Below are 57,671 nucleotides of genomic sequence, written 5' to 3'. Positions count from 1 at the left end.
GTTATGCATCTTGCACAAGGCTGGAGTGACTATACTTTGACCGATAACGGTATCAAAGGGGCAGAGTATCTTGGAAAAGGTCTTAAAGGAACAAAGTTTAAAGCAGCATATTCTGGTGACTTGAGCAGACAAGAAAAAACTGCTCGTGGAGCTTTGGATTACTCTGGTAATAAGAAGATAAAAGTTAAGACTGACGAGCGTCTTCGCGAATGTAACTATGGTAGTTATGAAGGAAGACCAGATGTAGCGAAAAATGTTCCTGAAATTGCAGCATATTTTGGTTATGACAGCATTGACGACTTTGTGAAAAAAGAAGGCAAACTGTTCCAAAATAAAATGCAAGATGGTTACTACGCTTTAGATCAGCAGAATAAGTTAAACACCAATCTTCCTGAACAGTATCGTGCAGAAAGTTCACAAGTTGTTGAAAAGCGGATGACCGATGTACTGACTGAAATTGCAAAGAAACACCAGCGTAAAGGCGGTAATGTTCTAGTAGTAAGTTCAGGTATGTCGATTAACTTATTTTTATCAACACAAAATTTCCCTTCTTTTGAAGGTAAAGGATTAGCTAATGATTCTGTAACTAAACTAGTTTATCAAAATGGCAAATTTAAGTTGTCTGGAGAAATTGGTAGTTTGGAATACTATAACAATGGTATGAAAGCTAAATAAAAAGAAGCATGACTTCGTTAAAAGCCCCGAAATTAAGTAATCTTAACTTCGGGGTTTTTATTATGTAGTCAGAAGATAAGACTAAAAACCTAAATAAAACACTTGTCCAATTGGATAACTAGCTTAATTAATGAAAAAGATAATTTGCGTAATGGGTAAAACAAAAGGCGGCTTTTGCCACCTTTTTTATTTGTAATTGTTGTGAGTACTTAAGTTAAAACTTGGCTGAATACTCCATGTCTTTGAATTGATGATGAGCATATTTTTTGGTTAACTTCTTGGTTCTAAAGTACTGACTGGTTACCTTGAAGTTTTTCGGATTAGCTTCGAACATGACACGGTACTTCTTACCTTTGATTGTTTCGGTGCGGCAAGTAATAGCAATGTCATCTTTTTGGATAGGTTCAGATAATGGATAGCCTAAGATCGCCCATGTGATGCCAGCATTGCTTACCCATGTTCTACGAAAAGCGTGAAGATACAATCTATTTGCTACACATTTTTTCTTCCATTCTTCAGGCATTTGCCACGGATAGTTATGTGTACCTTTTACGTAACCATACTCCGTAATACCGCAGTTGCCACAAATGTCGCCAAAGCCTTCACGGATAATGTAACGGTAATCACTTTTACCGCCCCAGTAACCTTTCCAGCTATTAGGAAAAACATCTTTTTTTAAGACACCATATTCATTACCAGTTTCTACTGCAACTTCTGGAGGTGTAATCACGGTTTCATCTTCACTGCTTGCATTAACATCTCCAGCACTGGCTGCTAAACCAATGCTTCCAATTCCTAGAAAAATTGCCGCAAGGGAAATAAGTTTTATTAGTTTTGCTTTTTTCATAATTTACCTCAAATGTTCTGTAAATAAATGCTTATTAACAGGAATGATTATACAGCAAATTATTTGTAAAAATAAAAGCACATACACTAATTTGTCATCTTGGTGTTTTCATCAATCATTCTTTGACAGCTTTTGCTAAGCTCGGTCATACCAATTAGAGAAAGTTGTTCAACTTCTTTTTGGCAATTATCGATGTAGACTTGCTTTGGTTCATCGTGATACTTAAGCAGATTTTCTAAAATCAATAAGAGCATTTTGCTGAAACAAGTAATTGGTTTAGTTGGAACCTGCTTGGACATCTCAATTAGTTCCCAAGCATCAGTATACTTGTTCTCGCTTATGCACATTTCAATCATATTAATTAAAATGCCTAAAACAATGAATTGAGTGTCCTCGGCATTACTATTTTTAAATTGGCGAAAAATTTTCTTAGTAATCACCAAATCGCTATCAAAATCATAAAAGTACATAAAGTTCAAAAAAATGGTTATTGTATCTCTATCGAAATTTTCGGCATTAAAGAATTTGCTTTTTAATTCGTTCTTTTCTTTTGCACTTAGCTTTTCAGTTGTTTGTTCTATTATTGCTAACACTGAATCAACACGCAGCAAAAGCTCATCTTTATCTGCAAAAGTACTATTAATAATTGTTCGTTTAATTTCTTTTAGGTGTTTAAGGTCGCAATCATAATAAGCATCAGTGATTTGATTAATTATTTCTTTTTCTAGTGCATCATTTGATTTGGTTTGGTAATCAATTTCATCAAAAAAAGACGCAAGATTAACATGATTTCGTCTTAATAATTCAATTAAATCTTCCGCTGAAATACGGCTTAAGCCCTTTTCAACTTTTGAATAAAAGGACGGACTGATAATCTCGCCAATCCATGAACGCTGTGTTTTACCAGCCTTAATTCGATACTCTTTAAGTAAATTGCCGATAGTCATTTTTAGTATATCCTTAAAAATATTGTTTCATATATGACACTTTTTAATTTAAAATTCTAACTCAAATATAATAATTGTAAAGAAGTATATTTAGGAGTGAAAAGATGATTGTTTTTTTAAGAAATAAAGAATACCGCAAGTTTTCGATTGCCAGCATCTTATCAAGTGCGGGAGACATTCTATTTTATTTAGCTTTAATGACCTATGCCAGTCGGTTAAAAAATTACTCACTTGCATTGTCGTTAATTGCAATTTCTGAGTCTATTCCACGCCTTTTATCCAGCTTTGGCGGTTATTTTGCAGACCGCACAAACAATAAATTTTCTAAGATTGTTTGGCTGGCAATGATTAGAGGAGCGCTCTATTTATTGGTTGGTTTCCTGTTTAGTCAAAATATTGCTGGCTGGAACTTGGTAATGACTGTAATTGTGATTAACTTTATTTCAGATACCCTTGGAACATATTCAAGTGGACTAAGCACTCCTTTAATTGTTGATTTAGTTAAAGAAGATGAAGTTGGTGAAGCCGAGGGTTTTACTACCGGAGTGTCGCAAGTAATTACACTGATTAGTCAATTTATTGGTTCAGGGTTGCTACTATTTATGTCCTATTCTGTGCTAGCTGTTATTAATGGACTAACATTTATCGTAGCAGGTTTGATTTATCTTAGCATTTCGCGGAAGCAGCACAAGGATACAGCACAAGATAAAGTCCAAGAAGTAGACGACAGAAGCTACTGGGCAACAATGGCTTTAGCTTTAAAACAAGTAAAAAAGGCCGGTGGACTTTTGACCACAGTTTTAGTTATTGCCTTACTGAATGGCGTTTTAAGTACGATTGAGCCTCTATTGTCAATCGTGATAGCTGGTAATCGTCAAACAATGCTAATCGGTACATATAGTTTTACAATTGCTCTAGTTGGCGCAATGGCAGGCGTTGGAGCAGCTTTAGGCAGTATTGCTGGAACTAGATTATTTAAAAATACTTCCCTTTATTTGGTTGTCTTACTTGCAAACGTTGCAGCTACCTTTGTCTGTATTTCAATTATGGGCAAACAATTAATTTGTTGCCTGATTACTTATTGTTTAATGGGTTTCTTTGCCGGAATTGCTGGTCCCAAATTAACGCAATGGCTAGTTACTACAGTTGACCGTAAAATTCTGGCATCATCGGTTGGCCTAATAAACACGGTTTTACTAGTTGTTAGCCCATTAATGACAACTGCCTTTACAACTTTGTCGGCTGCTACCCATGTTAACTATGCTGTGCTAGGTTTATTAATACTGAGTCTTTTAACTTTTGTAGTTACTATCGTTGTAATGAATAAAACAAAAGCAAAACCAGCTGCAAAATAAAATGAATAATAAAAACGCTAACCAGGAATTTCTGGTTAGCGTTTTACTTGCTAGTGTTTTTCTTTAAACTGAAAAAGATAATGAGCATAAAATTGATTAATAGGGTAAAGCCAGTCGTCCAAAAGACGGTTGCATAATTAAACAAACCTGAAATAGTTGATCCCATTAATGAACCAAAAACGGAACCGACAGCTTGGAACGATTGGTTGTAACTGAAGATTCGACCAAAACTTTCTGCTGGCGTATTAAGTGTCAATACAGTTTGAGCTGCAGGAAGCATTGCGGCACTGGCAATACCGAGTAGAAAACGTAACCCTGCAAGTGCCCAAGGAGAATTAGTTAAAGCCATTGGTACAAATAGAATTGCACCAAGGATTAAGCCAAGACGTAAAATTTTTAGCGGGCCAATTTCATCCATTTTATGACCGATTTTTGAGGCCGCAAGTAAAGTTCCAAGGCCCGGAGTAGCAGCTACTATTCCGGCAACGAAGGCAATATTCTTACTGTTTGGCATCATCGATTTAACGTATAGCGAAACAATCGGGTCAATCGACATGTTGGCAGCTTGCACTAATAGGGTAGTGATGAACATTGCAAAAATCAATTTAACGTTAGGCAGGGTATGAATAATTTCCTTCATTGGCTTCATTTCTTCACGCGAAATTGGGGTAAATTTCTCTTGTACTAGGAAGGTTGAACCAAGAAAAACTAGTACCATTAAAAAACCAGTAATGAAGAAAGGAATACGATAACCCCAAGCACCGCCAAGCCAGTTACCAAAAAAGTTTGATAACACACCACCAAGTAGTGGGCCGACAAGGTTGCCAGCAGTCCCTGCTGTCATCATCTGGCTCATTACCCAACCACTTTTTCTATGCGGTGTTTCGCCAGCAATAAGTGCTGTTGCGTTGTTAATATAACCGGAAAAAGCGCCTTGAATGAATCTCATCACAATGATATAAATCGCGTTTGGTGCAAATCCGGTTGCCGTAATAGTTAAGGCCATGACGCCAGAAGCTCTCATACACATGAGTTTACGCCCCTTACGGTCAGCAAGGTTTCCCCAATAAGGTGACACTATTGCCTGGGCAATAAAGGTCATTGCAAATGCAAGACCGGAGTACATACTGATTTGAAACTTACTGTAATGCCCTAAATCAGCGATGAAAAGCGAAATGAAGGGCATTGTCATGGAATACCCCATACCGGTAATAAAACAACCTAACCATAGGGTATAAAAGGCTTTATGCCATCCGTCGGGTAATTGATCTGAACTTTTCAAAATATCCTCATCTTTCTTTTTAAAATTTTCAAAAAAACAACATCTTTTTTTATTCTAGCACAATAAAATTGCTAAAAATTTATAAAAAAGCGCAACCTCGAATTAAAAACGTGCTAGGATATTGTTTCTGAAAGGAAGAGGTGTTGTATGAGTCAGGATTCACACATGACAAGACGTGAGTACCGTAAAAAATATGCGGGTGAACAGCAAGAAGTGCCTAATCGGTCCGCTGAAAACAAGTTGTCTGAACAGGATACTGCTTCGACAACACGTACTGAATATCGTCATTTAAAACTAAATTTCTGGGAAATTTTTTCAGACCGGCCTTATGTTGCTGTAGCAATAGTTGTTTTGGCTATTTTCTTTGTAATGGCTAAGTTATGGTGGCTACTGGCAATTCTAGCAATCATTGTTGGTGTGGGAATTTTTATTATCGGTCACAGTCATCATCCCGACCGTGTCCTCAGCCTTGAGTTTAAAATGAAGGCTTCACGTAAATTGAACATGTTACGAGCACTTCAATTTGGTGGCTCGGTCTTGATGTTTCTAGCTACTTATATGAAAAAAGTGGTGACGGTTAACTTTCCGGCCGCTGGTTCAACCGATGGCTTACAAGTGATTCAGGGCATTTTGTCTAACCGTGGTGGAGTTTATGGTCAACAAGGTTCGTACTTGTTAAGTTTGCTCAATACTTTCACCGGGGGTCAGCTTTGGGGTAAATACCGCTATGCAACCAATAGCGCACAAATGATGAATAGTGGTGCTGGTCGGTTGATTATTATGTGGGTTTTATTATTGATGATTGCACCTGCTTTTTGTGTTTTAGCACAGTTTTTTAGAGAGCCATATTCCCGTAACACTGCGCTAGTTGCTTCAATCGTTGCAACGGTCAGCTTTGTTTTAACACCACATTTACTCAGTAAGTGGATTGTAGAATATGCAATGGAAAACCGGATGGCTAATGAGCAAGCAAAAGCAGCGATTAGCATTGGGCCGATGGCATATGTCGCAATGCTTTGTGCGGTTTTAGTCTTAGTGATTTCAATCTATCGGGCAATTAAAAGGGATCATTTTGAATAACGTAAAAAGCAACAAACTAACAGATTTGCTAGTTTGTTGCTTTTTTAGAACTATATTTTATTAATTATCTTTTAGCACGATAGAAAATTATTTCGCGTGCTGCAACCATCGGACCGGAAGAGCGATAAACAGTTAAGCGAACTGATTTGGCGCGCACATCACGCAAACCAATTACCTTATTTTTACTGTCTGCTTTCCAGGCTACATGGTCTGCATACACATGGTAGTTTTCGTTATCAGTTGAAACTGCCAGACTAATTTCGGTTGGGTCACCTTCATGATCAATGTTGCGTGGAACAAAGGCCATGCGACTTAATTTTTCAACGTCGCTAAATTTGAAAGTCAATTCTAAGGGATGTTCAGGGCTTACTGGTTCACTTGTTTGCCACTCGCTAGCCAGCTTTAGGTCTGTTAGGTAATCAAGTGGATGATTAGCTTTGCTGGTAAAATTGCTTGCAACAGAAATTTCTTGGATGGCATAGTCTTCTGCAGCGTGTTTAGTAATTACACCAAAAAGATCGGACCATTCAGAAACTTTATTGCCAATTACGTAACGCATCCGAATGATGTAGCGTGTGTTAGGAAGCAATTCGTGGAACGTAAAGCTAGTGCCTTCGATTCCTTCGTAGAGAAGATTGTTAATTTCAACTTGTACTTTGGCAGGATGAGTCCACGCTAATTCGAATGAATGGGCTGAAATTTTGCTTGAAGCAACTGACGGCAGTTTAGGCGAAGGTAAAACGCCACTTGTGATTTCGTGTCCCAAAACTTCACTACTGTATGAGAAATCACGGATGGTAACTTCAATTTTTGTAGTAGCGACCGGATGATTTGCTAACTTGATTTGAAGCGCAGTTTGTTTTGGCAGATGATACTGCGAGAATTCAGACAAACTATAGTTAGTATTGTAAAAAATTCCTTCACTTGCGTGATCAAACGCATCGAGTGTGCCGTATACCTGAAGGGGTACGATTTGATCATTAACCCTAACTTCAACATTTTCAGGATAAGCGTCGCACATCAAAGTTAAAGCAGTTGGCTGGTCACTTTCTAGCCCAGGATATTGGCCTTCAGTAGGCTCAACTGTGACAACCAATTTTTCTTCGTCAAACGAACTAGTGATTCTTGTCTGGCTGTGATTACTTTCAAAATCAACTGTGCCATTATCATCATAGGTCACACCATGACTAGTACCTTGTGGATAAATGACATAATCTCGCTTGCCAAAGTTGAAGATACTGCCACCACGGACAAAAACAGGTAGGTGCCAGGTTGGATATAAAAGATTATTGTAAACCCGACCACCGGCGTACTTTTGGCCAGTGAATAGGTCAATCCACATTGTTTGCTTGCCCGGTAAGTAAAGATTGTCCTTAAGTGAATCACCTTGTTCATTTTCGCGCCCGCTGGTAATTGGTGCAATTAACAGGTTATCGCCGAGCATGAACTCGCTACTAAACATCTCAGTATAATTGGTGCGCTCTTCAGGGAAATCGATAAATAAGGGACGCACAATTGGCTGGCCTAGTCTTGCTTGGGCGTTGAGAGTATAAAGGTAACTTTGCAGGCGTTGGTGCAATTGTAAGTATGAGTGATTAATATCCGTAATTTTACGATTATAAGCAAACGGTGTTTTGCTGTATTGTCCTTGATCATCAAGATTGAATAGTAGAGGCGTGAATGCCTTCCACTCAAAATCACGTACAGTAATTTGGGCGTTACCACCACCAACTGTACCGTCTACTGCTGCACCAGCAAGTGGCTGACCTGATAAATTAGAACCAACAAGGCCGGCAACTTGAGTGGCAATGTTTTCCCAATTGCCACCAACATCGCCATATATGAGTGCGGCATCTTTTTGTGTGCCAACAGAACCATTATCACTAAAAACAATAGCGCGCTTATCTTGCAGCTGATTTTGCAACTTAGCCTTATCCGAATCAATTAAATCAACATCTGATGTAAAGGCAAAAGCGGTTTTTTCAGGTAGTGCAAGATCATCTTGGTGCCAAAAACCAGGAGCAACTTCTTGATTAACTGCATAATCACTGAAAAACGCTAAAGCATCATTTACGGCTGTGACATTATAATTAGGTACAAACCAACTTAACTTAAAGTGGGCTTTTTGATAGCGGTCAATCATTGCACGCGCAGAGAAATGATAGTTCTCTTCTCCGTTGAGAGAAGCCTTATGGGATGCAAGTTCTTCGTTTTTGGTCCGTGTGTAAAAATCACCGTCAATTTTAGTTGCGTTACGAACGGCAGCCTTACTTGGCTGCCACATGGTTGTACAGAAGTTGCCGATATGCCCTAATCCTAGTGCGTATTTTGGCAACATTGCAGGCTTACCGGTTAAGCGATAAAACTTGCTGAGTATTTCTTGTGGTGTAGAACCTAATAAATAGAAGTTGTCGAATAGCTGATCCTTGTGACTAATCGTAGTAATCTTAGAGTCAGTTTTGCCAAAATCATAAGTTCCTGCTTGTCTGGTATTACGTAATTCACCGTAACCTCTGTTTGACCAGAAAAACGGAACTTCACTAATGACGCCACCTTTTCCAGTAATATGGTCGCGTTTGATTTTGATTTTTCTACCTTTATGACTGAAATAGCCGTTCTGTAAGCCGCCACCAAAGTAGAATTCATTTTTATCTTGATCTAAAAATTCCGTCGTCTGTTGTGGGCCAACTTCAATTGGACTGGATTGAGCCATACGGGTGCCATGCAGTGTTTCATCAAAAATACTCATGATAGCCGGTTTTTGCCAAAAAATGATTTGATAATTACCGGAATGAATAATTAAGGAATCATTTGTTGCACGGACACGTGATTTCTCAAAAGCACTGTTATTAAAATGGTCAAAATGAATAAAAGCGGAATTTTCTTCATTAAATTGTTGCTTTGGATCAAGTAAAAGACGGAAAATACCATCAGCCAAGATATAAAAGCGGGCAATTTCCCCTGTTTCAAAGTGCAATTCATAATAATTATCACGCTTGCTTGCACCTGTTAAAGCTCCAATTTGATGTTTATCTGTTTGCGGTTCTTGTATCATATTTTTGCTTCCTGTTAAGTCTTCTTACACCTATTATAACTAAAAATCGAAAACTTTCCGTTATATTTATAATTCATCTGGTAATGACCAGTTTATTAGTCTAAAATTGATTTTGAAAGCGAATTTACAAGTTTTAAAAGAAAGGCAAAAATTATGACCTATTATATTCACGCAGATAAATTTTTCCTTGAAAATGTAACGGAAGATGGCGGCTATCTAGAAATCCAAGATGACGGCAAGTTTGGCTTTTATTACTCGGAAGATGAGAAGCCAGAAGGTAAAATTGTCGAATATACTGGTAAATGGATTGCTCCCGGATTAGTTGATACACATGTTCACGGTTCACTAAAAGAAGATGTAATGGTAAGTGAGTGGGATGGGATCAACCGTCTTTCTGAAGGCTTTTTACGTTCTGGTGTTACCAGTTGGTTACCAACGACATATACTGCTGATGAAGCTACTTTGACTAGAATTTGTCAGATGTTTGGTGCACATAAAGGTGAAGAGACTGGTGCAAAAATCCAAGGTTTACACTTCGAAGGACCATACTTTACTGCTGAACATGCTGGGGCAGAAAATCCTAAGTACTTACTAGACCCTAGTATTAAGCAATTTAATGACTGGCGTGACCAATCTGAAGGTTTGCTAAATAAAATCTCACTTGCTCCAGAACGGGCAGGCGCTAAAGAATTTGTTCGCACAGTGACAAAAGAAGGCGTTGTTGTATCACTAGGTCACTCAAGTGCTACATATGATCAAGCTAAAAGATGTGTTGAAGCGGGTGCAACTATGTTTACCCATACCTTCAACGGAATGCCTGATCCATCACATCATGATTCTTCAATTTCCAATGCAGCAATGGACTTACACAATGTGACTGATGAATTAATCTGTGACGGTCACCACGTTAAGAAGGAAATGGTACGCACGTTAATTAAGGTTAAGGGTGCAGAGCACATTTGTTTGATCACTGACTGTATGGAGGCAGGAATGATGCCTGATGGCGACTACATGCTTGGCGAATTACCTGTATATGTTAAAGATGGTATGGCTCGCTTAAAAGATGGCGATAATCTTGCCGGCAGTATTTTACAATTAAATACAGCAGTGAAAAATGTTGTTGACTGGAATGCAGCAACTCCTGAAGAAGCTATAATGATGGCATCTTATGTTCCAGCTAAAAGCGCTAATGTCCTGGATAAATGTGGTTCGATTGCACCTGATAAGGCTGCGGACTTCATTGTTTTGACCCCAGATATGACTTTAAGCGAAACTTATTTGAACGGTAAATCACGTTACAAGGCTTAAGCTCAAAAATAAAAGCACCATGGTTTTAAAATCATGGTGCTTTATTTGTTAGGAAAATATTTGATTTCCCGAATCTGCTTTTTCTTTTATTCATGATTAGTACTCACTTTTCATTAAAGTTAACGGTACTAAAATTACACAAATAGTTTTAAATAATATTAATAGATTGATATTATTAATAATTAAAAAGTAGAGTTAATGTTAGTAGGAGAAAAAATGATTATCAATGTTTTACAACATACCCCAAATGAAGGACCAGGCTCAATTGAAGCTTGGGCAAAACAACATCATCATGATTTTTATGTCTATCATCCATACCAATTTGGTATCTTACCAACAGCACAGCAAACTGACTTTTTAGTTATTTTGGGCGGACCAATGAGTCCAAATGATGATTTACCATGGATTGCGCAGGAACGGCAACTCATTAATGAACTGCTAGATAAAGATGTTCCTATCCTGGGTGTTTGTTACGGTGCACAGCAAATTGCCAAAACACTAGGTTGCCAGATTGTAAAGGCGCCGGTAAAAGAAGTAGGCTGGGCACCAATTGAATTAAAGTCAGACAAGATTAGTGATTTGCCACAAGAACTAACTGTTTTACATTGGCATGAAGAAATGTTTGAGATACCTGAAGAAGCCGATGTGCTTTTTTCTAACGAAAACTTGACTAATCAAGGATTCGTTTTAGGTCACAAAGCTGTCGGACTGCAGTTTCACTTGGAACCTGAACAAAACAATATCAATGAAATTGTAGTAAATGATGCACAGTACATTGAAGGCTCCGTCTTAAACCAAACAGCAGAGCAGATTATTAGTAAATCAATACCTGATGCTAACCAAGAAGCAATGTTTAGTATTTTAAATTATCTTGCCAAGGCTAATTAATTGTTATTGCAAAAATAAGATTTAAATTTGCCTTATTTTTATAGTTAGCACATAAAAAGCTCTATTCAGCGATAGAGCTTTTTGTGTTGCTAGTATTATTGGATAGTCTATGCCAGTCGATACTAGCTAGCTTCTATAGGAAAACTAAAGCTGATAAGCTTTTTATGACAATAATAAATTAGTTAAATTGTCATCTCAATCATAAATTAGTATTTGCTATAATACAGACGGGGGCAACAGCCTATCTTACATAGATAGGGGGTGAATCCAATGGATATTATCAAATTAATTACTCAATTTTTTCTTGACCTAACTAGGGAACTGCTAGTTTTCATAGTTGAAAAACATTGGCTAAATGGCAAGAAAATCAAGAAGTAAAGTTGCCTTCCCTCTTGGTAATTAGCATGCAAAAACGCTCTATTTGACCGATAGAGCGTTTTTGTGTGAATCCAGATGGATCATCAAATTAATTATTCATAGTTATTTTACCACGATGTGTTCAAAAAGTCCGCTAAAAGCGGATAACAAAAAATGCTCCGTAATAGTCAGAATGTCTATCTGTCCATCATAAAGCACTTTAATAAAACTTTTATATTAATATACAGCACCATCGTAGAAGTTGAAACGTGCTTTGTCGAAGTCAAAGTCCTTAAGTTCGCTGATTTTAATTGCGTTATCGCAAACGCCCCAACTCATTAAGTTAATTGGTTTACCGTAATCTTCGTCAGGGATAACTAAGACAATGTACTTGCCTTGGCTCATTGCATAACCAAGTTCCATCCCAAGACCAACATCTTCTTCTTCAGGTAAGTAAACACCAATCATGATGTCACTTGCCTTAATACCAGTTAAATCACCACGGTAGGTTGCAGTTGCCCATTCACGGTCATGTAAGTATTCTGGGTGCTTGCCAACATCGATTCCCTTGTATTGGTTGTCGAGAGGGATATAGCTATTTTCAAGGTCAATGGTTGGGTTAGCTTCTAAAGCTTTCATTGCATCTTGGTAAGCTTTATTTTGCTTCTCGTTGAACCAGCCAGCACCAAAGTAAACAGTCTTTGCTTTGTTCATTTGTGTCTCCTTTTTAATATTAATTCAGATAAATTTTACGCAACTTACTGATCTCTTCATCAGTTAATTTCATCATATCATGTAAATAGTTTTCAACGCCACCATAATTTTGTTGTAATGTTTCAATAACATGATCAATATATTCGGGATGCACAGTTTGTAAGTCTTTTATGTTGCTTAGGTTTGCATCGCTTGCGCCTTCATCTTTTGCTTTTTGAAGAAAACTGTTAACAAAGTCTGTTGTTGCAGCATTGGTGAACAGATAATCTTGCTTAATTGTGTCTAGCGGAACGCCTAGGGCAGATAGTGCCAAAAGTGCTGCAAAACCAGTTCTATCTTTGCCGGCTGTACAGTGAAAAATTACACTGCGGTTTTCTTCATCGTTTGCAAGTAGGACATCGAAGAATTTTCGATAAGCACGTTGTGCTGATTCACTTTTAATCATATCATCATAGGCGATAAACATATGATTATAGCCAGCTTTAGGGTCTTTGTTATCTTGGCTTAAAACCTCATCAATTCCTTTTGAAGAGTCAGTCAAGTCCTCGCTGAAAACAGGGTCAAAATCATAAGTTGCACCTTCTGGGACACGATCTGGTTCACGTTCAACTTCATCTTTACTTCTGAAGTCAACAACGTATTTCACGCCGTAATCTTGTAAATACTTGAGGTCGTTTTCGTCAAGTGATGCTAAGTTAGCAGTTCTGATTAATTTATGCTTCTTAATCGTTTTGCCGTCTTTAGTTTGATAGCCGCCTAACTCACGAAAGTTACGACCATTTTTGATGTTAAGTAATTGATTTTCTAATTTTATCGTCATTGCATTCTCCACCCTTACTTTCTGACATAAAATTCATTTTAACAATAAAGCTATGTCCAAACAATTATAAAAAAAGTAACTGCTTGCAAAACTATGTTAAAATAAGCTTAGAAAGAATTTCTAAAGGGTGAGGACATAAGTATGAAACAAGACAAAATTTTAGTTCCAGTTGACGGTTCAGAATCAGCTGAAAGATCCTTTGATAAAGCAGTTAAAATTGCGATGACTGAAAATGCCCACGTTGATGTTCTAAATGTCATTGATACTAGGCAATTTTTAGGGGAAATGCAAGATACACTGATTACGGGCGATACCGTTTATCAGATGACACAAGATGCAGAAAAGTACCTTAAGAGTCTGAAAACCTGGGCTCATGACAACCTAGGCTTTGATGATCTTGATTACCACATCCGCTATGGCAGTCCGAAAGCTATTATTTCCTATGACTTTATTAAAGATCATCATAATAATTTGATTATTATGGGAGCTACTGGCCTTAACGCGGTTGAGAGAATGTTAATGGGTTCAGTAACAGAATACGTTAACCAGCATGCATTGGCTGATGTACTTATTGTACGTACGGACGTTGATAATAAGCCACTTAAATAATCTTGAATTTTAAAATTTAAGGCATACACCTTGGTGTATGCCTTTTTGTATCGTAAAAAAGTCGCTACCTCTTTGTTCGTGATTGTTATATTTTTAAAACGATAATTTAAATATTATCGCTAATTTTATATAAAATTGCGAATATTTATGATATTATTTTATTGTAACGAACGTAATGCTGCTTTTTGAGAAAGGTGCCGAAAAATGAGAACAAAGAATGTAACAAATGAATTTTTTGGGCAATTACAACTTTTTTCAATGGCAGACGTATTTGTTCATTTTGCTAATAACAATATCAAACAGAGCTTGGTGTAGTCGGAAACATCGTGCTCTTTTTTGTTGGGGTTTTTACCACTTGTGAAAGAAGATGAAGTAATAATAAGCATTAATCATCTAAAAAATTGTTAACAAACAGATTGTCGAAATATCGTTAGTTTTAAGGAGTAAAAAATGAAATTGTCAAAAGTTAAGAAATTTCTGTTAGCATTTTTCTTATTGTTTTTAACGGCCGGCTTAACTGCCTGCTCAAGTGGTAAATCAACTTCAAAAAGTGATGGTACGCCAAAGTCACTGAATGTCCAATTTGTTCCTAGTGTTGGTGCCAACAAGCTCGAAGCTCGTGCAAAACCAATGGAAAAATTATTATCAAAACGTCTAGGCATTCCAGTTCATGTTTCAATGTCAACCGACTATAACGGTTTAGTAGAAGCAATGAAGTCAAAGAAAGTTGAAGTTGGTTTCTTACCATCTGATGCATACATTTTGGCTCATAAACAAGGTGCGGCTGACTTGCTTTTGCAATCAGTTCGCTATGGCATTAAACAGCCGGGCGGTGTAGCAACTAAGAAACTGGTTAGCTCATACAGAAGTGAAATTTTAGTCAAAAAAGGTTCATCAATTAAGAGTTGGAAGGACTTAAAGGGTAAGTCAATTTCTGTTCAAGATGTTACTTCTGATTCCGGTTATGTTTTCCCAGTAGCAGAATTGAAGAAAAAGGGACTCGATGTAACTAAGAGCTGCAAGATTGTTTCAGTTAAGGGTGCAGACCAAGGTGTACTAAACGTACTTAATGGTGACACTGATGCAGCCTTCGTCTTCGAAGATGCCCGCAACAACGTTAAGGCTGACGAACCTAAGATTATGGAGCAAGTTGTGCCAATTTACTTCTCACAAAGAATTCCAAACGACACAATTTCGGTTATTCCAAGTTTGCCAAAAGCTTTCCAGAAGAAGTTAGCTAAGGCATTCATTTCGATTGCTCATTCTAAAGAGGGTAAGAAAATTATCGAAAGTGTCTACAATCAAGAAGGATATACTTACGCTAAAGACAGTGATTACGATATCATTCGTGAGTATAACAAGATTGTTGCCTCAACTAAAAAATAAACCAGACTAAGTTATTATTTGGAACGCATTTACCTCAAATTTGGTCTCAAACGAAGTTTTCCGATTAAATTACTTTTCTAAAGGAAACATTTCTGCTATTATTTGTAAGAATAATTTACGGACTGTCGAAAGGGGAGTTAGAGGCATGCAAAAGTATGGATTGCGTACAGCATTCATCAAAGACATTGTTGGCAGCTCTTTTCGTTCCCTTAAAAAAGAGGGTAATGTTCGTTTCTTAATTAATAATGTTATTACCAAAAGACTTAGTATAATTCACGTTACGTGTTAATTAGATTAGGTCTTTTTTTATGTCTGGGAGGGCACGATGAAGAAATTTAAAAAAGTTTTAGCTGGTGCAGCCGTTATGTTAGTTGCATTAATGGCTACTGCATGTTCTGGTAAAAGCAAGAGCGATAACAGTAGTAGCAATGGCACACCAAAGTCATTGAACGTTCAGTTTGTTCCTAGTCAAGCTGCTACTGAACTTGAGTCACGCGCAAAGCCTTTGGAAAAGATGTTATCTGATCGCTTAGGCATTCCAGTTCACGTTTCAATGTCAACTGACTACAACACAGTTGTCGAAGCGATGAAATCCAAGAAAGTTGATGTTGGTTTCTTGCCACCAAGTGGTTATGTGTTAGCACACAAGCAAGGCGCTGCTGATGTCTTGCTACAAGCACAAAGATACGGCGTTAAGCAACCTGGCGGTCGTCCAACTAAGGACTTAGTTAATTTCTACCGTGCCGAAATTTTAGTTAAAAAGGGTTCAGGAATCAAGTCATGGAAGGACTTAAAGGGTAAATCAATCTCTATCCAAAGTCCAACTTCTTCAGCTGGTTACGTTTACCCAATCGCTGAATTGAAGGAAAAAGGTCTTGATGTTAAGAAGAGCTGCAAATTAGTTACTGTTACAGGACAGGATCAATCAGTTTTGAATGTTTTAAACGGTGACACTGATGCAGCATTTGTCTTTGAAGATGCACGTACAATCGTGAAGAAAGACAACCCTAAGATTATGGAGCAAGTTGTGCCAATCTACTTTACTAAGCCAATTCCAAATGACACAATTTCCGTTGTTCCAAGCATGTCTAAATCATTCCGTAAGAAGTTAGCAAATGCATTTATTGATATCGGTAAATCAAAGAAGGGTAAGAAAATCATCGAAAGCATTTATACTCACGAAGGATATGTTCCAAGTAAGGACAGCGACTTTGATACTGTTCGTAAGTATGACAAAATTGTCGCATCAACTAAAAAATAAGAGATAAAGGAAGTTTATAATGGCAGATTCTGCAGTTAAGCCAGTAATTGAATTAAAAAACGTTAAAAAGGTCTATGGCAAAGATGTTGTTGGTTTGAAGGACATCAATTTAACGATCAATAAGGGTGAATTTGTCGTTATTGTCGGCTTGTCTGGTGCTGGTAAATCAACACTTTTGCGCTCAATTAACCGGTTAATTGATATTACTGAAGGCGATATTCTAATTAATGGTGAATCAATTACCAAGGCTAAGGGAAAAGAACTACGGATGTTGCGTAGAAATATCGGTATGATTTTCCAAAGCTTCAACTTGGTTAAACGTTCAAGCGTTTTGCGCAATGTTTTGACGGGTCGCGTTGGTTATTACCCAACCTGGAAGAGTACTCTCAACCTCTTTACTAAAGAAGACAAGCAACGCGCCTATGATGCACTGCAACAAGTTGACCTTGCAGACAAGGTTTACACACGCGCTGATGAGTTGTCCGGTGGACAGCAACAACGTGTGGCAATCGCACGGGTGCTGACGCAAGACCCTGATATTATTCTGGCTGATGAGCCAACTGCTTCACTTGACCCACAGACTTCACGTCGTGTGATGCAAGACTTAAAGATGCTTAATGAAAAGCATGGCATGACCGTGGTAATCAATTTACACAGTGTTGAATTAGCACAAGAATTTGGTAAACGGGTTATCGGTGTTCGTGCTGGTGAAATTATTTACGATGGCAAAATGAGTGAAACGCCTAAAGAAACATTTGATCAAATCTATTCCGGTGGTGACCAAGATGAGTAGTACTGAAGAAGAAACTCTAATGACATTGCCAAAGAAAAAGTTCAAAATTTTGAACTTATTCTGGATTATTCTCTTTGTTGTTGGTTTGGTTGTTTCAACTAAAGTAACCAAAACCAGCTTAGGCGCACTTTTTGCTAACTTTGGTCAATTTGCAGATATCTTTTTGCAAATGTTGCATCCAAATTGGTCATACTTAGGTGCGGTTATTCCGTTAATCCTTGAGACCATCAAAATGGCAATCTTGGGTACAGTAATCGGGTCAATTCTTGCCTTTGTTTACTCGTTGTTGATTGCTCGCAACATTGTTAAAAATAAGGCAGTGACCGGCATCTTAAGAGTTATTATGAACATTATTAGAACGGTTCCTGACTTGCTTTTAGGTGCAATATTTGTAGCAATCGTTGGTATTGGACCTGTTGCAGGTATCTTAGCTTTAGCAATTTGTACGTTTGGGATTGTTGTTAAGTTGTTCTATGAAGCAATCGAAACAATTGATCCTGGTCCAATTGAGGCCTTAACTGCGGTTGGCGCCAACAAATTGCAAATTATTGTGTTTGCCGTTTTGCCACAGGTTATGACTTACTTTATTTCATACTGTTTATACGCATTTGAAATCAACGTTCGTGCATCGACTGTCTTGGGGTATATCGGTGCCGGTGGTATTGGACTTTACTTGCAAGAAACATTGCAGGTCTTCGATTACCCTAAGACCGGTACAATTATCATTGCAATTATTTTAGTCGTAGTTCTTATCGACTATGTTTCTTCTAAATCAAGGGAGGCGTTGATGAAATAATGGATACTTCAATGAAAAAACTGCCTCCTAAGCCAGTTGATCAGAAAAAACGCATAGGGCATTGGGCACTGGCAATCGTAACTGTCCTTTTGATTGTTTGGTCATGCACTGGCATTGATTTTGGTGGAATTAAGCAGACTGCGGGTCAAATTGCAGGTGCCATTTTTTCTGGTATTTTCCACCCAGATTGGTCGTATGTTTATAACGGCACGGGTGAGGATTTGGTTTCACAATTATGGGACACCGTCTGCATTGCCTTTTTAGGAACTTTTATTTCGGCAATTATCTCTTTACCGTTTGCCTTCTGGGCAGCACATACAAGACACAAAAAGTGGTATGTCTCACGGGTTGGTAAAATTGTCTTGGCGATTATTCGGTCATTTCCAGAAATTGTTTTGGCCTTGATGTTCATTAAGGCTGTTGGCCCTGGTTCAGCAGCCGGTGTTTTGGCCTTAGGTTTCCACTCGGTTGGGATGCTTGCTAAACTATTTTCCGAAGCAATTGAAAACTTGGAAGATGGTCCTAACGAAGCAGTTACTGCTGCTGGTGGCTCAAAAACCAATGTGGTCATGTTTTCGATTTTACCGAACCTCTTGCCAGCCTTGATTTCGAATACTTTATACCGATTTGATGTTTCGATTCGTTCGGCATCGGTTCTTGGACTAGTTGGTGCCGGTGGTATCGGCTATCCGCTAATTATTGCCTTACAATACCGGCAATGGAATCGGGTAGGAATTATCCTGCTTGGTATTATCATCATGGTAATTGTCATTGACTGGATTTCCGGCTGGATTCGGAAAAAATTAGTTTAAAAACAAAAAGATTTAACCAATTAAAAAAGTTGGACTACTCAAGAAGTAGTCCAACTTTTTGTTTAACCCTGATATTTAAATGAACAAGTTTCAAGGTGATCGTTGATTAAGCCAACGGACTGTAAAAATGAGTACAGTGTAGTCGGGCCAACAAAAGAAAAGCCGTCCTTCTTCATTTGTTTGGCCATTTGTGCGGTGATTTTACTGGTGCTGGGTACTTCTTCGGCAGTTTGCGCATGATGAACAATTGGCGTTTTGACAAACTGCTGCAAGTAATGAGCAAAACTGCCTTCTTTGGCATCAACTGCTAGAATTGCCTTTGCATTTTTTAGTGTAGCCGTGATTTTCATCTTGTTACGGACAATTGAACTGTCTTGCATTAAAAGTGCAATGTCATCATCAGTCATTTTTGCCACTTCTACCGGTACAAAGTTTTTAAAAGCCCTTTGGAAGTTTTCCCGTTTATGCAGAATCATTGACCAATTTAGACCTGATTGAAAAAGCTCTAAAGTTAACATTTCAAATAGGTACTGTTCATCAAGATTGAGTTTGCCCCATTCGTGGTCATGATATTGCTGCATTAATGAGTCGTCTTTTGTGCCCCAAGGGCAGCGGATAAGTTCAGACATCGTTAGTCTCCTTTAATAATATTTTTTGCTATCAATATTAGATACGTAAAAAGTTGTTTTTTCTTTTTTAAATAAATATTATTGGCCCTTATTTAGCGTGAGTAAAATCTGGTTTAAAAAACCCATTAACGAAAGGTAAAATTTTTGCTCACAAAAAGTGCAATAATAGTTTTTTTGGTATAATATAAAATGAACTTTAGGAGGATATCATGGAAAAGTTAGATACAATGACTCTGGCCGATAATTTGGCCGATAATCAAGAAAGTATTTTAAATAAAGAAACAGACTTTGATGCTGAGGCCGTTTATCGTGTGATTGATAATTTGCATGTATTGCACAAGCCAGTTAAAGACTATTTTGGCATGACTCAAGAGCAATACTATGAAACTGAAAGTGACCACAAGCTTACTTTGATTAACTTGTCAGAGCAATTAACTGATTTACATGACCGCATCTTAACTAACCATGTTGACGGTTATGCTGATCAGAATAAAATTAATCTGACTTATAATCATGAAAATCCCTATGAAGACGATTTTTATAATGAGTCAGTTGATTTACACGTGGTTACTTACAGCTTAAAGGTAATCGGTGCTGTTCAAGTAATTGCACCTAAAGTGTTACAAGAAGTATTGTCTAAAGATGCAGTTTTGTCAATCGGCTTAGCAGCCCACGCATTGGCAGATAACGCGTAGTTTCTGAAGCTGTGGCTGACCGCCCGGCTTTTTTCTTTGGGTTGAGGCACAATAATGAATGTTTTTAAGTATTCAATGGGATTATTTGATCGGAAAAATGGGGCTAAAATGCGCCGTCTTTTTAATAAAAGGAAAAATTCACTTGATCCAATGCAGGAATATGTGACGGTCGGTGAATATCATGTTGATACAGCGCAACATACACCCCAAGGTCTGCCATATAATCTGACCGTTTATAAAGATGAAAATGATGTTTTGCATCAGGCACTCAGTTTAGAAAGTGCTGATAACTTAGCGCCAGAATATGTGCGTGAATTTAGTCCTGAATTAGAACGATACCGTGCGTTTGTTAATCGCAAAACGGGGCGTCGTTATATTGTGGAAGAATACCTTGATGAATTCATTAAACGTGTCAAGGAGCGGACGCATGAGGGTAAAAATTCTGTCAATGTTAGTGTGATTACTGATACCCACTATAAGGATAGTAATAGTACGGATTTTTACGGCTGGAATGGTTTAACTCATGTTAACGAATTTTCCTATCTTGATGACTCTGGGTTACTTGATCTCAAGGTGCATTTGGGTGACTGGATTGATGGTTCTGACACGGGCTTCTTAGGCGAAAGCGAACTAATTAAGTTACGTGATTCGTTTAAATCAACCAAAGTGCCGTACTTGATGATTAAAGGCAATCATGACGAAAACGACAAGTATGATGAGCACCACGACTTAAAAGCATCATTCCCCGAGAATGAATTTGAAAAGATCATGTGGCCGGCAATGTATGCACAACCAGGTGTGCACTATATTTCACGCCAACACGGCGTTTGTTACTATGATGTCGATGATATCCGCTTCATTTCAGTCAACACCACTGACTTGCCCTACATTTTAAATGCTCAGGGTCAAAAGCGTTACGATGCCAAAATCACTTTGGCTGTCAGAGAAGATCAGATGGAAGAAATCATTGAAATCTTAGAACAATCATCCAATAAGAGCATTGTCTTTATGAGCCATGGCAATCCGATTAACCGCAAGGGCTCGAATGCGCTTAAGTACAACGGCCGGTCCCTTCACGAACTACTAGTGGCTTTTAACCAGGGCGAAAAAGGGCAAATGCATTCAAGCAGCGGTATCCCACCAGAATTTCGCTTAGCAAATGACTTTGATTTTACTAATGTGAAAAATGCCCGGATTATTGCCTACTTCTGTGGCCACCGTCACGTTGAAGACCAGTTCAGAATAAATGGTATCCAGTATATTTTGTTTAACTGCTCAGCTTTAATGGGACCGAACCATGTTTTGACGACTAAATATAATAAGAACTGGAATCGTCAAATCGATCATCAAACTGAATTTGCTGGGTACGTTGTAAACATTGATTTGCATCGACACGTAATCCAGGCCTTTGGTTATGGGGCTGCCAGCAGGCGAAGAATCTTTTACATTTAGGTAAAATGGGTGGACAATTTGGAATTTGGCCGCCATTATCTTATAATGTGAAAGTTAAACTTAAAAACTAACAGGTTACTAACTAAGATTAATTAAGGAAGATAAATCTATGTGCGGAATTGTCGCATTTTATAATCCAGAAATAAATGATAAGCAAGCAGCTATTGGCAAAATGATGGCAGCGATCATGCACCGTGGTCCTGACTCAGATGGTTTTTACACCAACGATAAAGTTGCTTTAGGTTTTAGAAGATTATCAATCATTGATTTACGTGGCGGTAGCCAACCAATTTACAATGAAGACAAAACAAAGGCAATTATCTTTAATGGTGAAATTTACAACTTCCAGCCATTAAGAGACGAATTGATTAAAGCAGGCCATACATTTACCACTAAATCGGACACAGAAGTTCTGTTGCACGGTTTTGAAGAGTGGGGCATGGATGGCTTACTTAAGCGTATCCGGGGTATGTTTGCGTTTGCCATTTGGGATGATAACACTCAAACGCTGTATGGCGCCCGTGATTTCTTTGGTATCAAGCCACTTTACTACAGCGATGAGAATGGTCACTTGATTATTGGCTCAGAAATCAAGAGTTTCTTGCAGTTCCCTGGTTTTAAGCGTCGTCTTAATACAGAGGCAGTTAAACCATACTTGATGAACCAATATAATGACCTTGATGAAACTTTCTTTAAGGGCATCAAGCGGTTCCCGGCAGGCCACTGGTTTGAATATAAAGACGGTCAAATGAAAACCCATCAATACTGGGACGCTGAATATAAGGCTAACACGCTTAGTTTTGAAGAGACGGTTAATAAAATCGACGAAGATTTGCATGAATCAGTTAAGTTGCACCATATTGCAGATGTTCCTGTTGGCGCCTTCTTATCAGAAGGGGTCGATTCCAGCTACATTACCAGCATCTTAAATCCTGATGATGTCTTCTCAATTTCCTTTGACGATGCAACTTATGATGAAGCGTCTAAGGCTAAGGCTTTAGCTGATATGAATGGCTGGAATTTCTATTCAGACAAGGTTAAAGCTGACGAGGCAATGCATGACTTCCCAGAAATGCAGTACCACATGGATGAACCCGACGCTAATCCGTCAATCATTCCTCTTTGGTACTTGTGCAAGATGGCGCGTAAGCACGTTACGGTTGCCTTATCTGGTGAAGGTGCCGACGAATTATTTGCCGGCTACGTTAACTACGGGATGCACACGCATAACAACGTCATTAAGGTCTTCACTTCTCAATGTAAAAAGTTACCGAAGAAGACAAGGGTTAAATTGGCACATAAAATCAAAAAGATGCCAAACTTCCCTGGCAAGGTTCACATGTACACCAACTTGGCTGAACCAAGCGAATTTTACGTTGGTCAATCAGTCATCTATGACATGGATTACCCAACTATCTTCACTTCAGAAGACGCTAATGGCGTTTTGAAGCCATCATACCGCAACAAATTAACCGTTAATGGTATTTATCAAAAGGACTTTGAAAAGGTTAAAGATCTTGATAACGTTCGTCAAATGCAATACATCGATTTGCACCACTTCATGCTAAACGATATTGAGCAAAAGGCCGACAAAATTTCAATGGCTCATTCGCTCGAATTGCGTGTACCATACCTTGACCGCAAGGTTGCTGAACGTGCTAACTCAATTCCAACCGATTACTTGGTTAACAAGCATGATACTAAATACGCTTTGCGTAAGGCATCAGAAAAAGTGTTGCCAGACGAATGGGCTAAGCGTCCTAAGTTAGGCTTCCCAACCCCAATCAAAGAATGGTTGCAAGAGCCACGCTTTTATCAACAAGTGCGTGACTTGTTCAGCGAAGATTTTGTTAATGACATTTTTGAGCAAGACAAAATTTTGCAATTACTTGATGAAAATTACAAAGGCGATGGCTCACATCGTCGCCAAATCTGGACAATTTACACGTTCCTTGTTTGGTACAAATTATTCTTTGTTGATTACGATGAAACAGTTTCTAAGTATCAACGTGTGCAACCAGAAGTGGCTAGCTTGATTGAACAAGGAAAGCTAGTTTAATAGGAGCAATTTTAAATGAGTCAAGATTTTACACCTATATTACTCGGTAGTGATATTAACGTATATGGGATGGCAAGATCCTTTAATGAAGCCTATGGAATTAGCGTTAAAGCGTTAGCGGATACTCAGCTAGCTCCAACCCGTTATTCTAAAATTGTCAGTGTTGAACTTCATCCAGGATTTAGTGAAGATCCAACTTTTATTGAAGTAATGCGTGAGCAAAAAAAGCTCTACCAGGATCATCAGGAACCTGTTATTCTAATTGCCTGTGGTGACGGCTACGCCGAACTTCTTTCCAAGCACAAAGACGAATTATCTGATGTCTTTGTTGTACCTTACATTGAATATGATCTGTTAGAAAAATTAATTTCTAAAGAGGGCTTTTATCAAATCGCTGAAGAATGCGGTTTGCCTTACCCTAAGACTAAGATTATTACGATGGCTGATTTTAAGGCAGAAAACTACCTTGAATTGCCATTTGACTATCCAATTGAACTAAAACCAGAAGATCCTGTTTCTTGGCTTGACGTTCACTTTGAAGGACGTAAAAAGGCCTTCACAATTCATAACGAAACAGAATTGCGTGACATCGTTGGCAAGATTTATGGCAATGGCTATCAGGCCGATTTAATTGCACAAGACTTTATCCCTGGTGATGATTCCAACATGCGTGTTCTTAACGCGTATGTTGACCGTCATCACCATGTTAAGATGATGTGCTTAGGTCATCCACTTTTAGAAGACCCAACTCCACAAGCCATTGGTAACTACATGGCAATTTTGCCTGAATATAATGAAAAGTTGTATGAACAGGTTGAGGCCTTCTTGGAAAAACTTAACTACACGGGGATGGCCAACTTCGACATCAAGTATGATGCGCGTGATGGCAAGTACAAGTTCTTTGAAATTAACTTGCGTCAGGGCCGCTCAAGCTTTTACGTAACCTTAAACGGCTATAATTTAGCTAAGTGGTATGTTGATGATTATGTTTATGACAGCTTGCAAGACAAGGAAACAGTCTACGGCAATAAGCTTAAGTCCAAACATGTTCTATGGCTTGGTCTACCTGTAAAAGTCTTTAAGCAATATGCACATGACAATGAAGCTAAGCAGCTTGCCGAGGAATTAATTCACGAAGGTCGCTATGGCACAACCGTCTTTTATGATAAGGACCGTAACTTCAAGCGTTGGCTACTAATGAAATATATGTTTCATAATTATAATGGCCGGTATAAGAAATATTACCAAGAAAACAAAGGCCAATTTTTTGAAAACTAAATTAAGGATGATTACAGTTTGAACTGATAATCATTCTTTTTTATGTGTACCTAAATTCTATTCACCACCACATTTTTAGGACTTTGAGCTATTAGTTGAGGGTGTTAATTTAGCGTACTTCTTGCTACACTGTTAAATGGAAATTAAAAACGAGAAAGGACTGAATAAATGAAACTCACACACGGATCAAATACTGGAACCGAAGTTAAATTACGTTGGTTATTGCTAGGGGAACTGGCAACCTGGATCGGTTCAAGTTTTGTTTGGCCACTTACTTCAGTTTACTTAAATAAGCAATTGCACATTAGCCTCTCAGTTATCGGGCTTGTACTTTTCTGCAACTGTGCAAGTAATGTTTTGGGGTCATTCACCGCAGGGCGCTTGTATGACCGCTTCAATCCATATCCGTTAATTGTTGCTGGACTAGGCACTGATGCTGTGGTCCTGTTTTTTATGGCTTTCTTTCATGGCTGGCCAGCCTATTGGATTTGGCTGATTATCACAGGATTTGTTAGTGGTTGGAACGGAACAATGATCAATTCCATTTCCACCAGTATTAAGAAATATCCTGGGCGCTATGTGTTCAACTTGATTTACTTTGCCCAGAACGTCGGTACGGTTACTGGAACCTTGCTCGTTGGTTATCTCTATGACTTCTCAATTGAGTTCCTGTTCTTACTTGCTTCTTCATTATTTGCAATTGCCTGCGTTAATGCGGCAATTCACTACCGGCCAATTATTAACTTTCATAAAGAACGCAAAGCTAAAAGTAAGGGAGCAAGCGGTAAAGTTAAAACTGAACCAATGCCTAAGTACAACGTCATGTTGATGATCGGTTTTCTAATTTCACTAGCAGTAACTTGGCTAATGTACATGAACTGGGAATCAAACCTATCGGTTTACATGGTTTCACTCGGAATTCCGTTTCATTTATACAGTTTACTGTGGACGCTTAACGGTGCAATTATTGTGACTGTCCAGGTTATTTTGGCTCGTTTTCCGCGCCTATTTAAAAACCTGTTCCAGCAAATAATATTTGGGACAACAATGTTCGCTCTTTCATTTGCGACACTTATTTTTGCCCACGACTTTGCCCACTTTGCATTGTCGATGGTGGTGTTAACGCTAGGAGAAGCCACAGCGTTTCCAGCTGTTCCAGCATACATCAATGACTTGTCACCGATGACAAGTAAGGGTAAGTATCAGGGGGCAATTAGTGTTGCGCGTGGAATTGGTCAAGCCTTTGGCCCACTATTTGGAGGGATGATGATTGATCATGCAGGTTACATTCCGTTCTTTATTACGGCTGCAATTTGCATTTTCATGATGGTTTTATTGCTAATTCCTCTTCATGCAAAATTGCGTAAACACATTAAAGTTTTCAAGTAATTTGTAAAGGCTTTTTAACACTTATCAATTGATTAAAATGATAATATTAATTTAGTGTATTTTTAATTTTAGAAAAAAAGGGGAGGACTCTCTCAATGAAAAATATTTCGGCAATTCGTGGCGGTAGCGGCAACGTCATTGAACCAAAAGTTGGCACAAGACCTCAGGATAACTTATACCTAGCTGTTAACTCTGAATGGATTGAAAAGACTAAGATTCCAGAAGATCGTTCACGTATGGCATCATTTGATGGTATTGACGTTAGCGTTGAAAAGCATTTAATGCAGGATTTAGCTGATTTTGCATCTGGTAAAAAGGAAATTCCTGATGTTCCTAACTTGGATGAAGCAGTTAAGCTCTATAAATTAGCATGCGATTTTGACAAGCGTAATAGAGAAGGTGCTGATCCAATTAAGGACGATTTAGCTATTCTTGACGGCATTAAGGACTTTTCTGACTACAACTTAAATGCGCCTGCCTTATCAACCTTTGCTTCAATCCCATTTGGCTTTGACGTTTCACCTGACATGAAGAATACTAAAGTTAATGCTTTGTATTTTGCAGGTCCAGGAACATATTTACCAGACACTACAACTTATCAAACTCCTGATGCACCAAAGCTATTAGACATTTTACAAAAGCAATCAGTTAAGCTTTTGACTATGGCTGGTATTGATCAAGCTAAGGCAGAAAAATATGCAGAAGATGCTATTAAGTTTGATGCTAAGCTATCTAAGATTGTTAAGTCTACAGAAGAATGGGCAGATTATCCTGCTACTTACAATCCAATGAAGATTGCAGACTTTGAAGCTAAGTTTGATCAATTCAAGATTGCTTACTACTTGAAAGAAGCAATTGGCGAAGAACCAGAACGAATTATTGTTGAAGAACCACGCTACTTGGATCACATTAACGAAATTATCAATGAAGAAAACTTTGATGAAATCAAAGGCTGGATGATTGTTAACTTTATTAATGCTGCAGCTCCTGCTTTATCACAAGAATTTCGTGAAGCAGCGTTCCCATTCAGCCAAGCATTAAACGGTCAACCAAAATTAACAAGCGGCGAAAAGCAAGCATATCAATTTACTAACTCAGACTTCAGCGAAGTTGTGGGTGTGTACTACGGCAAGACATATTTTGGTGAGGATGCCAAAAAAGATGTTGAAGAAATGATTCATCACATGCTTGATGTTTATAAGGATCGCTTGCAAAACAATAGCTGGTTGTCAGAAGCAACTAAAGAAAAGGCCATTGTTAAGGTTAACGCTTTAGAGCTAAAGATTGGTTACCCTGACAAAATTGAAGAAGTTTACAATCGCTTAAAGGTGGTTCCAGCTAATGAGGGTGGTAGCCTTTATTCAAATGAACGTGCATTTGGCATTGTGGAGCAAAAGTACAACCTTGAACAATTGCACAAGGAAGTTGATCGGACAGTTTGGGCAATGCCTGGTAACCTCGTTAATGCATGTTACGACCCACAAAGAAACGACTTAACATTCCCTGCTGCTATTCTTCAGGCACCATTTTATGACTTAAAACAAGACCGTGCTACTAATTACGGTGGTATCGGTACTGTTATTGCCCACGAAGTTTCACACGCCTTTGATAATAATGGTGCGCAATTCGATGAAATTGGTAACATGAAGAACTGGTGGACTAACGAAGACTACGCTGAATTTAAGAAGCGTACGCAAGCTGAAATTGACCTGTTTGATGGTATTGAATATGGTCCAGTTACTCTTAACGGTAAGCAAATTGTTTCAGAAAACATTGCAGACCAAGGTGGTTTAACTGCTGCAGTCGAAGCTGCTAAGAATGAGAACGAAGACTTGAAGAAATTGTTCGAAAACTTTGCTCGCATTTGGGCTAACAAGCAATTGACTGAATCAATTAAGAGTCAAACTGCAGTTGATGTTCACGCTCCTGGTCCATTACGTGCTAACGTTCAGACTCAATGTCAAGATGACTTCTACAAGGCCTTCGATGTTAAGCCAGAAGACGGTATGTGGTTAGATCCAGATAAACGCGTTTATATTTGGTAATTAAAAAATATCGATTAGTTTTATAAAGAAGTTGGTAAGTACTAGATCTTACCAGCTTTTTTTATTGTCCGCTAATTTGGAATCACTAGATAAACGTCCAAAAAAGCAGTTATTGCAATTTGTGATGTACTTTTTGAATTCTAAATGACCAAAATTGCGATTTTTGCGATTTATTATATGTTATTTTGAGTTATAAACTTCAAAAATTGCCATTTTGGCAATTTAAGGTGTAGAATATTGAATAATAAATGCTAAAAGCACAATTTTTGACGATTTATACGCATGTAACAAAAGTTATTTGTTTGATTTCTATGAAAGGAGCGATTTAATAATGAGTAAATACCAGCCATTAAGGATATATTCTTATAATCACCCCGAAGAATCTATTGATATCGAGTTGGATAGAAGAATTAATGGTTATGGAACAATTACGTTTCCTTTAGTCGTTAATCCAATTAATAAAAGGGAGGGCTTCAGACTTCCTGAACGGTATAACCTTTTTATGGTGCCTGTTAAAGATATCGTTGATTTGATAAGAAATGTAGTGGAAAAGTCACAAAAAATAAAAGAGCTAATTTCCAAGTTACCAGGCGTTGCGTATGAACAGTTTTTTAATCAAATGCTGGTTAAGGAAATTAAGGGAACAAATGATATTGAAAATGTTTCTTCCACTACTGAGGAAATAAACAATGCAATAAATAATCAGACAAAGCAAAAGAAAAATATTCGCCTAACTTCTTTTGTTAATATGTATACTTCAATCAAAGAAGGTAAAGTAAATAAAATCGAAAGTTTATCAGATATTAGAAAACTTTATGACTTCTTACTTGAGGGCGAGATTCCTCAAAAAAAGTTACCAGATGGCAAGCTATTTAGAGATGGTTTTGTACGAATTGGTAACAGTGTCAAAACAGTACATTTTCCCAAGCAGCATGAAAGTGAAATTAATGAGCAACTTGAAAGGTGGATAGACTTTATCAATGATGATGAGTATATATCTGTTATTAAGGCGTGCGTAGCTCATTATTATTTTGAATATGTTCATCCGTTTTATGATGGCAATGGCAGACTGGGCAGGTATATTTTTTGCAGCTATATCGGTAAAAAACTGGATCCGTATACTGCAGTGAGCCTTTCACATCAGATAAATTTAAAGAAGATTCCATATTATGACGGTTTTGCCGAAGTTGAAGATAAAAAGAATCATGGAGAAATAACTTTCTTCGTAAAGGACATGTTAAATTATCTAAGTGATGGTCAAGACGAAGTCATTGACCAATTGCAAAAGGCACGGTATCGCTTAGACTATGTCAAAAAAGAGCTTGAAAAGCGTAAATATTCAATCGTTAAATTTAATGAACTATATATTTATTCGCAGGCATATTTATTTAATGATTTTGAAGGTAGTATAGAAGATCGGGAATTATTTGAGCTCTTTAAGCAAGATCATATATCACGAAGGAAATTTAAAGAAGGGCTTGCTGAACTACAAAATGAAGGTTTAATTGAAACAGTTAAAGCAAAACCACTAAAGAGGAGAATAACGGCGAAATTTTTAGAACAAATAGGTCTAGATGCTTAGAATTAAAAGTTAAATAAAGTGTATAAAAAGAGCCCCAAGGATTAGTTCACCTTTGGAGCTCTTTTTTGCTGTAATGAAAGCTGTAACTACAACTACATTGTTATTCGCCTAATACTTTACCTTCTTTATCCAGTAGGCTTACACGCTTATCAGTTTTGTCCTTGAGCTTCCAAAAACTTTCACTGTGGAAGCTTAGGGGACTATTATCCGGCTCGATTTTCCAGCCACCTTCTTCTTCGAAAGAATCAGTGCGATATTCGCGTTCAAATTTCTTTAGGTAAAGGCCTTGCTGAGTAATCAATTGATCAACTATTTTTAGTGCTTCACCAGAGAGATTTCCAAAATAGACGTCACAGCCATCCTTAATTTGCATTAAGGAATATTTACCATCATTTTTAAAAAGAATGGTTAGTCCTGACCAGTTTTCCATAATCACTTCTTGGATGAGTTCTGCTAAACTATCTAGTTCCAACTCTTTCAGGTCGTCATCAATCAGGTCAGGATAAACTGGATCGTCACAGTCATTATCCAAATAGACAACTGACTCATAGTAATAAAGAATAGTGAAAGCAGTAAAAATAATACCTTTAGCAAAATCTTTTTTATAGTGCTTTTCTAAATAATCAGCTAATTCCGCGAAGTCCGCATTCTGAAAAGTAATGGGAACAAAGTCAACGTAATAACTATCTTTGTTTTCGCTGAGTATCTTATTAATTATTTCGTAGTCTTTTTCAACTGACATCGGTAAGTTCTCCTTGATTTAATCAATATTTTTAACTTTTTTGAAAAATAAACCTTGGTGAGTTACTAGCTGTTCAATCATCTTTTGTGCTTCCCCAGAAAGACCAAAAAAATGTGTACTGTATTCATCTTCGATACTCATTAAAGAAATGTGGTCTTTGTCTTCGGTTTGAAAGAAAATATACAAACCCATGCGGTTTTTAATTATTTTGTCTCTAATTTCTTTAGCAATGCTCTCCAAATCAGTATGGCGCAAGTCTTTATTAGTATATTTTTCTAAATAGTCATTGCCAGCTAAGAAGACTGCTGAATCATAATAACAAAGAATGGTAAAAGCAATAAAAATAATCTTTTTGGCAAAATCTGGTTTGTAATTAATTGCCAAATAATCAGCTAGTTCAGCAAAATCCTCATTCATAAAAGTGATAGGAACAAAGTCAACATAGTAATGACCTTGATTTGTTTCAGATGAACAATAAGCATCAAATAGTGTAGTAGCTCGTTGTTCATCGATTATTAGTTTGCTTTCCATAAATTATTTCTCCATATATAAAACTAACATTCCAGTTATTATATTTCAAAAAGCTAGAAATTGACAGATCAATAATAGATATGCGTTTGATTTTGATCTTTAGCAAAGTTGATTTTTAACTTTTTCATTCTAAAGTTTATAATGTAGTTATTGTATAAACTTGTTCTCAGTAATAGAAAAGAAAGTTAAGTTCATGAAAGATAACCAGCAAAGTAAAAAAGATTTCTACGATATTTTTAAGTATACAGTCGTTTTATTCATCGCCTTTGTCGTAATCAATTTTTTGTTAACCAAGTTTGTAATAGTTAAATGCTCTGTATCAGGCATTTCAATGCAACCAACTTTTGAAAATCAAGAGCGCGTCATTGCTTATCGCCATAGTGAACTAAAGCGTAACGAAGTTATCATTCTAAAAGCACCTGATGAACCAAAAGCGTTTTATATCAAACGAATCATTGGCTTACCAGGTGATACAGTTACTGCAAAGAACAATAAGATTTATGTTAATGGCAAAAAAATTGACCAGAGTTATTTAGAACCTGGCTTTAAATTGATAGACCATGAGGATGGCTTCAATGGTACGCATTACTCTGACACTGGAAACTTTTCAATTCGCTCGTTAGCAACTAAAAAAGACTACAAGAAAATTTATACGGCAGCCCAGTTGAACTTGATGAGAAAAACTAATAAGGTTCCGAAAGATTCATACTTTGTATTGGGTGACCACCGGAGTGTATCAAAGGATAGTCGTTACATTGGAGCAATTCCTAGAAGTAAAATTGAAGGTGTAGTCAAAGTTCGATACTGGCCGCTTAACCGACTTAGTTTGTATTAGTGACAACACGTTGGACACAATTTCATAGACATAAAAAAGCATCTGAAGATTTTCTTCAGATGCTTTTTCTTTATTCAGTTTCCTGATCTTTTAAATTAGAGTAATCCTTTGGTGCAACACGCTTAATGTGCAATTTTGTTTCAGGACGACCCAGAATTAATGGGACTTGCTCAACCACCGTATCAGTGTATTCCAGACCAAACCAAGATGCTGGATTGGAAGATAAGTTTTGTAACCAGATACGAGCTTTTAGCATTAGTTTTTCAAAGCCCTTAAGTTTGGTAAGCGGACTGAAGACTTCGTTAACGATAACGAATGAGAAGTCTCCAACTTGGCGACCAGGCGTAGTAGTGTAATCCTGCGGTTGTGCCTCAATTGTTCCATCCTTGATTAAGTCCTGAACGATTTGCCGTAAGTAAACATTCACGCTGGTTTGCTTTTTAAAACCTAAGAAAAGCTGAACGTTGATGACATTTTTGGTGCCATATGTATTAACCGCATAGCGCGCAGTGTAAGGCTCATTAGTAATGTTAACTGATACGAACCAGTAAGCAGCAGCTCTTTTTGGTCGTTTATCCAAAATGGAGTACATGATTTCACGTTTAATAAATTTGTTGTACTTCACCTTAGCCATATAGACCAAGTTAGTTGCGTATACTGGATAATCATCATCATGACTTAAGTCAGTCAACATATCAGTGTATTCGTCCAAACGGACATAAGTTTTTGCCCCTTCGTGTTTATCACGTACCTTGTTACCGAAGTACCAAATGAACATAATTACACCAATGAAGCCAGCAATTAAAACAGTTACGTAACCACCGTGCATAAACTTGGTTAAACTTGAAATCAAGAACATGCCTTCGATAAAGCCAAAGACAAGCAAGAAGCAAAGACGCAAAACAAGTGGGTGATGCTTAGAAGCCAAGTACTCGAATAAGAGTAGGGTGGTCATTAACATGGTAACCGTAATTGACAGACCGTAGGCTGCTTCCATGTGTTCCGAAGTACGGAAGAACAGAACGACACCAATGGTTGCGACACAAATCATCTTGTTAACAGATGGAATATAAATCTGACCGTGTTCGGTTGTTGGATAATTGATTTTCATCCGTGGTAAAAACTTCAAACCACTGGCTTCAGATACAAGTGTAAATGAACCAGTAATCAGGGCTTGTGAAGCGATAATTGCGGCAATAGTTGCCAAAATGATGGCAAATAAACGTAAGTTGGCTGGTACAGCCTCGAAGAATGGGTTTAATTCGCCACCGTTAGTTTGGTAATTAGGGTTTTGTAAAATCCAAACACCTTGACCAAGATAGTTTAAAGCTAGGCAAACAAATACGTAAGGCCAAGAGCCTAGGATATTGCCACGGCCAACGTGACCAACATCTGAATATAGTGCTTCGGCACCGGTAGTTGCTAGGAAGATTGATCCTAGAATGAAGATACCGGCTTTGTTTGCAGGGCTGAATAAAATTTTGATTGCCCATACGGGATTAAGTGCTTCGATAATTGACCAGTCATGAGCCATATTGCTAATACCGATTACACCTAAAAAAGTGAACCAGACCAACATTATTGGTCCAAACGCTTTACCGATACTACTTGTTCCCAACATTTGAATTGAAAACAGTATCAGCAAAATGATAATGGTAATCACAATGACGGAGTTCTGATTAGGAACAGGAACACTACTGCCAAAATGCATATTTTTCAGACCTTCAATTGAAGTCGTAACGGTAACTGCAGGTGTCAGCGTTCCGTCGGCAAGTAGTGCAGCCCCACCAATTAAGGCAGGCATGACCAACCATTTAGCTCGCTTACGAACGAGTGCATATAAGGCAAAAATACCACCTTCACCACGGTTGGTTGCGTTAAGTGCAATTATGACGTATTTAACAGTCGTTAATAACGTAACTGTCCAAAAAATCAGTGAGATTGAACCTAAAATCAATTCGCGGTTAACGTTGGCAATGCCGCCGTTACCATTAACAATCGACTTCATAACATAGAGCGGACTAGTTCCGATATCACCGTACACAATCCCAATTGTGATTAACAAACCAGCCGCGGAAATCCGCTTCTTCTTGTGATCCATAGTAATCTGATACTCCCATTAGACTATTTCAAGATTTTATTTAATTAAGTAAAAAAGAATGTCAACCGACATTCCCATTTAAGTACCTATTTTGTTCTTTTTTTCGTAATAGTACAAGTAAATTATGATAAAGAAGTAGAAATATTATTACGACGGTCTTCGTACCAGTTGTCCCAATCGCTGTATGAAGTCATTTCTTCAGGCTTAATACTATCTTGCTTAACAATTTCGTCTACTATATTTTGGAAGTTGTTAGCGTGGTATTGCAAAGCATGCTTAACCAATTCATTACGTGAAAATTTGATGTTGTCCATTACATAGTGGTTAATATCAACCATGTTTGAATCAGGATCATAAGTGTTCATGATTTCCAAGTCGCGCTGGTTGAATTTAGCAATGTAGAAGTCAGTGAAAACTCTTAAATAATCAGGTTGTTCAGCAAATTCTTCTTCAGGCATTGTTGTCCATTCAGCTTCAGGCATGACAACCTTTAATTCTTCATTTTCTTGTTCTTGTTCATTATCTTGCTCTTTGATATTTGTTTCTTTTTCAGTCAAAGCAGACACCCCTTTAGTAAAAATAGGAAACGTGAAAGTCAATAGTCATTTTACAGAGTTTAAGCGGTAAAAGCAACTATACAGTAGCTACTTGAGAAAAACCTAGTAGCCCATTTCTTCAGTTAGTCAAATTATAGCATTATTGTTGCACATGATTAAATGGCTAAAAATGCTCAAGTTAAAAGCGTCTTAGCTAAAATACTTAGACGCTTTTAAAACTTTTCTTCATTATAAAGTATTAATTATGGTTTTAGATAGTTTTGCACATCGCTCTTAGTAATTTGATCAGGATTTGCGCGTCCAGATTTACGGTAAAGATCGATTAAATCTTGAGGACTCCATGCCATACCTTCGTAACCAAGTTTAGTTACACGTTTACGCAGTTGAGCAATTTGGTCATTTGTAACGGTTTGACCGTGAACTTTGTGGTCGCCCATTGAGCCTTCACCAGTTTTACCTGCATTACCAGTGTCACCGCCATTAGAATTGGTACTGTTAGAACTACTATTAGAAGAAGATTCAGCTTCATTCTTATTATCTTTAGCAGCCTGCTTGTTCTTATCAAGGCCAGCGCTAGCTTGTTTCTTATATTTAGCGTAGTACTTGCCATCAATATAAGGTAGGTCTAGCACTTTTTGGTATTGGTCAGCAGCTTGATCGTACTGCTTGTCATCTTCGTTTTGCTTAGCAGCTGCAAAAATTGGCTTGATTTCGTGTTCATAATTATCTTGAACATCCTTGATGGTTTTAGTCAGCTTTTTACCGTGACTAACTAAAACGGAATAACCGTTGCTCTGCTTAATGACATCATTAGTCTTGGCAAGGGCGTCATCGTATTCACCATCTTTAGTTGCTTTAATTGCAGCCGTCATGTTGTCAGCTTGTTCTTTATAAGCTTGTGCTTGATCGGTTTTCTTAATCGAAAGGGCCTTGTCAAACGCGTCACTTGCTCTAGTGTAATTTTTGTCTTTAACGGCTTCTTTACCAGATTGAATGGCATTGTTATAAGAAGCATCTACTTGATTGCTATTTGATTTTTGGGTTGCGTAAAAGACGCCACCGCCGAGGGCAATAATGACAACGGCTGCGATCGTCCAAATCGTAGATTTTTTCATAATAGGAATTTATCCTCCTTACTAATTCTTACATTAATTATAGAGGGTTAATACTTGTTTGACTACCGATACACGCTTTTTGCCAATAATATAAAAAATTCTCAAGAAATTTGTTACACTTTGCCGTCTCATTTCGTTAGTAATAGTGTAAGACATCTAGCGCGCTACTTCTTACATTGTTAGTTTCAATAATTCAATCAAAAGGATGGTAAAAAATATGAGTTTAGATTTATTAGAGCAAACAATCCAGTACACTTTCTACAATCAACAAGATGGCAAAGATAATATTAAGTCGCGTGTCTTTAAAAATGTGAAAAAGGGTGCGTCTGCGGCTGGTTTGGCTAAGGTGGGGGATGCACTTGCAAGTCTGCAAGGAGCTGACTTGACTGCCGCAACCTTAATTCAAAAGCAGGCAATTCCGCTAATTGACACCGTTAACTAAAAAAGATTTTTGCTAGCTAATTAAATATAGGAAAGAAAAGGAGCGAGATTAATTTGGTAACTAAATCAAAAACTTTACAATTAGTATTTTTAAATGGTGATGATAAAAAGGTCACATTGGCCTTACCGGATGCCGCTGATCACTTGACTTCAGTAGAAGTTAAAACGGCAATGAAGACAATTGCAGATGCAGATGCATTTGCAAAAGATGGAGTTGATGTCTATAAGATTCCACAATCTGCTTCATATGTTGAACGTGTGGTTACAAATTTGTTCGATGATTCTGCAGGTAGCTCAAAAAGGGCTGCAATTGTTCAGGCTCACAACTAGTTTGATTAGGAAACTCAAAAATTTTACTAATCGAAGATAATTATTTATTAAAAAGTCATACCTTGTTTAATTAGGCATGACTTTTTACTTTATTTCCTGTTAATTTGTTAATGTTTTGTAAAATTAATGTTGCATAAAATAATTTAAGAACACTGGCTGATTTTTAAAAGTGTAAAAATAATTGCTACATAAGCTTTTACGAATTAATTTAAAAAATTATTTTTGCAATAATCTGTAAGCGTTTATTACAAAAGTGTGTAAAATATCCGCTCACCTTGCAATTTTAGCTAAAGGTAGGTACAATATGAAATGTGGTAAGTAATAGCTATGCTTCAGGCACGTAAGTCTGTACGCATGCGCGTTCTTCAGCCTGAAAGCTACCTCATAAGAGTTATAAACTTATGGATTCGGCTTGAAGGATGTTGTAACAATGTAGGCTCTAAACGACTGAACCTATAGCCTATTACTATTTTGTATATACACAAGGAGGAAAGACCACATGAAGAAAAATTTAAGAATTGCTAGTGCTGCTGCAGCTGCTTTATTAGCTGTTGCACCAGTTGCTGCTTCTACTGTATCAACTGTTTTAGCTGATACTAATGTTACTGTTGTAGGCGGTACTACTAATGATGGTACCAAGGCTGCATCATTTAAGCTTAATGTTACTAATGCATTATCTTTAGCAAATGGTGATCCTGCATCTAAGTTGACTGTTACACTTGCTAACCCAACTTTACCTGCTGGAGCTTCAATTTCAACCTCATCAGCTAAGGTATACACACCAACACAATTAACTGGAATTGCTGCTAATGGTACCCCAAGTTTTGCTACAGGTGAAGAAGCTAAAAATGTTGGTAATCTTGCAATTAACACAGATTACGTTGCCTTTGTATACGTAACTATTACTGGTTTGAAGGCTGAAACTGAATACTCATTTAACGATGGTGCATTCAAGATGACTTCTGACAAGTCAGGTGTTATTTCAAATGTTCCTGTAATCAGTTCTTCATTCAGACTTGCTGATTCTACATTAACTGGTGCACCTTACGTTAAGGACATCACTACTGGTAAAGCTGTACAATCTGGTTCAGTTGATCTTGATTCTACAAAGTACAGTGTTGAAGCTGTTGCTCAAGCAATCGTAAACAAGTTTGGTGTAGGTGTTACTACACAAGCTGGTACTACTCCTGCAACTGGTCACTGGACTAACGTTAAAGCAGATGTTCGTGCTGCATTGAAGACTGCTGGTATCACTACTAAGAGCGATGCAAAAGAAAGCTTTGACAAACCAGCTGCTTCATTCCCAGTAACTCTTAACTACTACGCAACAAACGGTAAAACTGGTACAATTGTTATAACTGTAAACCCATCTTCAGATGAAGGTGATGCTACATACCCAGAAATTACTTTTGCTGGTGTTAAGTACAAGGGTACTAAGACCATTGACTCACTTCCAGATACTGCTAAGTTTAACTATGTACCAGTTGATGGTGTTGTAGACAAGGATGCTATTGTAGCTGCATTTGCTACTACTGTTAGTGCTACTGACTTAACTAAGTTAACTCCAAGTGTTGACGTTTCAGCTGTTAACACTAAGGTTGCTGGTAAATACCCAGTAGTTGTTAGTGCAACTAATGCTGATGGCAAGACTACTAAGGTTACCTTCATGTTAACTGTTGGTGCTAAAGGTGCTTCTTACAAGACTGTTCAATCAGATGGTGATGTACCAGTTTACGAAATCGTTGGTAACAACGTAACTGATACTAAGACTGTTGTTAAGAAGGGCGATCAAATTGCTGTCTTTGGTGAATCAATCAAGATTGGTGACAAGACTTACGCACGTATTAACAGCGCTGATTCTAACAAGTACATCGAAAGTAAATATGTTGATGGTACTTTCAAGCCAGCTGACAAGGTTGCTAAGAAGGTTATGCACAACGCATTCATCTACGACAAGGATCACAAGCGTGTTGGTACTAAGACTTTAGCTGCTTACTCAAACGTTGATGTTTACGGTGCAGCTACTAAGCTTGCTGACGGTAGCTTGGTTTACCAAATCGGTGACAACCAATACGTAATGGCTGACAACATCGATGGTACTGTTCGTACTTTAACTCACAACGCTTACGTATACAAGACAAGTACTAAACGTGCTGACCGTCGTGTATTACGCAAGGGTGCTAAGGTTACTACTTACGGTGCTCCTTACACATTCAAGAATGGTAAGGCTTACTACCGTATCGGTGGCCCAGCTAAGCAATACGTTAAAGTTGCTAACTTTTAATTAATTAGTTAAATTAATTACAGAAACGGAAACGACACTAGTCGCTTCCGTTTTTTGTTTCCTCTTCTATGAAACCGATAACAATTTGTGTATAATTGTATAGGTAAAATCAAATAGAGAGGACTGAATGAATGTTAGCAAAGAAGCAGCAGACCTTAAATCTACCGCGAGAAAAGGAACACCGCGTGTGGTCCAAGGATATTTTGCGACAAAAAGTTGGAGTAGATCAAACAATTGACATGTATCTTACAAAAGATGCAAATTATCAAATTAATCGGGATACGATTGCGATATATGAATTCCAGAAGGAACCACTATTGGGTAAATATAAGAGTGTAATTTTTGATTGTCAGAAAGGGATAGTCTTATGTCAAAATAGTACTCGCTCATTATTTACAGCTTTTGGACAAAAATGTCTTTTAGCTGGCTTGGAATTTCAACGTGATTTTGCTAGTAAATTAAACCTGACTAGTCGTAACATTATTGCTACAGGGAGACTGGCATATTTTTCATTACGCAGTTATAACTCAGGTAGTATTGATTGGGTATCATTACATCAGATGATTGGTTTTCGAGCCATTAATATTTCTTCTGTTGTATTTAAAACAGTGCCCTATGGAGAAATAAGCTACATTTTTGCTTATTATGATTGTAGCCGTTATGTGGTTGACCAGATTTCCAATAGTCTGGTTTATAATCACATCCTTTGCGAACTACTAATTGCTCATTTCGAGCAGTCACTAGGCTGGCAAGTGCAGCGACCCAAGGGTGAATCCTTAATAGATCAGCCGGAGTACTTTCATCCTCATGATCCATACAATGACCTGGCAATTAAGCCATTACTGCTTGAATTACAGGATAAAAGACAGCAACGATATGGTCGCTGTCTAGCTGACTATTTGGAATTGCCGTTGTTAACTGAATTTCATCGGGCAGTTAGGAAGGCTATTCAACGCCGTGATACCCTATTTTGATAAAGAAGCGAATTAACTTTGGGTTAATTCGCTTTTTGTTTACACTTTTTTGGCACGGTTTATTGAGTTTATTAATCCTCAAGTAGCGCAGGGTTATGTTTTACCCTTGAATTAAGAATGCGCTTAACTTAATTGTTACCGCTTACGATACTTGTTTTTACGCAGTATTAATAACTTGCTAAGCTACTATATGCACAAGCGCTTGTGACACTAAAGACGAAAAGGAAGATGTCACAAATGGAAATAAGTCGACAAGCTTTTTTACAAGCATGGGAGAACCAAAAACTAGTCAGAGGTGCATTGAAGTACGCACATGTGAGACAGGACTATACTAATTATGAGGACTTTTTGCAGGAAGGGATTATTACTTATGCGCATATGCTCACGCAGAATCAAACCCTTCCGCGTGAAGAAGTCGATCGAAGCAGTTTTCGCAAGATAATCTGGCGCACAACTGATTTGTTACGCAAGGAGCAACATCTGTGTGAACGTGAGAGTGAACTGACAAACTTGCAAATAGTTGAAGATAAGCATAATTGGGATAATTACTTAGCATTAGAAGCAGAGCTACCATACTTGTCTGACATAGAACAGAAGCTATTTTTAGAGCATTTGATTGGGCGTGAGCCGGTTCAACAGCTTAGTAGGCAAATAGGTGTCAGTAGAGGACAACTACAACGTATTAAGAGTCAATTACTAAATCGATTACAGGAAGTTTTAGAAAGATAACTTTTTCTTGTAATAAAAGTCGAGCTATATTACTTTTTGACTACAATTAAATGCTATCTATTGTTTCTCGTGAAATTGCTCGATACAATAAAGATGTCGATTAAGGAGGCAAACACACATCTATGAAAAAGAAACTAATCACTGGTTTTTCAGCTGCGTTACTCGCTGCGTCTGCTGTAATTCCAGTTACCAACAACTTAATTGCCGCTTCACCAGCTCGAGCTGATCAAGTCTCAGCTGCTACAGCAACGGAAACAACTTTTTTAAACACTGCTACCAGACAAGCACAGAAGGTCGCTAAGAAATATGGTCTATATCCTTCAGTAATGATTGCACAAGCAATTGTTGAGTCGAATTGGGGGCAATCTGGGCTTGCAGTTAATGCTAACAACTTATTTGGTATGAAAGCAGATGATAGTTGGCCAGGTGCTACTTATTCCGCTAAAACGCGTGAAGAAGACAAGAACGGCAAGAGCTATTATGTCACTGCTAAATTCAGAAAATACAATACTTACCAAGAGTCCTTCGATGATAACGGTAAGAAGTTGCGTCTAGGTGTTTCTTGGCAGCCTGACCGTTACCAAGGCGCTTGGCTTGAAAATGCGTCCTCATACACAGATGCTACCAAGGCATTGACTGGAACGTATGCAACAGCCAATAACTACAACACGATTTTGAATAGTCGTATTACTGCTTACAATCTTACACAGTACGATCCGACAATTTCCAACGCGTCTAAGTCCTATGTAGTGAAAAAAGCTGGTGCTACCTATGCTTGGCCAACTGACCACTCAGTTTCTGCTAAAACAAGCTCAGTTAATAAGGGCGATGCGGTAACTGTAACAAAGACGATCACTTTTTATAACGGCAAAAAACGGATGTACATCTCAGGCAAAGGCTGGGTTAATGACACATTGTTAGATGCTGGTAGTGCACTGCCTCCTGCTTCTCAAGCTCCTAAAGGTGATGAGAAGGTTAATAAGACCTTGATGCACACTTCTTACGTTTATGACGCAGAAGGTAAACGTGTTAAGGGTATGAAAGCAATTAAGGCTGGCGATGAAGGCAAGGTCATCGCAACCTATGGCACTAAAAAGATTAATGGCAAGAAGTACTACCGAATCGGTGAAAATCAATACATTGCAAGTGGCAATATTGACGGCACTTTTAGAACATTAAAGAAGAACTCTTATGTTTATAACGATTATGGCAATCGCGATAATATGAAGGTTTTGAAGAAGGGGCAATCAATTGCTACTTATGGCGCTGCAATAACAATTTATGGACACAAATACTACCGGATTGGTGTTCATCAGTATGTAAAGAAGGCCAATTTTTAAAGTAAAAACCAATTAACAAAAAAGAAATGAGGAACTAACGTTTAGAATGAAGATAAAGAAACTAATAACTACTGTTGCTATCGGAGTAGGTTTAGTTGCGCCTGTTTTTAAAGTCAGCCAGACTCAGACAGTTGAGGCGGCATCAATTAATGCGGTTGCTAAGCAAAATAGCTATGTTGGGGAAACATACTTGTACAAGATGTTGCAAACAGCCAACATCAAGTACAACAAGTTTTATGCCAATGGCAACATTATCAAGTACAGAAAAGGTAAGCCAGAAGGAATTGTAATTCACGAAACGGCAACACCAAATGCTTCTGCTTATAATGAGGCTATCTACTTTAACCGTGAATGGATGAATATGTATTCCTACGTTCATGCCTTTGTTGACAGTAAACAGGTAATTCAAATGATGACACCAAATTATGGCGTCTGGGGTGCTGGTGCAATTGCCAACAGCCGCTACATCCAAATTGAACTTTGCCAGGAAAACACTAGAGATAAGTTTGCAAAGAGTGTTAACAATGATGCAATCTATGCAGCTAAATTGTTGCATCGTTATGGCATCGTCCCAACTAATGCTTCAAACACAGGTCAAGGAACAATTTGGTCACACCACGCAGTTTCTCGTTTTCTAGGTGGAACTAATCACACAGATCCAGATGGCTACTTTGCTAAATGGGGCTATTCAATGGATGATTTCTTCTCCTTGCTTAAGTCTTATTACAATCTTCAAGCTGGTGAAACAGACGCCTCTACCGGTCAAGACGGCGTATCTGACAGTAACAGTACTGCTACTGATCCAGATCCTGTCTCACAAGCGCCAACAGGTAAGAAGAAGTTGATGCATGATGCTTACGTTTATGACGCAAATGGACAACGTACTAACGCACCACTAAAGACTGCTGGTATCGAAGTAAACGTAACTGCTACAAAAATGATCAATGGTAAGAAGTACTTGCAAATTGGTGAAAATGAGTATATTGTTGCAAGTAACATCATTGGTACCTCAAGAGTTTTAACGCATAACGCATATATTTACGATACTACTGGCCTACGTGCTGACAATACTAAACTATTGCGTGGTACTAGTGTTCATACTTACGGTGGTAGAATTAATATTGATGGTCAAATCTACTACGCAATTAGTGAGAATCGCTTCGTTAAAGCAGCAAATTTCTAATACGCTAGTTAGTTAATTTTTAAAGACTACCAAAAGAGCTAATCGCAAATTTCTATTGCGATTAGCTCTTTTTTACTTTGTACTTAATTTTTTGACAAACCTTTTTTGTTTTTTCAGACATTGATAACCCAGTTTTTCATAAAATTTGTGTGCAGCTACTCGTTCCTCTCCTGAACTCAATCTTATTTCATTGATATCGAGTTCTTGTGCAAGCTCTTCTAATCTGCTCATTAACTGAGTACCAATACCTTTTCCTTGTGTTGAACCGGCAACAGCTAATGCTAAAACGTCCAATAACGGCTCGAAGTAGGTTTCTTCAAAAATTTCAGCGTGAAGATAGCCTTCTAATTGATGGCTTACGTCATCTTCATAAACTAATAGATAATGATGGTTTGCATCCTTTAAAATACGTTGCAAGTTTTTAGTTGTTTGCTCAAGTGAGCAATCGTAACCTAATTGTGTCCGATTAATTTCCTGAATTGCTGAACTGTCAGTTACTTGTGCATTCCTAATCATTAAAACTACCTCCTAACGAAGCTTATTGTTACGATTATTTTAGCACATATGCTGGTTGATTAAGCTTTGTCTTCAATTTTTTAAGTAATTAAATAGATTGCAAACTATTGCTAAAACTGAGTTGTTGTCCGTTTTGCTTGTTACTATTTTCGTGTATAATTTTCACAGTATTTAAGGAGGCTTTTCATGGCACAGCTATCTTTATTCTTGGTTGTTTTGTTTGCCTTAATCGTACCAATTATGATGGCGCGACTTAAAGTAACGGCAATCCCAACTGCGGTGGCAGAAATCATTATTGGCATCATTTTGGGTGCTAGTGGCTTTAACTTTGTTCAGCCAACGCATGACTTAAACTTTTTATCCAGTTTGGGTGTGATTTTGTTACTATTCCTGTCAGGGATGGAAATTGATTTTGAACTATTGAAGCCTAGCAAGAAAAAGTCAGACAAGCAAGTCGATCCTTTGAAAACGGCAAGCAGTGCCTTTATTGGCGCTACTGTTTTCTCGGTGTGCCTGGCGCTTGTCTTAAAGATGTTAGGGTTATTCAGTGATGTAATGCTCGCAACCATCATCTTTATGACCGTAGCTTTGGGAGTCGTAATTGCAACACTGAAAGAAAAGGATATCTTGGGACGACCAGTTGGGCAGACTATTTTGTTAACAGCTGTTTTGGGTGAAGTTATTCCACTGATTCTTTTAACGGTTTACGCCGCAATTAATGGTGGTAATACCAGGCAATTATGGCTAATTATTTTATTGTTTGGTGCGGCAATTTTGTTATTGTGGCGCTTTAAGCAACCATATTTGTGGTTTGCCAAGGTAACTAAGTCGACAACGCAATTAGATGTGCGCCTTGCCTTTTTCTTGATTTTTGCCTTAGTTACAGTTGCTGAAAAAGTTGGCGTGGAAAATATTCTGGGAGCCTTTTTGGCGGGAATTGTGATGAAGCTGCTTGAACCTAGTCATGAAACGGCAGACAAATTGACGTCGATTGGTTATGGCTTTTTCATCCCGATTTTCTTTATCATGACAGGTGTAAAGCTTAATTTAAGGTCACTGTTTGCTCATCCTAATTCATTGATTTTACTACCAGTTCTTGTTGTATTTTTGCTCTTGGCTAAACTACCGGTAGCTCTAATTTTTATGAAAAAGTTTGGCTCACGCAATGGTCTTGCTGGTGGCTTTTTGACGGCAACCACAATTACAATAGTTCTGCCAGCGCTAGAAGTTGCACGTAAGCTAAATGTCATTTCTCGACTTCAATCGGATGTCTTTATCTTGGCAGCTGTTATTGTCTGCATTCTTTGTCCGATTTTATTCAATGCTCTTTTTAAACTGCAACCTGAAGACCGCATAAAAGAAGAAGTTGTCATTATGGGGACTAATGCGCTAACTGTACCGATTATGCATGACTTGCACGACAATTGGTATTCCGTGAAAATGTATACGACAAGCAGTGAACACTACGATATCTATAAGAGTCGTGTGCCCAACTTAACTTTGTTACCACATCTGGAAGAAACCGATCTTAATCAAGCTGGTGCATTCAGTGGCAATATTTTTGTTGCTGCTTTACGCTCGGATGAAACTAATCTACGTTTAGGCGAGCAGGCAAAAGCTAAAGGCAAGTTTAAGCGAATCATTATTTGCCAAAAACGGGCAGATATTGCTAAAGTAAATGAACTACGTCAGAACGGAATGGAAGTTTATGATTTAAGTAACGTGACTTCATCATTATTACGTGCACTGATTGAATCACCAGGGGTATATAGTGTACTAACAGATACCAAGAATGCTGTCTATTCAGTTGTTGTTCGCAATATGAAGTATTCAGGACGTGAATTAATGGACTGGGACTTAGCCAAAGATATTACTGTTAGCCGTATTCGTCGTGGGCAAAAGTGGCTGGTTCCACACGGCCATACTGTGATTGAAGCTGGTGATGAATTAATCTTTTCTGCTAAATATGAAGCAGCAGATCGGGTACGTCGAATTGTTGGTAAAAAATAGTTTGAAGAGCTAATCAAATTGATTAGCTCTTTTTATGTGGACTCACATTTTATTGCTTGTTAGATACAAAAAAGACTAAAATTTTGTAATTGCTTTTTTGCTAAAAAGCTAAAAGTTTGCTTAGTTTTGCTTTTCACATATTTATAAATGGTAATTTATAATATATTATTTTATAAATATATGATAATGCTATAAATGCTGTAATTAATTAATAATACTAAAATATTAAATGATAAGGGCAATTATTTTATTTAAACAAATTCTACTTACACTATAAAACTATATTCATTTTTTTTTTTTGTATATAGTGTTCAAACGTCGAAAACGTAGCGCTATTATTAATTATATCGTTCTTAATAACAGCTATATTGGGAGCAATAGAATAAATAAAAGTAAAACTAGTGTGAGGTTTTTAAGAGATGAGTAAAAATAGTTTTTACAAAAAAGTAATCGTTTCTGTTACCGGTGCTACATTGTTATCGGTTGGTTTAAGTCAAGTTCCAAATAATATTATGAGTAGTGCACCTACTGAGGTCAGTGCTGCTCAAAAGACTAAGGTAATTGGGGCTAATTCTGCTGTTTATAAACAAACAGGCAAAAAAGTTATTAAAACCAAGAAGATTATTAGTGTCGGCAAAAAGGTTCGCGTGTATGGTCAAAAGACAATCAATGGTAAGCTCTATTATAAGATTGGCAAAAACCAATATATCAAAGCTTCAAATGTTGATGGTAAAAAGCGTCATGCAGCTAAAAATACAGTTTTGTACACTAGAAGCGGTAAAGTAATTAAGAATAGTAAAGTTCGTAAGGGTCAGGGCGTTAAAATTTATGGTGGACAAGTAACCATAAAGGGTAAAAAATATTACTCAACAAAATATGGTTATATTAAAGTAAGTGCACTTGTTGGTAAGACACAGCCTGTTGAACCTGACAAGGGTGCAAATGATAATACACAAGATTCTACAGCAGGTACTGGTTCTACTTCAAATACCACAAATACTTCTACAGGATCCACTACGCCTAGCACTCCAGCAGTTGATGCATTAAAAGATAAGAAAGCAGCAGCTAATACTGAAGTTAAGAAGGCTGCAGAAGATGCAATTAATGCAATCAAGACTAGCCCTCTATCAGATGATGATCAGAAGGCTGCAATCGACCGTGTTAATAAGATTGCCCAAGCAGCAGCTGATACTATTAATAACGCGCAATCTGAAGCAGATATAAATGCGGCTAAAGATAGTGCTATTGCAGCTTCTCAACTTGAACCAAGCAAAATTGAAAGCACCGACTTAGCTTCAAAAGCAGGTGAATTTGTTACTAATACAGCAGGCGGTGATGCAACCAAGGTAAAAGCTGCAGTTGATAAGGCTAAGAAAGCAATTGCTAAGGCTGCAACAAAAGCTGATTTAGATAAGGCAGAAGCAGATTTACAAAATGACCTTAATGATGTAGTTCCTTTTGCAGAGCAAAAAGAAGCAACAGTTAGTGCAATTAAAACAACTGCCCAAGCAGCAAAAGATAAAATTAATAGTGATACAAGTCTATCAGATGATGATAAAGCAGAGGCAACTGCTTCAATTGATGCCGTAGTTGCCTCTGCTTTAGAAAAATATGATGATAAAACTCCTAGCGCTATAGAAGATGCTAAAACAACTGGAGATTTAGTTTCAACACTAAATGCGGTAAAAGCAGTATGTGATAAAGAATCAACTAATGAAGACGTATTAAAGGATAAGAAAGCAGCAGCTAGCACCGCTATTGATGATGCTGTAACAGATGCAACTAATGCAATTAATAGTAGTCCTTTATCAAATGATGATAAGAGTGCTGCAATTTCAAAAATTGATCAAATTGCTCAAGATGCAAAAGACAGCATTGAGAATGCAAAATCTGAACAAGAGATAACTGACGCTCAAACAGCCGCTATTGAAGCTTGTCAACTTGAGCCAAGTAGAATCGAAAGCTTAGATTTAGCAACAAAAGCAGGCGAATTCGTTACTAAGGCTGGTGGAGATTCAGCTAAAGTAACAGCTGCAGTAAACAAGGCAAAGGAAACAATTGCTAATGCAAAGACTCAAGCTGATTTAGATAAGGCTGAAACTGACTTACAAAGCGCCCTAAATGAAGTAGTTCCTTTTGAAAAACAACAAACAGCAGCAGTTAATGCAATTAATGAAGCAGCAAAAGCTGGTAAAGACAGATATAATAATGATCCACTTTTATCAGAAGATGAAAAAGAAGAAGCTAATGCTGCAATTGATGCTATTGTTGAATCTTCATTGAGCGATGTACAAAGTGCTACAAAAGCATCAGATTTAGTTACAGCAGTAAATACAGTGCAAGCAGCATGTGCACAAGTACCTACTGATTCAGAAAGTACACGTTAATCAGATACTTAAATTTATTCTTCAGTAGTCAAAAATAAGTAAAAAGGTCATAAGCTTATCTTGCAATTGGTTAAATCTAAATGATTTAAGCAATTAGGATGCTTAGGCCTTTTTGTGTTTAAAAAAATAAATTAAGATATGTGTGTAAATTTATTAATAAGCAATAGCTGGTTATTAAGTGCTATTCTATAAACTTAGCAATAGTATATAAAGCAATATTATTAATACACTACACGTTTGAGTGCTTTTTAATTTATATTGTGGATATTTGATTACTTCTTTTAAACTATATGAACTTTTGATTATTCAAATATATAGTGTTGAAATCCTGGATTTATAGGACTACTATTAATTATATCGTTCTTGATACCAGTTATATTAGGGGCAATATATGTAATGTAAATCTAGTGTGAGGTTTTTGAAAATGAGTAAAAACAATTTTTACAAAAAAATGATTATTTCCGTTACCGGTGCAACTTTGCTTTCGGTTGGTTTAAGTCAAGTTCCAAGCAATGAAATAGGTACTGTACCTACTGAAGTTAGTGCAGCTACCAAAACAAAGGTAATTGGTGCTAACTCAGCCGTTTATAAAAAGACTGGTAAAAAGACAAAGAAAGTTATTAAAGCTGGCAAAAAGATTCATGTTTATGGTCAGAAGACAATCAATGGTAAGCTTTATTACAAGATAGGCAAAAATGAATATATAAAGGCTTCAAATGTTGATGGTAAAAAGCTTAAGGCAGCCAAAAACACAGTTTTGTATACCAGAAGTGGTAAAGTTATCAAAAATAGTAAGGTTCGCAAAGGCCAAGGCATTAAAGTTTATGGCTCAGTCGTGACTATTAACGGTAAAAAGTATTACTCAACAAAATATGGTTATATCAAAGTTAGTGCATTGGCTAAGAAAGAAAAGCCTGTTCAACCTAACAATAATACTCAAAATTCAACCGGTAATAATTCTGGCTCAAACGGCTCAGTAAGCAATGGTTCAACTTCAAATGGCTCAGGCAGCAACGGTTCAACTTCAAACGGCTCAGGCAGCAATGGTTCAACCTCAAATGGCTCAGGCAGCAACGGTTCAACTTCAAACGGCTCAGGCAGCAATAGTTCAACTTCAAACGGCTCAGGCAGCAATGGTTCAATCTCAAATGGCTCAGGTAGCAATGGCTCAACCTCAAATGGCTCAGGCAGCAACGGTTCAACTTCAAACGGCTCAGGTAGCAACGGTTCAACCTCAAATGGCTCAGGCAGCAATGGTTCAACCTCAAATGGCTCAGGCAGCAATGGTGCGACCCCAAACGGTTCAGCTGAACCCCAAAAATAGTAAATAACTATTAGCTACTCAAATTTATTGTTTAGTAGTTAAACAAAAAGACTGTAAGTTTATCCCAAATTATTGAATCTAAATGATTTAAGTAATTAGGTGACTTAGGCCTTTTTTATTAAAAAACACAGCTTTTCTAAATTAATAGAATAGCTGTGTTTTAGTTTGTCTTATTTTAATGTGATTACTTTGCTACCGACTTTTTCGCTTGTGCCAACACATCCATGACCGTGATGCTATGATCATATAATTCATCAGCGGTTTTAGTGTCGTGGTTGTCAATGATCTTAACAAAGTCATTGAACTCACTAGCCATCCGGTGCTTGTAACGATTAAATTCAAAGCTATCAGTATCGCCATTTCTCAACTCAATGCTGAAACGATCAATCACACCAGTTGAACCATCAAAGAAAATTGTTCCTTTTTCTCCCTCAATAAAAGAGCGAGGAGTAGTGTAGCAATCTTTTGAGGCAATTAGACTAGCCTGCATTTCAGGATAAGTCAGATTTAGAATACCTGAAGTATCGATTCCTTTTTGCATCACAGGATAGTATTGCACGGCTTCTGGCTTGCCAAAAAGACCAACGGCTAAATGAATATTATAGATATTTAAATCCATTAACGTGCCACCGTCTTTTGCAGGATCAAAAACTGGTGCGATTTTTCCTTCCAGGAAATCATCGTAGCGACTAGAATACTGCGTGTAATTAAGGCTAGCAATATGGATAGGTGCAATTTTAGAAAGAGCACGTTTAATTGCTAAGTAATTTTCCAAATGAATATTAGTGATTGCTTCAACGATAATGACGTGATGTTCATCAGCTAATTTTTTCAATTCCTTTGCTTCAGCAACCGTTGCAACGTATGGTTTTTCACAAATCACGTTTTTGCCATTCAAGATAGCCTGTTTAACTACATCGTAATGTAAAGAGTTAGGGACAGCAACATAGACAGTATCGACATTTGGGTCACGATAGAGCTCGTCATTATCGGAAAAAACTTCAGTAATCCTATATTGCTCAGCTAAATCCTGTGCAATTTGTTTGCTGCGTGGAGTGGTTGAAATAGCTGCTAGTTCTAAGTCAGCTATTTTATCCGCAGTTGTCAAAAAATCATGAACAATTTTTCCACTACCAATAATTCCTAACTTCATCGATATCCTCCATTAAATCTACTTTGATTTTGCCTTTTTGGCATTTATAACCTCATCGGGTAGTTTAAGATCATTATACCCATCAAAGTGATTTGTGGATATGGTCTCACTAAATTTCATTAATTTTGCCAATTTTAAGGTAACATTGCCAGTATAGCCAACAAGTTTTTCATCTTTAATTGTGTAGGCAAATTGAATGTTGGTAAACTTGACACTTTTCTTGAACTCCTTAATTTCTTTCTTACTAAATTTAGCTTTTTTGTAAAACTCCAGGAATAGCTTTTTCATTTTAGGTGCACTTACATTAACAGTTAGGGTGTACACGCCATCTTGATCTGGTCCAGACAATTCACTATTATCATCTAGAGCTTTAATAAACAAATCACTGGTTTTGGTATATGTCTTAGGATCGCTCAAGAGATTAAATAATTGAGCCTCTGCACCTTTAGGCTTCTTTTTCGAAGGCTTTGGTAAGGTCGTGTATTCCCATTTACCCTTATTTTTGCTATAAAGACGATTAGTTTCTTCTGAAGTCCACATTTCCTCAGTTTTACTCGTCTTTTTGCCGTAGCTAGTCTGTAGTGTTACATGAGCTAGGGCAGGATTAATTTTTAATTCACTATTTATCTTGAATATAATTGGCTTTTCCTTGTTAACTTTTACATCAAAAGTAGCATCTAAACCTGCACTTTGGGTTTCTGGTGAACCTTTTTTAACAATTGATACTGCTTGTTCTTTATCAAGAGCAGCCGAAACGCTGTGTGTTTGACTTAGCCCACCTGCTAGGAAGGTGAAGGTTAATAATATACTAGAAATAACCTTTTTAGTTTTCATAATTTTTCTCCTTGTTTAATCTTAATTTAATCATGATTTTACAGTAATTAATTGGTCTAGTCTATTCTTTTCGATAAAAAAACACTATTTCTTCAAGAAATAGTGCTCTTTTTTATAAATTTAAATTACTTTTTCTTATTTTCTTTTGGTAGAGGCTTACCATCTAGCGCATTGTTAGGAACCTTCAGGAAGTCGTGGCGACCAAAGTTACTATAACTTTGCCCTGCACTCATTTTCATCATCTTCCCAATTTTGAGGTTAACGGTGTAACTGAAAGTGGATAACTTAGTGCCTTTTACTACCAGCTTCACGGTCATGTCTTCAAATTTGCCTACTTTAGCTAACTTCTGATAGATTTTTTGCTGCTGCGGACTTTGGGTATTAGTTGTAAAGATTGGTGCAACTGCAGCTTTCATGATCTTTTTATCAGTGATTTTTGCTGTTAACGTGTAGGTTTTACCAGAACGCTTCATCTTATAAGCATCAGTTAAACCCTTAGGTGGATTCATTAACATTTCGTTGTTTAAAACTGCATCTAAAACGTCGGCATATGAGTGACCAGACATTTTTTCAATTTCAGTTTTATACCATGTGCTTTGACCATTGATGTAAAGATTACCGGTGTTGCTAATCCATTCATCCATGTTATGAGTTTTACCCTTAGCTTCTGTTTGGTAGTTAACGTGGAAGACGGTTGGGTCACCACCGAATGAATAGTTGGAAGCAACGACTTGACTAGAAGTGTCAGTTTTCAAATTGACAATTTGCTTTGCTTCACCACTCTTGAAGGACTTCTGTGATTTTTGAATGACTTGCGTTTTAGTTAAAATTGGATCGGCTTGCTTTTTTTGTTTAGAGCAACCACTAGAAATTAGTGCAACGACAACGCCTATACTTAACAATACTTTTTTGAATTTCATCTTGGTTAGATATTCTCTTTCCTTATATTCATTAATATCTCTATTGTATCGTAAATCAAAAATTTAAAAAACGATTTTTAGCCCTAAACCCTATGAAAACAAAATTTAAATGTGTAAAATAGTAAGTGAAGCTTTTAATTTGCAAAGGAGATATTTTTTCATGTCGAAATTAGTTTTAATTCGTCACGGCCAAAGTGAATGGAACCTTGAAAACAAGTTCACTGGTTGGGTTGATGTTAACTTGTCAGAAAAAGGTGTAGAAGAAGCAAAGAATGCGGGTAAGTTAATTAAGGAGCACGGCCTCAAATTTGACCAAGCTTATACCTCAGTTTTGACTCGTGCAATCAAGACTTTGCACTTCGCTTTAGAAGAAAGTGGTCAACTTTGGGTTCCTGAAACTAAATCATGGAGACTTAACGAACGTCACTATGGTGGTTTACAAGGCTTAAACAAAGAAGCAACTGCTGAAAAATATGGTGACGAACAAGTTCACATTTGGCGTCGTTCATACGATGTTTTGCCACCAAAGCTTGAAGATGATTCAGAGTTTAGTCAAGTACATGACCGTCGTTATGCAGATCTTGACCCACACATCATTCCTCGGACTGAAAACTTAAAGGTTTGTCTTGAACGAGTAATGCCATTCTGGGAAGATCACATTGCACCAGACCTATTGGCTGGTAAGAACGTTATCATCGCTGCTCACGGTAACTCACTTCGTGCTTTAACTAAGTACATTGAAAACATTTCTGATGAAGACATCATGAACTTAGAAATGAAGACTGGTGAACCAGTAGTTTACACATTCGATGAAAAATTAAACGTTACTAACAAAGAAAAGTTAGACGACTAATTTAACTTTGAACTAAAAAGCCATTTCGAAATTATTTTCGAAGTGGTTTTTTTGTATTTAGACAATATATAAGTTTTGTATAAATTTCTGCAAATCATATTAGATTTAGACCAAAAAAGTGCTATAGTTAAGACCAAGAAATCTAGATTTCTTGGTCTTAACTTAAGGGGAAGGTGTGTACATATGGCTAAAACTACTAGTGAAAAAACGTCAAAATTTGTTTTTGATAGTGTAATAGATTTAGCTGGGTATTTAGAGCATAGATTAGATAATCCAACTCCACTGAAAATTCAGAAAACACTTTACTTTTTATGGGCTTTCTATTCAGCTACATATGGAAATATTCAGTACGATTCTGATGATAAAAATGAATTTGACCTTCAGGACGGTGTTTATCCTCCAGAGCTATTTGAGCCTGACTTTGAGGCATGGAGATATGGCCCAGTAATAAATAAAGTGTATGCGGCTTATAAAGGCGACGAAATCAAAGAACTTAATTCAAAAGAGATCAAAGATAAAATTTCTACTGGTGAATCAGAAAAAAAAGAAGTTTTATTATTTATTAATAATTTAGTTGATCAAATTAATGAAGTAAATGATTTTGGTTTGGTTCAGAGATCTCATAAAGACAAAGCATGGAAAGATGCATATGATGAGGGTAAACAACACTGCAAGATTGATAGTGAACAAATAAAACAGGACTATATCAATTATATAGGTGAGTAAAAATGGAAAAGTATAAAGGCTCAGATAAGTTCGTTAATAATTTGAGCCTTTTTAGTGGAGATAAGAAGTCCCAAGCAGCTAAAAAGCTCAATGGTCTAAGCTTTTTAGCAGATAATTCCAAAATAAAAAATGATTCCCAGTTTGATGGATTAGATTTTTCTTCAACAGTCAAAAAAAGTGAATTTCCGTTAAATGCTGAATCTATAAAAGCAAAAGTAGCCTTTTTGCATTGCTGCTTAAATAGCAAAAAAATAGAAAATCTTTATTTTACAAATTATATTTATGGCTCAATGGAAAATTACAATGATTCGATAGGGATAAACTTTGAAAATCTTTTTTGTAATTCAGATATAGTTAATAATAAGATGAAATTAATTAACTTATCTTTGAAAAATGGAGAGAGAATCAAAGAGATATTTAGTTCTTGTATTGACTTTAATATTGATCTTGAAAAATATGCTATATATGAATCTTATATAACTAATGAGTATACTCAAGTTAGTGATGGGGTAGGTAAAGGAAAATTTAGAGCTTTTTCCTTATACGATGTGAAAAATATTAATAGTGAAAAAGAAGAGTATTGGTTAATTGTTTTTTTACTTGATCCACATCATTTAGTCTGTCCTGTTTCGACTAAAAATAAATCGAGAGATGAAGTAAACGAAGAAGAATACAAAAAAGCAAAAGAGTTTGATTGCTCCTTAAAAGAGTTATTTCGAAAAAAAGTAATAAGGAAAGCAATAAAAAAAGAAGCTATAAATTGGATAGACTAATTATCAGTTCTACTAAAAATGCAGCTATAAAAAGAGCCTCTAATAAATAGACTATAGGTCTAAATATTAGGGGCTCTTTTACTTTTTACTGGTTATTCGTTAGTTTTTAGTCATCTTCATTAAGGTTTAAGACAGCATCGAAAACACTTTGAGGCAATTTAATATCACTTTTGACTGCTTGACGCTTGTTTAAACTTTGCCGACGCAATAGTTGTTGCTTTTTAGAAATGCTCCGCTTTTCACCGTTAACAGCTGCATTTTTACGTAGTGGAGGAACGTCCACACGAGCAATTGATTTGTTTTCGACCATTGCTTGAACTGGCATCGGGTAGAGACGACGTGGCACCGTGTATTTTAGTTTTTCAACCAGTTTATGTGCAATTTTATCCGCATTTTGGCGTGGCACAATGATGTCGAGTGCATCAACGGCTGCGTAGTTAATCTGAATTTGAATTTTGACCACATCAACAAGTTCATAATCAAGAAATTCTGTATCTAGTGTTGCGTAACCATGTGTAATTGACTTTAAGCTGTTGAAAAAGTTATAGGCAATTTCCGAAACAGGTAGCTTATAGGTTAATGTGACTAAATCTTGTTGGTTATCGAGGTCAACCATTTCACCAAAATGTTGGTCGCAAAGCTTCATTACGGCTCCAAGATAACTTTCTGGCGTGGTGATTACTGCTTTAACATAAGACTCAGTCACGTAGTCAATTTCTGAGAAGTCAGGGAATTTAGCTGGATTAGTGATTATCAGGTATTCTTGCTTTGGATCTGGTGACTTTAAGTAAACGTGGTAAGTAGCGTTTGGGGCGGTCGTTAGCACCTCAACGTGGTACTCGTCACGCAAACGTTCTTGAATAATTTGTAAGTGGAAAATTCCGAGAAAGCCACACCGGAAACCTGCATCAAGTGCTTCTGATTGCTCAGGTGTGTAGTGAAAAGCTGAATCATTAAGTGCAAGCTTGCTGATGGCCTGCTTCAGTGCTTCATAGCTGGTATCGCCTTTAGGGTAAAGTCCAGCGTAAACCATTGACTGTGCTGGCTTAAAGTTAGGAAAAGCTTGTGCTGTTGGATTAGCTGCATCAGTTAGGGTTTCACCTACTTGAACAGCAGCCACGTCCTTTAGACCGGTAACTAAGTACCCAACTTCGCCAGTTTTGAGTTTTTCAACGGGCTTCATATTAGGTGTAAAAATCCCAACGGCTTGAGCATTAAAGGTTTCACCTTGACTCATCAATTTCAATTTCTGCTGGTTGGTTAGTTGACCATCAATCATTCTTACTTCAGCTATGATTCCTTGATATGGGTCGTATTGGGAGTCAAAAACGAGTGCCTTGAGCGGAGCCTTGGGGTCGCCAGTTGGAGCAGGAATTTTTTGATAAATTGCTTCCAGAACGTCATGCACATTTTTACCTGTTTTAGCAGAAATTTTCAAAATAGCGCAATCCTCAAATTCAGGACGGAGTGCGCGAATTTGCTTTTCAGTTGCTGCAACGTCTGCGGATAAACTATCAATTTTGTTGATAACCGGAATAATGGTTAGGTGATGCTTCACTGCTAGTCGCAGGTTTGCGATTGTTTGCGCTTGAACACCTTGAGTGGCGTCTACAAGCAAAATCGCACCGTCACTGGCGGCAAGACTTTTTGAAACTTCGTAAGAAAAATCAACGTGTCCAGGTGTATCAATCAAATTATATTCATATTCCTGACCATCATCGCCATGATAAAAGTTACGCACAGAACGCGATTTGACAGTTACACCATGCGCTTGCTCAACTTCCATGCTGTCTAATAATTGGGCACTAAGTTCGCGCTCGCTCACTGTTTCAGTTTGCTCCATTATTCGATCGGCAAGAGTAGATTTACCGTGATCAATGTGAGCAATAATGGCAAAATTACGGATATTTGCAGTTTTCATTTTCAATTATCTCTCCAATTCTTTTTGCAATCCTTGTAGATAAAACTCGAGCAGTTGGTTTGCTTCTGTTTCTAAATCAATTTGAAATTCTTTAAAATCCACCGGCAGTTGGTCATGATGAAATTCATCAAGATTCATCATATTCATTAAGCCGCTAATAATTGCACTTTGAATTACAAAAATATGGCTAGCTTTTTTAGCCGATAATTCTGTAATACTATTTGCAATTGCCTGACCAAGTTCTTGACTGATTTGGTAGAGAGCAGCTCTTCCGGCAAGCGTCTGTTCACGGTCAGCAGCTGCTTCCAAGATGGGTGCGCGCAGTGCATTAAGCCGCAGTAAATCAGCCTTTTCGTGAATTAAATAGTGATTTTGCTTTAATAAAAAAGCAATAAGTTGGTCCCAAGTAGTAATTTGGGGACCATTTTGCCAGTCGAATAAGACCTCTTTTAAATAGTTTTGGTAGCCGGATAAAAGAAGGTACATAAAAATATTTTCTTTGGTTTTAAAGTAGTTAAATAATGTACCTTTGGCTACGCCAGATTCATTGGCAATTTGTGCCATTGAGATTTCGTTAAAATCATGTTCTTGAAAAAGCTTGCTCGCAGCTGCTGCAATTAGCTGCTTTTTGGCTTGCTTTTCTTCAGGAGTTAAGACGTGCATAATTGCCTCCTTTTTAATAATGACCAACGGTCATTTTACAAGTCGGTCAAAATTTTAGCAAGCAAAAATACCCATTAAAAGTCAAAAAATAAAAATTTAAAAATAAAACGTAAAAGATAAAAGTTTTAAAATAAAAAATAAAACGTAAAAATTAAAAAGCACTTGACTTAAAGTGCACTTGAAGGAATATCGTAAAGTTGTTAAAAATAATAGGTTAATTAGGAGTAATGATGACTGCAAAAGAACATTATCGTATTGGTCAATTCAGTGAATTGACGCATTTGACACCATCTACTTTACGCTACTACGAGCAAG

At 37.3% G+C, this 57,671-nt stretch carries 52 protein-coding genes and 1 pseudogene (2 of these 53 only partly in view); 34 read left to right on the top strand and 19 right to left on the bottom strand.

The window, feature by feature from the left end:
• Positions 1-675 carry the 3' portion of a histidine phosphatase family protein gene (locus H3R25_RS05675; RefSeq protein WP_198187997.1) on the top strand. The gene continues 150 nt to the left of window position 1, outside the view, so the window shows 675 of its 825 coding nt (coding positions 151-825); its start codon lies beyond the left edge, outside the window; its stop codon occupies positions 673-675.
• Positions 676-889: 214 nt separating this feature from the next.
• On the opposite strand, the gene H3R25_RS05670 is transcribed toward H3R25_RS05675, so the two are convergent.
• Positions 890-1,522: a hypothetical protein gene (locus tag H3R25_RS05670; RefSeq protein ID WP_198194540.1), complete on the bottom strand. Its 633-nt coding sequence runs from the start codon at positions 1,520-1,522 to the stop codon at positions 890-892.
• 86 nt (positions 1,523-1,608) lie between these two features.
• The gene (locus tag H3R25_RS05665) at positions 1,609-2,469 is read right to left on the bottom strand and encodes a helix-turn-helix domain-containing protein (RefSeq protein ID WP_198187992.1); all 861 of its coding nucleotides are present in this window, start codon (positions 2,467-2,469) and stop codon (positions 1,609-1,611) included.
• A 104-nt stretch (positions 2,470-2,573) separates the two neighbouring features.
• On the opposite strand from H3R25_RS05665, the gene H3R25_RS05660 reads away from it, so the two are divergent.
• Positions 2,574-3,824 carry an MFS transporter gene (locus H3R25_RS05660; protein WP_198194539.1) on the top strand — a complete coding sequence of 417 codons (1,251 nt, stop codon included), beginning with the start codon at positions 2,574-2,576 and terminating at the stop codon, positions 3,822-3,824.
• A 43-nt stretch (positions 3,825-3,867) separates the two neighbouring features.
• Here the strand turns inward: H3R25_RS05660 and H3R25_RS05655 are convergent, their stop codons facing one another.
• Entirely contained in the window at positions 3,868-5,106 is a 1,239-nt protein-coding gene (locus tag H3R25_RS05655) for an MFS transporter (protein WP_255527097.1), read from the bottom strand.
• A 147-nt stretch (positions 5,107-5,253) separates the two neighbouring features.
• Here H3R25_RS05655 and H3R25_RS05650 point away from each other — a divergent pair, with 147 nt between their 5' ends.
• Positions 5,254-6,186, top strand: coding sequence for a cytochrome C5 (locus H3R25_RS05650; RefSeq protein WP_198194538.1), 933 nt, complete (start codon positions 5,254-5,256; stop codon positions 6,184-6,186).
• 64 nt (positions 6,187-6,250) lie between these two features.
• Here the strand turns inward: H3R25_RS05650 and H3R25_RS05645 are convergent, their stop codons facing one another.
• Positions 6,251-9,241 (bottom strand): TIM-barrel domain-containing protein, encoded by a 2,991-nt coding sequence (locus tag H3R25_RS05645; protein ID WP_232354567.1) that lies wholly within the window; start codon positions 9,239-9,241, stop codon positions 6,251-6,253.
• A gap of 153 nt (positions 9,242-9,394) precedes the next feature.
• Between H3R25_RS05645 and nagA the strand changes: the two genes are divergently transcribed.
• Together nagA and H3R25_RS05635 are read left to right on the top strand one after the other, a co-directional pair.
• Entirely contained in the window at positions 9,395-10,549 is a 1,155-nt protein-coding gene (gene nagA, locus H3R25_RS05640; protein WP_198194537.1) for an N-acetylglucosamine-6-phosphate deacetylase, read from the top strand.
• Between the two features lie 216 nt (positions 10,550-10,765).
• Entirely contained in the window at positions 10,766-11,437 is a 672-nt protein-coding gene (locus H3R25_RS05635) for a type 1 glutamine amidotransferase (RefSeq protein ID WP_198194536.1), read from the top strand.
• 594 nt (positions 11,438-12,031) lie between these two features.
• On the opposite strand, the gene H3R25_RS05630 is transcribed toward H3R25_RS05635, so the two are convergent.
• Positions 12,032-12,508, bottom strand: coding sequence for a nucleoside 2-deoxyribosyltransferase (locus tag H3R25_RS05630; RefSeq protein WP_074425931.1), 477 nt, complete (start codon positions 12,506-12,508; stop codon positions 12,032-12,034).
• A gap of 19 nt (positions 12,509-12,527) precedes the next feature.
• Positions 12,528-13,328, bottom strand: a complete 801-nt coding sequence (locus H3R25_RS05625) for a tyrosine-protein phosphatase (RefSeq protein ID WP_074425930.1) — start codon at positions 13,326-13,328, stop codon at positions 12,528-12,530.
• Positions 13,329-13,469: 141 nt separating this feature from the next.
• Here H3R25_RS05625 and H3R25_RS05620 point away from each other — a divergent pair, with 141 nt between their 5' ends.
• From H3R25_RS05620 to phnE (H3R25_RS05590), 7 genes are all read left to right on the top strand, one after another.
• The gene (locus H3R25_RS05620; RefSeq protein ID WP_046307865.1) at positions 13,470-13,937 is read left to right on the top strand and encodes a universal stress protein; all 468 of its coding nucleotides are present in this window, start codon (positions 13,470-13,472) and stop codon (positions 13,935-13,937) included.
• Positions 13,938-14,393: 456 nt separating this feature from the next.
• A complete protein-coding gene (locus H3R25_RS05615) occupies positions 14,394-15,323 on the top strand; it encodes a phosphate/phosphite/phosphonate ABC transporter substrate-binding protein (protein WP_370567441.1) in 930 nt (309 codons plus the stop codon).
• Positions 15,324-15,468: 145 nt separating this feature from the next.
• Entirely contained in the window at positions 15,469-15,612 is a 144-nt protein-coding gene (locus H3R25_RS05610) for a hypothetical protein (protein WP_158593031.1), read from the top strand.
• Between the two features lie 36 nt (positions 15,613-15,648).
• Positions 15,649-16,584 carry a phosphate/phosphite/phosphonate ABC transporter substrate-binding protein gene (locus tag H3R25_RS05605; protein ID WP_198194534.1) on the top strand — a complete coding sequence of 312 codons (936 nt, stop codon included), beginning with the start codon at positions 15,649-15,651 and terminating at the stop codon, positions 16,582-16,584.
• A 19-nt stretch (positions 16,585-16,603) separates the two neighbouring features.
• Positions 16,604-17,377 (top strand): phosphonate ABC transporter ATP-binding protein, encoded by a 774-nt coding sequence (gene phnC / locus H3R25_RS05600; protein ID WP_046307862.1) that lies wholly within the window; start codon positions 16,604-16,606, stop codon positions 17,375-17,377.
• Positions 17,370-18,173: a phosphonate ABC transporter, permease protein PhnE gene (gene phnE / locus H3R25_RS05595; protein ID WP_046307861.1), complete on the top strand. Its 804-nt coding sequence runs from the start codon at positions 17,370-17,372 to the stop codon at positions 18,171-18,173. Before phnC ends, phnE (H3R25_RS05595) begins: the two co-directional genes overlap by 8 nt.
• Complete coding sequence (gene phnE, locus H3R25_RS05590) at positions 18,173-18,985, top strand: phosphonate ABC transporter, permease protein PhnE (protein WP_198194533.1); 813 nt, start codon at positions 18,173-18,175, stop codon at positions 18,983-18,985. Before phnE (H3R25_RS05595) ends, phnE (H3R25_RS05590) begins: the two co-directional genes overlap by 1 nt.
• A 62-nt stretch (positions 18,986-19,047) precedes the next feature.
• On the opposite strand, the gene H3R25_RS05585 is transcribed toward phnE (H3R25_RS05590), so the two are convergent.
• Positions 19,048-19,614: a DNA-3-methyladenine glycosylase I gene (locus H3R25_RS05585; RefSeq protein ID WP_198194532.1), complete on the bottom strand. Its 567-nt coding sequence runs from the start codon at positions 19,612-19,614 to the stop codon at positions 19,048-19,050.
• A 209-nt stretch (positions 19,615-19,823) separates the two neighbouring features.
• Between H3R25_RS05585 and H3R25_RS05580 the strand changes: the two genes are divergently transcribed.
• The 7 genes from H3R25_RS05580 (at position 19,824) to H3R25_RS05550 (ending at position 30,114) form a co-directional block, all read left to right on the top strand.
• Positions 19,824-20,309, top strand: a complete 486-nt coding sequence (locus H3R25_RS05580) for a hypothetical protein (protein WP_046307854.1) — start codon at positions 19,824-19,826, stop codon at positions 20,307-20,309.
• Positions 20,310-20,363: 54 nt separating this feature from the next.
• A complete protein-coding gene (locus H3R25_RS05575; RefSeq protein ID WP_046307853.1) occupies positions 20,364-21,761 on the top strand; it encodes a metallophosphoesterase in 1,398 nt (465 codons plus the stop codon).
• A 109-nt stretch (positions 21,762-21,870) separates the two neighbouring features.
• Entirely contained in the window at positions 21,871-23,820 is a 1,950-nt protein-coding gene (gene asnB, locus H3R25_RS05570; protein WP_122036173.1) for an asparagine synthase (glutamine-hydrolyzing), read from the top strand.
• Positions 23,821-23,835: 15 nt separating this feature from the next.
• Positions 23,836-25,098, top strand: coding sequence for a carboxylate--amine ligase (locus tag H3R25_RS05565; protein ID WP_187158286.1), 1,263 nt, complete (start codon positions 23,836-23,838; stop codon positions 25,096-25,098).
• A gap of 168 nt (positions 25,099-25,266) precedes the next feature.
• Positions 25,267-26,487 carry an MFS transporter gene (locus H3R25_RS05560; protein WP_198194531.1) on the top strand — a complete coding sequence of 407 codons (1,221 nt, stop codon included), beginning with the start codon at positions 25,267-25,269 and terminating at the stop codon, positions 26,485-26,487.
• A gap of 95 nt (positions 26,488-26,582) precedes the next feature.
• A complete protein-coding gene (locus H3R25_RS05555) occupies positions 26,583-28,532 on the top strand; it encodes a M13 family metallopeptidase (protein WP_198194530.1) in 1,950 nt (649 codons plus the stop codon).
• A 331-nt stretch (positions 28,533-28,863) separates the two neighbouring features.
• On the top strand, positions 28,864-30,114 hold the full coding sequence (locus H3R25_RS05550) for a Fic family protein (protein ID WP_198194529.1): 1,251 nt from the start codon (positions 28,864-28,866) through the stop codon (positions 30,112-30,114).
• A 100-nt stretch (positions 30,115-30,214) separates the two neighbouring features.
• Here H3R25_RS05550 and H3R25_RS05545 read toward each other — a convergent pair whose 3' ends face one another.
• Both H3R25_RS05545 and H3R25_RS05540 read right to left on the bottom strand, forming a co-directional pair.
• Positions 30,215-30,856 (bottom strand): hypothetical protein, encoded by a 642-nt coding sequence (locus H3R25_RS05545; RefSeq protein WP_198194528.1) that lies wholly within the window; start codon positions 30,854-30,856, stop codon positions 30,215-30,217.
• A gap of 18 nt (positions 30,857-30,874) precedes the next feature.
• Positions 30,875-31,387: a hypothetical protein gene (locus tag H3R25_RS05540; protein ID WP_232354566.1), complete on the bottom strand. Its 513-nt coding sequence runs from the start codon at positions 31,385-31,387 to the stop codon at positions 30,875-30,877.
• Positions 31,388-31,580: 193 nt separating this feature from the next.
• On the opposite strand from H3R25_RS05540, the gene lepB reads away from it, so the two are divergent.
• On the top strand, positions 31,581-32,222 hold the full coding sequence (gene lepB, locus H3R25_RS05535; protein WP_074425916.1) for a signal peptidase I: 642 nt from the start codon (positions 31,581-31,583) through the stop codon (positions 32,220-32,222).
• 70 nt (positions 32,223-32,292) lie between these two features.
• On the opposite strand, the gene H3R25_RS05530 is transcribed toward lepB, so the two are convergent.
• The 3 genes from H3R25_RS05530 to H3R25_RS05520 all read right to left on the bottom strand — a co-directional run bounded on the left by H3R25_RS05530 (position 32,293) and on the right by H3R25_RS05520 (position 35,995).
• Positions 32,293-34,323 (bottom strand): KUP/HAK/KT family potassium transporter, encoded by a 2,031-nt coding sequence (locus H3R25_RS05530; RefSeq protein WP_198194527.1) that lies wholly within the window; start codon positions 34,321-34,323, stop codon positions 32,293-32,295.
• Positions 34,324-34,445: 122 nt separating this feature from the next.
• On the bottom strand, positions 34,446-34,880 hold the full coding sequence (locus H3R25_RS05525) for a hypothetical protein (protein ID WP_198187946.1): 435 nt from the start codon (positions 34,878-34,880) through the stop codon (positions 34,446-34,448).
• Between the two features lie 242 nt (positions 34,881-35,122).
• Positions 35,123-35,995 (bottom strand): hypothetical protein, encoded by an 873-nt coding sequence (locus tag H3R25_RS05520; RefSeq protein ID WP_198194526.1) that lies wholly within the window; start codon positions 35,993-35,995, stop codon positions 35,123-35,125.
• A gap of 217 nt (positions 35,996-36,212) precedes the next feature.
• On the opposite strand from H3R25_RS05520, the gene H3R25_RS05515 reads away from it, so the two are divergent.
• The 7 genes from H3R25_RS05515 to H3R25_RS05485 all read left to right on the top strand — a co-directional run bounded on the left by H3R25_RS05515 (position 36,213) and on the right by H3R25_RS05485 (position 43,276).
• On the top strand, positions 36,213-36,437 hold the full coding sequence (locus H3R25_RS05515) for a DUF1659 domain-containing protein (protein WP_074425912.1): 225 nt from the start codon (positions 36,213-36,215) through the stop codon (positions 36,435-36,437).
• A 53-nt stretch (positions 36,438-36,490) separates the two neighbouring features.
• The gene (locus tag H3R25_RS05510; protein ID WP_198187942.1) at positions 36,491-36,766 is read left to right on the top strand and encodes a DUF2922 domain-containing protein; all 276 of its coding nucleotides are present in this window, start codon (positions 36,491-36,493) and stop codon (positions 36,764-36,766) included.
• A 499-nt stretch (positions 36,767-37,265) separates the two neighbouring features.
• Positions 37,266-39,050, top strand: coding sequence for an SLAP domain-containing protein (locus H3R25_RS05505; protein WP_198187940.1), 1,785 nt, complete (start codon positions 37,266-37,268; stop codon positions 39,048-39,050).
• A gap of 185 nt (positions 39,051-39,235) precedes the next feature.
• Complete coding sequence (locus H3R25_RS05500) at positions 39,236-40,024, top strand: hypothetical protein (RefSeq protein ID WP_198194525.1); 789 nt, start codon at positions 39,236-39,238, stop codon at positions 40,022-40,024.
• Between the two features lie 237 nt (positions 40,025-40,261).
• The gene (locus H3R25_RS05495; RefSeq protein ID WP_198187931.1) at positions 40,262-40,753 is read left to right on the top strand and encodes a sigma-70 family RNA polymerase sigma factor; all 492 of its coding nucleotides are present in this window, start codon (positions 40,262-40,264) and stop codon (positions 40,751-40,753) included.
• 122 nt (positions 40,754-40,875) lie between these two features.
• On the top strand, positions 40,876-42,093 hold the full coding sequence (locus H3R25_RS05490; RefSeq protein ID WP_198194524.1) for a glucosaminidase domain-containing protein: 1,218 nt from the start codon (positions 40,876-40,878) through the stop codon (positions 42,091-42,093).
• 46 nt (positions 42,094-42,139) lie between these two features.
• Entirely contained in the window at positions 42,140-43,276 is a 1,137-nt protein-coding gene (locus H3R25_RS05485; protein WP_198194523.1) for an SLAP domain-containing protein, read from the top strand.
• A gap of 72 nt (positions 43,277-43,348) precedes the next feature.
• Here H3R25_RS05485 and H3R25_RS05480 read toward each other — a convergent pair whose 3' ends face one another.
• The gene (locus H3R25_RS05480) at positions 43,349-43,792 is read right to left on the bottom strand and encodes a GNAT family N-acetyltransferase (protein WP_187158303.1); all 444 of its coding nucleotides are present in this window, start codon (positions 43,790-43,792) and stop codon (positions 43,349-43,351) included.
• 186 nt (positions 43,793-43,978) lie between these two features.
• On the opposite strand from H3R25_RS05480, the gene H3R25_RS05475 reads away from it, so the two are divergent.
• The 3 genes and pseudogenes from H3R25_RS05475 to H3R25_RS09170 form a co-directional block, all read left to right on the top strand.
• Entirely contained in the window at positions 43,979-45,802 is a 1,824-nt protein-coding gene (locus H3R25_RS05475; RefSeq protein WP_198187925.1) for a cation:proton antiporter family protein, read from the top strand.
• A gap of 419 nt (positions 45,803-46,221) precedes the next feature.
• Positions 46,222-48,189, top strand: coding sequence for a DUF1542 domain-containing protein (locus H3R25_RS05470; protein WP_198187924.1), 1,968 nt, complete (start codon positions 46,222-46,224; stop codon positions 48,187-48,189).
• A gap of 424 nt (positions 48,190-48,613) precedes the next feature.
• A pseudogene (locus H3R25_RS09170) lies at positions 48,614-49,069 on the top strand (SLAP domain-containing protein); the annotation flags it as partial.
• Between the two features lie 43 nt (positions 49,070-49,112).
• Here H3R25_RS09170 and H3R25_RS09165 read toward each other — a convergent pair.
• The 4 genes from H3R25_RS09165 to H3R25_RS05450 form a co-directional block, all read right to left on the bottom strand.
• Positions 49,113-49,331 carry a hypothetical protein gene (locus tag H3R25_RS09165; RefSeq protein ID WP_370567440.1) on the bottom strand — a complete coding sequence of 73 codons (219 nt, stop codon included), beginning with the start codon at positions 49,329-49,331 and terminating at the stop codon, positions 49,113-49,115.
• Positions 49,332-49,697: 366 nt separating this feature from the next.
• On the bottom strand, positions 49,698-50,666 hold the full coding sequence (locus tag H3R25_RS05460; protein WP_198194521.1) for a Gfo/Idh/MocA family protein: 969 nt from the start codon (positions 50,664-50,666) through the stop codon (positions 49,698-49,700).
• 18 nt (positions 50,667-50,684) lie between these two features.
• Positions 50,685-51,500: a hypothetical protein gene (locus H3R25_RS05455; RefSeq protein WP_198194520.1), complete on the bottom strand. Its 816-nt coding sequence runs from the start codon at positions 51,498-51,500 to the stop codon at positions 50,685-50,687.
• Positions 51,501-51,625: 125 nt separating this feature from the next.
• On the bottom strand, positions 51,626-52,420 hold the full coding sequence (locus tag H3R25_RS05450) for a DUF6612 family protein (RefSeq protein WP_198194519.1): 795 nt from the start codon (positions 52,418-52,420) through the stop codon (positions 51,626-51,628).
• A gap of 160 nt (positions 52,421-52,580) precedes the next feature.
• Here H3R25_RS05450 and H3R25_RS05445 point away from each other — a divergent pair, with 160 nt between their 5' ends.
• The 3 genes from H3R25_RS05445 to H3R25_RS05435 all read left to right on the top strand — a co-directional run bounded on the left by H3R25_RS05445 (position 52,581) and on the right by H3R25_RS05435 (position 54,772).
• Positions 52,581-53,273 (top strand): 2,3-diphosphoglycerate-dependent phosphoglycerate mutase, encoded by a 693-nt coding sequence (locus H3R25_RS05445; protein ID WP_074425900.1) that lies wholly within the window; start codon positions 52,581-52,583, stop codon positions 53,271-53,273.
• A 183-nt stretch (positions 53,274-53,456) separates the two neighbouring features.
• Positions 53,457-53,999: a Panacea domain-containing protein gene (locus H3R25_RS05440; protein WP_198194518.1), complete on the top strand. Its 543-nt coding sequence runs from the start codon at positions 53,457-53,459 to the stop codon at positions 53,997-53,999.
• A gap of 2 nt (positions 54,000-54,001) precedes the next feature.
• On the top strand, positions 54,002-54,772 hold the full coding sequence (locus H3R25_RS05435; protein ID WP_198194517.1) for a hypothetical protein: 771 nt from the start codon (positions 54,002-54,004) through the stop codon (positions 54,770-54,772).
• 106 nt (positions 54,773-54,878) lie between these two features.
• On the opposite strand, the gene lepA is transcribed toward H3R25_RS05435, so the two are convergent.
• A complete protein-coding gene (lepA, locus tag H3R25_RS05430; protein WP_198194516.1) occupies positions 54,879-56,693 on the bottom strand; it encodes a translation elongation factor 4 in 1,815 nt (604 codons plus the stop codon).
• A 6-nt stretch (positions 56,694-56,699) separates the two neighbouring features.
• A complete protein-coding gene (locus H3R25_RS05425) occupies positions 56,700-57,356 on the bottom strand; it encodes a TetR/AcrR family transcriptional regulator (protein ID WP_198194515.1) in 657 nt (218 codons plus the stop codon).
• Positions 57,357-57,586: 230 nt separating this feature from the next.
• On the opposite strand from H3R25_RS05425, the gene H3R25_RS05420 reads away from it, so the two are divergent.
• Positions 57,587-57,671, top strand: partial view of a MerR family transcriptional regulator gene (locus H3R25_RS05420; protein WP_198194514.1) — the beginning only. It continues 353 nt past the right edge of the window; 85 of the gene's 438 nt are visible here — the first part of the coding sequence; its start codon is at positions 57,587-57,589; the stop codon falls past the right edge of the window.

The organism is Lactobacillus sp. M0390 (assembly GCF_016102085.1).
In the GTDB taxonomy this organism is placed as follows: domain Bacteria; phylum Bacillota; class Bacilli; order Lactobacillales; family Lactobacillaceae; genus Lactobacillus; species Lactobacillus apis.
Note: the sequence above shows the minus strand (reverse complement) of the source record. Positions and strands in the feature narration are given on the sequence as shown.

What these genes read in the sequence shown, in the direction of transcription:
- H3R25_RS05670 (WP_198194540.1), bottom strand. Translation starts at nt 1,522, where the DNA reads ATGAAAAAAGCAAAACTAATAAAACTTATTTCCCTTGCGGCAATTTTT.
- H3R25_RS05665 (WP_198187992.1), bottom strand. Translation starts at nt 2,469, where the DNA reads ATGACTATCGGCAATTTACTTAAAGAGTATCGAATTAAGGCTGGTAAA.
- H3R25_RS05660 (WP_198194539.1), top strand. Translation starts at nt 2,574, where the DNA reads ATGATTGTTTTTTTAAGAAATAAAGAATACCGCAAGTTTTCGATTGCC.
- H3R25_RS05650 (WP_198194538.1), top strand. Translation starts at nt 5,254, where the DNA reads ATGAGTCAGGATTCACACATGACAAGACGTGAGTACCGTAAAAAATAT.
- H3R25_RS05645 (WP_232354567.1), bottom strand. Translation starts at nt 9,241, where the DNA reads ATGATACAAGAACCGCAAACAGATAAACATCAAATTGGAGCTTTAACA.
- nagA (WP_198194537.1), top strand. Translation starts at nt 9,395, where the DNA reads ATGACCTATTATATTCACGCAGATAAATTTTTCCTTGAAAATGTAACG.
- H3R25_RS05635 (WP_198194536.1), top strand. Translation starts at nt 10,766, where the DNA reads ATGATTATCAATGTTTTACAACATACCCCAAATGAAGGACCAGGCTCA.
- H3R25_RS05630 (WP_074425931.1), bottom strand. Translation starts at nt 12,508, where the DNA reads ATGAACAAAGCAAAGACTGTTTACTTTGGTGCTGGCTGGTTCAACGAG.
- H3R25_RS05625 (WP_074425930.1), bottom strand. Translation starts at nt 13,328, where the DNA reads ATGACGATAAAATTAGAAAATCAATTACTTAACATCAAAAATGGTCGT.
- H3R25_RS05620 (WP_046307865.1), top strand. Translation starts at nt 13,470, where the DNA reads ATGAAACAAGACAAAATTTTAGTTCCAGTTGACGGTTCAGAATCAGCT.
- H3R25_RS05610 (WP_158593031.1), top strand. Translation starts at nt 15,469, where the DNA reads ATGCAAAAGTATGGATTGCGTACAGCATTCATCAAAGACATTGTTGGC.
- H3R25_RS05605 (WP_198194534.1), top strand. Translation starts at nt 15,649, where the DNA reads ATGAAGAAATTTAAAAAAGTTTTAGCTGGTGCAGCCGTTATGTTAGTT.
- phnC (WP_046307862.1), top strand. Translation starts at nt 16,604, where the DNA reads ATGGCAGATTCTGCAGTTAAGCCAGTAATTGAATTAAAAAACGTTAAA.
- phnE (WP_046307861.1), top strand. Translation starts at nt 17,370, where the DNA reads ATGAGTAGTACTGAAGAAGAAACTCTAATGACATTGCCAAAGAAAAAG.
- phnE (WP_198194533.1), top strand. Translation starts at nt 18,173, where the DNA reads ATGGATACTTCAATGAAAAAACTGCCTCCTAAGCCAGTTGATCAGAAA.
- H3R25_RS05585 (WP_198194532.1), bottom strand. Translation starts at nt 19,614, where the DNA reads ATGTCTGAACTTATCCGCTGCCCTTGGGGCACAAAAGACGACTCATTA.
- H3R25_RS05580 (WP_046307854.1), top strand. Translation starts at nt 19,824, where the DNA reads ATGGAAAAGTTAGATACAATGACTCTGGCCGATAATTTGGCCGATAAT.
- H3R25_RS05575 (WP_046307853.1), top strand. Translation starts at nt 20,364, where the DNA reads ATGAATGTTTTTAAGTATTCAATGGGATTATTTGATCGGAAAAATGGG.
- asnB (WP_122036173.1), top strand. Translation starts at nt 21,871, where the DNA reads ATGTGCGGAATTGTCGCATTTTATAATCCAGAAATAAATGATAAGCAA.
- H3R25_RS05565 (WP_187158286.1), top strand. Translation starts at nt 23,836, where the DNA reads ATGAGTCAAGATTTTACACCTATATTACTCGGTAGTGATATTAACGTA.
- H3R25_RS05560 (WP_198194531.1), top strand. Translation starts at nt 25,267, where the DNA reads ATGAAACTCACACACGGATCAAATACTGGAACCGAAGTTAAATTACGT.
- H3R25_RS05555 (WP_198194530.1), top strand. Translation starts at nt 26,583, where the DNA reads ATGAAAAATATTTCGGCAATTCGTGGCGGTAGCGGCAACGTCATTGAA.
- H3R25_RS05550 (WP_198194529.1), top strand. Translation starts at nt 28,864, where the DNA reads ATGAGTAAATACCAGCCATTAAGGATATATTCTTATAATCACCCCGAA.
- H3R25_RS05545 (WP_198194528.1), bottom strand. Translation starts at nt 30,856, where the DNA reads ATGTCAGTTGAAAAAGACTACGAAATAATTAATAAGATACTCAGCGAA.
- H3R25_RS05540 (WP_232354566.1), bottom strand. Translation starts at nt 31,387, where the DNA reads ATGGAAAGCAAACTAATAATCGATGAACAACGAGCTACTACACTATTT.
- lepB (WP_074425916.1), top strand. Translation starts at nt 31,581, where the DNA reads ATGAAAGATAACCAGCAAAGTAAAAAAGATTTCTACGATATTTTTAAG.
- H3R25_RS05530 (WP_198194527.1), bottom strand. Translation starts at nt 34,323, where the DNA reads ATGGATCACAAGAAGAAGCGGATTTCCGCGGCTGGTTTGTTAATCACA.
- H3R25_RS05520 (WP_198194526.1), bottom strand. Translation starts at nt 35,995, where the DNA reads ATGAAAAAATCTACGATTTGGACGATCGCAGCCGTTGTCATTATTGCC.
- H3R25_RS05515 (WP_074425912.1), top strand. Translation starts at nt 36,213, where the DNA reads ATGAGTTTAGATTTATTAGAGCAAACAATCCAGTACACTTTCTACAAT.
- H3R25_RS05505 (WP_198187940.1), top strand. Translation starts at nt 37,266, where the DNA reads ATGAAGAAAAATTTAAGAATTGCTAGTGCTGCTGCAGCTGCTTTATTA.
- H3R25_RS05495 (WP_198187931.1), top strand. Translation starts at nt 40,262, where the DNA reads ATGGAAATAAGTCGACAAGCTTTTTTACAAGCATGGGAGAACCAAAAA.
- H3R25_RS05490 (WP_198194524.1), top strand. Translation starts at nt 40,876, where the DNA reads ATGAAAAAGAAACTAATCACTGGTTTTTCAGCTGCGTTACTCGCTGCG.
- H3R25_RS05485 (WP_198194523.1), top strand. Translation starts at nt 42,140, where the DNA reads ATGAAGATAAAGAAACTAATAACTACTGTTGCTATCGGAGTAGGTTTA.
- H3R25_RS05480 (WP_187158303.1), bottom strand. Translation starts at nt 43,792, where the DNA reads ATGATTAGGAATGCACAAGTAACTGACAGTTCAGCAATTCAGGAAATT.
- H3R25_RS05475 (WP_198187925.1), top strand. Translation starts at nt 43,979, where the DNA reads ATGGCACAGCTATCTTTATTCTTGGTTGTTTTGTTTGCCTTAATCGTA.
- H3R25_RS05470 (WP_198187924.1), top strand. Translation starts at nt 46,222, where the DNA reads ATGAGTAAAAATAGTTTTTACAAAAAAGTAATCGTTTCTGTTACCGGT.
- H3R25_RS05460 (WP_198194521.1), bottom strand. Translation starts at nt 50,666, where the DNA reads ATGAAGTTAGGAATTATTGGTAGTGGAAAAATTGTTCATGATTTTTTG.
- H3R25_RS05455 (WP_198194520.1), bottom strand. Translation starts at nt 51,500, where the DNA reads ATGAAAACTAAAAAGGTTATTTCTAGTATATTATTAACCTTCACCTTC.
- H3R25_RS05450 (WP_198194519.1), bottom strand. Translation starts at nt 52,420, where the DNA reads ATGAAATTCAAAAAAGTATTGTTAAGTATAGGCGTTGTCGTTGCACTA.
- H3R25_RS05445 (WP_074425900.1), top strand. Translation starts at nt 52,581, where the DNA reads ATGTCGAAATTAGTTTTAATTCGTCACGGCCAAAGTGAATGGAACCTT.
- H3R25_RS05440 (WP_198194518.1), top strand. Translation starts at nt 53,457, where the DNA reads ATGGCTAAAACTACTAGTGAAAAAACGTCAAAATTTGTTTTTGATAGT.
- H3R25_RS05435 (WP_198194517.1), top strand. Translation starts at nt 54,002, where the DNA reads ATGGAAAAGTATAAAGGCTCAGATAAGTTCGTTAATAATTTGAGCCTT.
- lepA (WP_198194516.1), bottom strand. Translation starts at nt 56,693, where the DNA reads ATGAAAACTGCAAATATCCGTAATTTTGCCATTATTGCTCACATTGAT.
- H3R25_RS05425 (WP_198194515.1), bottom strand. Translation starts at nt 57,356, where the DNA reads ATGCACGTCTTAACTCCTGAAGAAAAGCAAGCCAAAAAGCAGCTAATT.